The organism is Burkholderia sp. S-53 (assembly GCF_025560745.1).
Lineage (GTDB): Bacteria > Pseudomonadota > Gammaproteobacteria > Burkholderiales > Burkholderiaceae > Burkholderia > Burkholderia pyrrocinia.
This window is the reverse complement of sequence record NZ_CP090483.1, coordinates 1,134,329-1,189,700: the sequence shown is the minus strand read 5'-3', so window position 1 is coordinate 1,189,700 and position 55,372 is coordinate 1,134,329. Positions and strand designations below refer to the sequence as shown.

The following is a 55,372-nucleotide window of genomic DNA, read 5'->3' as shown; positions in this document are numbered from 1 at the left end:
TATCGCGCCAAAAGCGGACTGTCCGGATGCCGTGAAGGCAAGCGACAGATTTTTTATTCGAGGACCGTAAGTCCATCAAATAAAAAGGGAAGCTTGGCTTCCCCATTACTTGGAGCGGGAGACGAGTCTCGAACTCGCGACCTCAACCTTGGCAAGGTTGCGCTCTACCAACTGAGCTACTCCCGCATTGTCCTGCATGTGCAGCGCTTTGCCGACCAACACGCTGCCGAAAAATCCTGGAGCGGGAGACGAGTCTCGAACTCGCGACCTCAACCTTGGCAAGGTTGCGCTCTACCAACTGAGCTACTCCCGCATTTGTCCTGCATCTGCAGCGCTTCGCCGATCAATACGCTGCCAGAAAAATCTGGAGCGGGAGACGAGTCTCGAACTCGCGACCTCAACCTTGGCAAGGTTGCGCTCTACCAACTGAGCTACTCCCGCGTATTGCTGCGCTACTGCTTCTCCGTCGCACTTACTTCGCCGTGCAGCGGAGAAGCGAGATTATGTCGAAGGCACATTCGTGTGTCAAGGGCTTTTCCTGCCCTTTTTCCAAAAACCTGCGCCACCGAACGCGTGGCACAGGTCACGCGCCGCCGCGCTCACGAATTTGCGGCCACGCAAGCTTCATGTAGTACAGCATCGACCAGATCGTCAGCACCGCCGCAAGATACATCAGCCACTCGCCCCACACGCGCGTGTCGATCGTCACGATGCCGAGCGGCAGCGGCCCGTAGAACAGCAGCATCGGGATCGCGACCATCTGGCACGCGGTCTTGAACTTGCCGAGCTGGTTCACCGCGACGCTCTTCGATGCGCCGATCTGCGCCATCCACTCGCGCAGCGCCGAGATCGCGATCTCACGGCCGACGATCACGAGCGCGATCGCCGCGTCGACGCGTGAAATCTGCACGAGGATCAGCAGCGCGGCCGTCACCATCAGCTTGTCCGCCACCGGATCGAGAAATGCGCCGAACGACGACGTCTGGTTCCACTTGCGTGCGAGAAACCCGTCGAACCAGTCGGTCAGCGCGGCGAGGATGAAGATCGCCGCCGCCGCGAGATTGCGGTGCGCGCCGCCCATCACCGTGTCCGGCAGATAGAACACGCCGACGACGAGCGGAATCAGCACGATCCGCACCCACGTCAGGAAAATCGGGAAATTGAACGGCATGGCATCCGGGACAGTAAAGGATTCGCAATTGTGCCGTGTCGACCGGCCTGCCACAAGAACGCGAAAACGCGGGCAAGGCAGCCGGCCGCACGGGCGCGTCAGTGAAGCTGCTTGTAGATCTGCTCGGCAAGCGCGTGCGAAATGCCCTCGACGCTCGCGAGTTCCTCGACGCTCGCGGCAACGACGCCGCGCAACCCGCCGAAGCGCGCGAGCAGCCGCTGCCGGCGCTTCGCGCCGACGCCTTCGAGCTCCTCGAGCCGCGACGTCTGGCGCGCCTTCGCCCGCTTCGCGCGCATGCCGGTGATCGCGAAGCGGTGTGCCTCGTCGCGGATCTGCGCGACGAGCATCAGCGCGGCGCTCTCCTTGCCGAGTTCGAGCGGCGTGCGGCCGTCCGCGAACACGAGTGTCTCGAGGCCGACCTTGCGCCCCTCGCCTTTCGCGACGCCGACCAGCATCGACGTGTCGAGGCCAAGCTCGGTGAACACCTGGCGCGCGATTTCGACCTGACCCTTGCCGCCGTCGATCAGCACGAGGTTCGGCAGCAGGTTCGACGCCTCGGCCTGGCGCGTCGACTCGCCGTCGATGCCCGCCGCATCGTCGGCGGCGGCCGCCTGCGCGGCCTGCTCGACCATCTTCTCGTAGCGGCGCGTAAGCACCTGCCGCATCGCCGCGTAATCGTCGCCCGGCGTGATGCCGGTGATGTTGTAGCGACGGTACTCGCCCGACTGCATCTTGTGATGGTGATAGACGACGCACGACGCCTGGGTCGCCTCGCCCATCGTATGGCTGATGTCGAAGCATTCGATCCGCAGCGTCGCGAGATCGTCGCATTCGTAGCTGAGCGTCTCCGCGAGCGCGCGCGTACGCGCCTGCTGCGAGCCCTGCTCGGACAGCAGCCGTGCAAGCGCGATCTGCGCGTTCTGCTCGGCCATCGACAGCCACGCGCGCCGCTGCCCCTGCGGCTGCCGCACCAGCGACACCTTGTGGCCGGCCTGCTCGGACAGCAGCTCGAGCAGGTCGCGGCTCGCGGGCGCATGACTCACGACGAGCACCGGCGGCACACGATTGCCGAGATAGTGCTGCGAGATGAACGCGTCGAGCACCTCGGCCTCGACCGACGCCACCGCATCGCCGCGCGCGCTGCCGCCTTCTTCCGCGGGCTGGCCGGACAGCACACCGTCAGTCGCGTCGGTCGCGTCGGCAATTTCCGCCGCCTCGGCCTCGTCGCCGAGACCGCCCTCGGCGAGCGTCAGCGCGCTTTCGACGTGCGTCGGGAAATACGCCTTGTCGCCGAGATGCCGGCCGCCGCGCACCATCGCGAGGTTCACGCACACGCGCCCGCCCTGCGCGATGACCGCCAGGATGTCGACATCGCTGTCGCCGCCGACCTCGATCGCCTGCTGGTGCAGCACCGTCGCGAGCGAGCTCATCTGGTTGCGCACGGCCGCCGCCTGCTCGAATTTCAGTTCGGCCGCGAACGCGTGCATCTTCTGCTCGAGCTCATTCATCACTTCGGACTGCCGGCCGAGCAGGAAGCGCGCGGCGTTCGACACGTCGACCGCGTAATCCTCGCCGGAGATCGCGCCGACGCACGGCGCCGTGCAGCGCCCGATCTGGTGCAGCAGGCACGGCCGCGTGCGGTTGTTGAAGACCGAATCCTCGCAGGTCCGCAACTGGAACACGCGCTGCAGGATCTGGATGCTCTCGCGCACGGCCCACGCACTCGGGAACGGCCCGAAATACTGGTTCTGCTTGTCGACCGAGCCGCGGTAGTAGGCCATCCGCGGAAAACGGTGCGCGGTGAGCTTCAGGTACGGATACGACTTGTCGTCGCGAAACAGGATGTTGTAGCGCGGCGCGAGCGCCTTGATCAGGTTGTTCTCGAGCAGCAGCGCCTCGGCTTCCGAGCGCGTGACGGTCGTCTCGATGCGCGCGATGCGCGTGACCATCATCGCGATGCGCGGCGACAGTTGCGTCTTCGTGAAGTAGCTCGACACGCGCTTCTTCAGATCGCGCGCCTTGCCGACGTAGAGGACGGCGCCCGCCGTGTCGTAATAGCGATAGACACCCGGCATGTGCGGCAACTGCGCAAGGATCTTCTTCGGTTCGAACGGAGTATCGGAGGCTTCTGGGGATGTCATGCGTGATCCGGGCGCCTTGTAACGCGGAACGGGTCTATTAGAATCGCCAGTTTAGAGCATTCACCGGCCCGCTTCGATGCCACGCACCACCGCTGTCCCCCAATCCGCTGCGCCGCTCGCGCCGGGCGAACCAATCGCCTGCGACCTCTTCTGCACGGTGATCGACAATTTCGGCGACATCGGCGTGTGCTGGCGCGTCGCGCGCCAGCTCGCACACGAACATGGCTGGCAGGTTCGCCTGTTCGTCGACGACCTGCGCACGTTCGCGCGCCTGCTGCCGGGGGTCGATCCCGACGCGGGACGGCAGACGGTCGACGGCATCGTGATCGAGCACTGGCACGCGGAGGTCGGCGACGCGCTGGAGATCGCCGATGTCGTGATCGAGGCATTCGCATGCGAGCTGCCCGGCGTGTATCTCGCCGCGATGGCGCGCCGCGCGCGGCGCCCGGTGTGGATCAACCTCGAATACCTGAGCGCCGAGGACTGGGTCGCCGATTTCCATTTGCGGCCGTCGCCGCATCCGCGCTACCCGCTGCTGAAGACGTTCTTCTTCCCGGGCCTGTCGGCCGGCACGGGCGGCGTCCTGAAGGAACACGACCTCGATGCGCGCCGCACCGCGTTCGAAACCGACGCGGCCGCGCGCGCCGCGTGGTGGCAGCGCGCGACCGGCGGTGCACCGCCGGCGCCCGGCACGACGGTCGTCAGCCTGTTCGCCTACGAGAATCCGGCCGTCGATGCGCTGCTCGCGCAGTGGCGCGACGGCCCGTCGCCGGTCGTCGCGCTCGTGCCGGCCGGCCGCGTGTCGCCTGCCGTCGCGCGCTTTTTCGGGGTCGAGTCGTTCGGCGCGGGCGCGCATGCGAGCAGCGGCAACCTGGTCGCTCACGGGCTCGCGTTCGTTCCGCAGGCCGACTACGACCCGCTGCTGTGGGTGGCCGACATCAATTTCGTGCGCGGCGAGGATTCGTTCGTCCGTGCGCAGTGGGCACGCAAGCCATTCGTGTGGCACATCTACCCGCAGGCCGACGACGTGCACCTGCCGAAACTCGACGCCGCGCTCGCGCACCTGTCGGCCGGCCTCGCCGACGCGCCGCGCGCGGCGCTCGGGCGTTTCTGGCATGCGTGGAACGGCGCCGGCACGCCCGACTGGGCCGATTTCTGGCAACACCGTGCCGCACTGGACGCCAACGCGGCCCGCTGGGCCGACTCTCTCGCGGCGGTCGGCGATCTCGCTGGAAAGCTGGCGGAATACGCAAAATCTCAGTTAAAATAAGCGGTTATCCGACGGCTGACCAGGCAAGCGCTCGCTTTTGGCGTCCACCGGAACGCGCCGCTTGCGCCGTCAGCCGTTGCGCAACGCTCAGGCACCTATTTATTTGATTTGATCAGGACAGTTTTTATGAAGACCGCACAGGAACTCCGCGTAGGCAACGTCGTGCAGATCGGCAGCGATGCTTGGGTCATCGCCAAGGCGGAATACAACAAGTCGGGCCGTAATTCCGCCGTCGTCAAGATGAAGATGAAGAACCTGCTGACCAACGCAGGCCAGGAATCGGTCTACAAGGCAGACGACAAGTTCGACGTCGTCGTGCTCGACCGCAAGGAAGTGACGTATTCGTACTTCGCCGATCCGATGTACGTGTTCATGGACGCCGACTACAACCAGTACGAAGTCGAAGCCGAAATGATGGGCGAAGCGCTGAACTACCTCGAAGACGGCATGGCGTGCGAAGTCGTGTTCTACAACGAGAAGGCGATCTCGGTCGACCTGCCGACGGTCCTCGTTCGCGAGATCACCTACACGGAACCGGCCGTCAAGGGCGACACGTCGTCGGGCAAGGTGCTGAAGAACGCGAAGCTCGCAACGGGCTTCGAACTGCAGGTTCCGCTGTTCTGCAACACCGGCGACAAGATCGAAATCGATACGCGTACGAACGAATACCGCAGCCGCGCGTAATCGCCAGCGTTACCCGCATCGAACAAAGCGCCCTCCGGGGCGCTTTTTGTTTGCCTGTCGCCAACAGCGGCCGCAAACCAGTGCCATATCAAGCACAAAATCCACCGCTAAAGATATTCAATTTGTATCATCGGTAACTGTTTTATAGCGCTGGAGAAATAATGAGCGTTACGCGTTCGGCGGGGCATAAAATCAGTTTTTAATCTGACATGCGGCCGCGGCCCCAAGGGCCGACAGCTCGCCTCTCTTGACTCGACTCGCGTCCACCATGCCACACGCCCTGATTGTCGAAGACGATCCCAACAGTCTCTCCGGCCTCACCGCGCTGCTCGCCGCAGACGGCTTCTCGGTCGACACGGCCACGTCGCTCGCCGAAGCGCGCACGGCGCTCGGCCGCTCGATTCCCGATGTCGTCCTGGTCGACCTGAACCTGCCGGACGGCAGCGGGTTCGACCTGCTCCAGCACCTGCCGCAGCAGCAGCCGAACGGCTCGCTGCCCGTCATCGTGCTGACGGGCAACGCGACGGTCGAAAGCGCAATCGAGGGCCTGCGTCACGGTATTTGGGACTACCTGCTGAAGCCGATCAACATTCCGCGCCTGCGCAGCCTGCTCGCGCGGATCCCCCGCCCGTACGAACTGATCGACGAAGTGCAGTCGTTGCGCGCATCGCTGCGCCATCTCGGCCGCTTCGGTGCGCTGGTCGGCCGCAGCGACGCGATGCAGCACGTGTACGACATGATCGAGCACAACGCGCGCACCGAAACGGCCGTGCTGTTCGCGGGCGAAGCCGGCACCGGCAAGAAGCTGGCCGCGCGCACGCTGCACGAACTGAGCCGGCGCCGCAAAGGGCCGTTCGTGTCGTTCGACTGCCGGACGATCGCGCATGCCGGCCGGCACGGCGCATCGCTCGACAGCGTGCTGTTCGGCCATGAGCGCGGCGCGTTCGACGGTGCCGAGCGCCGCGAATCGGGCCTGTTCGAACAGGCGGGCGGCGGCACGCTGTTCCTCGACGAGATCACCGCGCTGCCGCTCGTGCTGCAGGAAGCGCTGCTGCATGCGCTCGATTCGCAGAATTTCATGCGGATCGGCGGCACGAGCGCGATCACGAGCGATTTCCGGCTGATCGCGACCACGCGCCGCCCGGCGCGCGAAGCGGTCGCGAACGGCGCGCTGCGCGAGGATCTGTGGCTGCGGCTCGACGCGGCATCGATCACGATGCCGCCGCTGCGCGAGCGCGACGGCGACGCACTCGCGATCGCGGACGCGCTGATCGACGAACTGAACCGCGAAGCGCGCGCAACCGGCCGCAGCACGACCGACAAGCGCGCGGCGCCGGGCTTCGTGCGCGAATGCGTGTCGTACGAATGGCCCGGCAATGTGCGCGAGTTGCAGGAGCGCGTGCGTTTCGCGTACGACGCCTCGGGCGATTTCATCGAGACGCTGCGCGCGGGCGAGACCAGCTTCGCCGCCGGCGCCGCGCTGAACGGCAGCAGCGTGCAGATCAAGGTCGGCACGCCGCTGGCCGACGTCGAGGATCTGCTGATCCGCGCGACGCTCGACGCGGTCGGCGGCACGCGCCACCGCGCGGCGACGCTGCTCGGCATCAGCCCGAAGACGCTGTACAACAAGCTGCAGCGGATGAAGGTGAACTGAGCGCGCGGTGCTGCATGCGGGCGCTGGCAGGGTTTGACCGTTAGTTGCGCTGCAAGGTTGCCACGCCGGCCTGCCCGATTTCCGCCGCAGTCCCGCTCACGCCTGCCGTACCCCATGCAAAAAGCCGCGCAACAGCGCGGCTTTTTGTTTCAGCGACCGGAATGGCGCGGTTCCGCGCCCCCTCCCCGCTTACGCCAGTGCGCTGCTCAACAACGCCTGCGCCTGCAGATACTCGGGCTGCACGATCAGCTTGTCCCACTTGAGCGCCTTGCCGCGCGCGCGCATCCGCTTGAGGCGCCGCGCCGACTCGGCCGATGCCTGCGCCTTCAGCCCGTTCAGCACGACCTCGGCCGCGTCCGGCTGGTTGCAGACGAGCACCATGTCGCACCCGGCGGCGAGCGCGGCTTCGGCCGCCTGCGTGAGCGTGCCGCCCTCGCGAGCGGCCTCCATCGACAGGTCGTCGCTGAAGATCGCGCCCGTGAAGCCGAGCCGGCCGCGCAGGATGTCCTGCAGCCACAGGCGCGAGAAACCGGCCGGCCGCTTGTCGACCTGCGTGTAGATCACGTGCGCGGGAATCACCGCGGACAGCGACAAGCCGAGCCAGTCGTACGGCGCGACGTCCTGCTTGAGGATCGCGTCGAGCGTGCGATCGTCGGTCGGCAACGCGACGTGCGAATCGGCCTCCGCGAAGCCGTGCCCCGGAAAATGCTTGCCGCAGTTCGCCATGCCGGCAAGCGACAGCCCGTGGTTCAGGCTCTTCGCGAGCAGCGTGACGACGCGCGGATCGCGATGGAATGCGCGATCGCCGATCACTTTCGAGTGCCCGTAGTCGAGATCGAGCACGGGCGTGAAGCTCATGTCGATCCCGCACGCGCGCAGCTCGGCGGCCAGGACGTAGCCGACGGCGGTCGCAACCTTCGTCGCGAGCAGCACGTCGCGATCCCACAGCTCGCCGAGGCGGCGCATCGCGGGCAGCACCGTGAAGCCGTCGGTGCGGAACCGCTGCACGCGCCCGCCTTCGTGATCGACGGCGATCAGGATGTCTTCGCGCACCGCGCGGATCGAGTCGGTCAGCGCGGTCAGCTGCGCGCGATTCTGGAAGTGCCGCGCGAACAGGATCACGCCGCCGGTGTTCGGATGCGCGAGGCGCCGCGCATCGTCGCGCGTCAGGGCCGTGCCGACGACGTCGAGCATGACCGGGCCGGGAGTCGTTTTCATCGAATCGGGAATTCCGTCAGGAGGAGGTTCGGGAAACAGGTGCGGCGTCCGTCTCGGCGATCACGAACGACACCGCATAGTCGCGTTCGTCGCTGACCGTCACGCGTGCCGTGATGCCGCGCGCGGCAAGCCAGTCGGCCAGCTCGCCCGACGCGACCACATACGGCTCGCCGCTCGGGTGGTTGAGGGTCTGCAATGCACGCCACGTCATCGGCCAGTGCATGCCGAGCCCGATCGCCTTCGAGAACGCTTCCTTCGCGGAAAAACGCGTCGCGAGAAACGCGATGCCGCGCGCCTCCGAGCGTGCGCGGCGCGCATGGAATACGCGCAGTTCGTCGGGGCCCAGCACCTTCTCGGCAAACCGGCCGCCGGTGCGCTCGAGCACGGCCGCGATGCGGCTCACCTGGGCAATGTCGGTACCGATGCCGTAGATCGCCATGTCAGTACGCGCCGGAGTGCCCCGGCAGGGCCGGGTGGCAAACGACGCGCGCGGCGCGATGCAATTTCATCTTCAGCGTGCGCCGCCATGCAGTGCGGCGACCATGATCGCCTTCATCTCGCGAACCGCGTTGTCCCAGCCGGCGAAAATCGCGTGCGCGACGATCGCGTGGCCGATGTTCAGCTCGACGATGCCGTCGATCGCGGCGATCTGCTGCACGTTCGTGTAATGCAGGCCGTGACCCGCGTTGACCTTCAGGCCGAGCTTCGCGCCAGCCTGCACGCCCGCGACGATGCGCTCGTATTCGCGCTGCTGCTCGGCTTCGTCGTGCGCCTCGGCGTAGCGGCCCGTATGCAGCTCGATCACCGGCGCGCCCGCTTCGTGCGCGGCGCGGATCTGCGTTTCGTCCGGGTCGATGAACAGCGACACGCGCACGCCCACGTCGGCAAGCTGCTTGCACGCCGCACGCACGGCCTCGAAGTGGCCGGCGACATCGAGGCCGCCTTCGGTCGTCAGCTCCTCGCGCTTCTCGGGCACCAGGCACGCGTCGTGCGGACGCACTTCGCACGCGATATCGAGCATCTCGGCCGTCACCGCGCACTCGAGGTTCATGCGCGTCTTCAGCAGCGGGCGCAGCTTGCGCACGTCCGCGTCGACGATGTGGCGGCGATCCTCGCGCAGGTGCAGCGTGATCGCGTCCGCGCCGGCCTCTTCGGCGGCAAGCGCCGCGCGGATCGGATCGGGATAGGTCGTGCCGCGCGCATTGCGCAGCGTCGCGACGTGGTCGATGTTCACGCCGAGGTCGATGGCGGTGGGCGTTGTCAGGAAGAAGCTCATAGGTTTTGCAGGTCGATCAGGATCTGGCGCGTGGCAAGCGGCGTACCGCCGAGATAGGTGTTCAGCAGGAAGCGCATCAGCGTCTTGCTTTGCGCAACCGTCTGGGCTCGATGGTAATCGTCCTGCTCCATGTCGAGCAACGTCTGTCCGGCGATGACCGGCCAGTGCGACGGTACGTCGTCGTCCGCATTGCGCACGCCGCGCTCGGGATCGAACACGTACCGGCCGTCGGGCTCGACCGCACGACGCGCGACCGTGCGGTTCAACGCCATCGCATAGCCGGTCTCGCGCAGCAGCACGCGCTCGAACGAGCGCAGTACCTGCACCGCGGGCTCGCCGTGCGCGAGGCGCGTGAGGGTCAGCACGTAATGATTGAACAGCGGCGGCTGGGGATCCTCGCGCGCGCAGAATTTGACGAGCAGCTCGTTCGCGTAGAAGCCGCACAGCAGCCCGTCGCCGCCGAGCGGCAGCATCCCGCCGACCCACTCGGCGCCCGTCAGCGTGCGCACCTCGGATTTGCCCGACCAGGACAGCAGCAGCGGCTGGAAGGTCTGCAGCACGCCGCGCAGCGCGGAGTGCGGGCGCTTCGCCCCCTTCGCGACGAGCGCGAGCCGGCCATGATCGCGCGTCAGCACGTCGACGATCAGGCTCGTTTCCCGGTACGGATAGCTGTGCAGCACGAACGCCGGCTGCTCGGCGACGCGGAAATCGGACGTGCGAGACGTCGCGCGCCGCGCCTTGCGCGGCGGTTCGGGCGGTGCCGGCAGCGGCGCGTCGTTCGCGCCGGCCGTCACCGCGTCTTCAGTCGACGTCAGCGCGTCATTCGTACCCATAGGCGCGCAGCCCCGCCTCGTTGTCGGCCCAGCCGCTCTTTACCTTCACGAAGGTCTCGAGGTACACGGGGCCGTCGAACAGCTTCTCCATGTCCAGCCGCGCCTCGGTGCTGATCTGCTTGAGCTTCTCGCCTTTCTTGCCGATCACCATCGCCTTGTGCATGTCGCGTTCGACGAGGATCGTCGCGAAGATGCGCTTCAGGCGCCCCTCCTCCTCGAACTTGTCGATGATGACGGTGCTCGTGTACGGCAGTTCGTCGCCGGTCCAGCGGAACACCTTCTCGCGCAGGATCTCGGCCGCGAGGAAGCGCGAGCTGCGATCGGTGAGCTCATCCTCGCCGTAGATCGGCTCGCCTTCCGGCAGGTACGGCTTGATCGTCTCCAGCAGGCGCTTGATGTCTTCCGGCTGCTGCGCCGACAGCGGCACGAGCTCGGCGAATTCGCGCAGCGTGCTCATCTTCTGCATGAACGGGTACAGCGTCGCCTTGTCGGTCACACGATCGACCTTGTTCGTGATCAGCAGCGTCGGCATCCCGGGCGGAATCAGGTCGAGCACCTTCTGGTCGTCGGGCCCGAAGCGGCCCGCTTCGATCACGAACAGGATCACGTCGACCGACGTCAGCGTCGACGTGACCGCGCGGTTCAGCGAACGGTTCAGCGCGGTGCTGTGACGGGTCTGGAAGCCCGGCGTGTCGACGAACACGAACTGCGCGTCGTCGAACGTGTTGATGCCGGTGATGCGGTGGCGGGTCGTCTGCGCCTTGCGCGACGTGATGCTGATCTTCTGGCCGACAAGTGCGTTCATCAACGTCGACTTGCCGACGTTCGGGCGGCCCACGATCGCGATCATGCCGCAACGGAAACCGGTAGGAGCGGGAGTGTTCATATCGTTTGGGAGACAGGTTCGGAAACGGCCGCGCGGCGCGCGGCACGATCGATGGGCAATTCAGTGGTCGGCATCGGCCACGCGCGCCTGCGTGGCAGCGAGGCTCGCACCGCCCGGCGTCGGATCGGAATCGGGCGTCGCGGCATCGCGTGAGCGCACGGCTGCGCGCGAAGCGGGGTCGGAACCGGCGGGAAGCTTGTCGGCGGACGATGATGCCGGATCGGCTGCCTGGCCGGCCGCCTTGTCGGCTGCACGCGGTGGTGCGGCTTCCGCGGGCTTTTCCGCAACTTTGTCGGTGCGCTCGGCCGGCTTTTCGGCAACCTTGTCGGTCGCCGGCTTCACCGTCCGTTCGCCCTTGTCGGCAGCCGTCTCGACATGCGCCGCGCGAATCGCGGCCATCGGCGCCGCAGCCGGCTCCGCGCCGGCGCCGGGCGCAGCAGTTGCCGCGGGCGCCGCACCGGCCGCCTTGGCCTCGCGCGCCGCCGCACGTTCCTTCCGCTCCGGCGAGCGCAGGTCGAGCGCTTCCTGCACGCCCTTCACGCCCGGCACGATTTCGGGTTCGACATGCTTCGACCCGCGCGCGTTTTTCGAGCGCTTCGGCTTCGCGGCCAGCATCGGCGCGGCCGCCATCACCTCGTCGAGCGCCTTCTTCGCCGCGGCCTGCTCGGCCGCGCGGCGGCTCGCACCGGAACCCGAAACCTTCACGTCCAGCTTCGGCACCGTGCATTCGACTTCGAATTGCTGATTGTGCGCCGCACCATGCGTCGCGACGACCGTGTAGGTCGGCAACGCGATCTTGTGCCCCTGCAGGTATTCCTGCAGCAGCGTCTTCGCATCCTTGCCGAGGGTGCGCGGATCGATGTGGTCGAGAATCGGGATGTAGAGGCGCTTGATGACCCCTTGGGCGGCTTCGAAGCCGCCATCGAGGAACACGGCCCCGATGATGGCTTCGAACGCGTCCGCGAGGATCGACGGGCGGCGGAAACCGCCGCTGCGCAACTCGCCCTCGCCCAGCCGCAGTCCGTCCGAAATATTCAGGGCCTGAGCAATCTCGTACAGCGACTGCTGCTTGACGAGGTTGGCGCGTACGCGCGACAGATCGCCTTCGTCCAGCTTGCTGAAACGCTGGAACAAAAGGGCGGCCACCGCGCAATTCAGAACGGAGTCGCCGAGAAACTCGAGCCGTTCGTTGTGCGTGGCACTGTGACTGCGATGGGTCAAAGCCTGGCGCAACAATTCCGCATTGCGAAATTCGTAGCGCAGCCGGCTTTCCAACTGGGATAGGGGCATGTGCAGGAGTATAACGCGCGCGCCGGTCGGGCCGAAACGGCACGGCCGGACACGAAAAGGCGTGACGAGGCGGTGTTACCGCCGGTTCTTAAAGTAGTTCGGCAATACGCGACGCGGCCCGTGCGTCGCGTATTGCGTGTAAGTCGAATGCGATCAGTTGAAGGAACCGATGCGCTTCAGGTCGCTGAAGTTCATCCAGATGAAGAACGCGCGCCCGACGATGTTCTGGTCCGGCACGAAGCCCCAGTAGCGGCTGTCGGCGCTGTTGTCGCGGTTGTCGCCCATCATGAAGTAGTGACCGGGCGGCACCTTGCAGATCACACCGCGGCTGTTGTACGTGCAGTTGTCGCGATACGGATAGTCGTATGCGCCCATCACGAACGGCGGCACCGCGGGATTGTTGAGGATCGCGTTCTTCCGGTTGCCGATCGTCTCCTCGAACTGCTTCGCGTAGTTCTGGCGCTCGTCGTCGAAGAAATCGGGCAGCGGCGCTTCGGGCACCGGCTGGCCGTTGATCGTGAGTTGCTTGTCCTGGTACGCGACCGTGTCGCCCGGCAGGCCGATCACGCGCTTGATGTAGTCGACCGACTCGTCCTTCGGATAACGGAACACGACGACGTCGCCGCGCGACAGCGGGCTGCCCTGCGTGATCTTCGTGTTCGTGACCGGCAGGCGCAGCCCGTATTCGAACTTGTTGACGAGGATGAAATCGCCGACGAGCAGCGTCGGCACCATCGAACCCGACGGAATCTTGAACGGCTCGATGACGAACGAACGCACGACGAACACCGCCAGGATCACCGGGAAGAAGCTCGCGGTGTACTCGAGCCACCACGGCTGGCGCAGCTTCTCGTCGCGCAGCTTCGAACGCGTCTGCACGGCGTTTTCGTCCGCGAAGCGCTTGTCGATGCGCGACTGCTGGCGATCGAACTCCTCGATCGCCGAGTCGGCCGCCAAGCGTCGCCGCGGCAGGAACACCAGTTTGTCCAGCATCCACGCTACGCCCGTCACGACGACGAGCACAAAAAGAATCAGCGCAAAATTCATAAAAGGAACAGTCCTGTTATTTGTCTTCGACGCGCAAGATCGCAAGGAATGCTTCCTGCGGGATCTCGACCGAACCCACCTGCTTCATGCGTTTCTTGCCGGCCTTCTGCTTTTCGAGCAGCTTCTTCTTGCGCGTGATGTCGCCGCCATAGCACTTCGCCAGCACGTTCTTGCGCAGCGCCTTGATGTTCTCGCGGGCGATGATGTGCGCACCGATCGTGGCCTGGATCGCCACGTCGTACATCTGGCGCGGAATGATCTCGCGCATCTTCGCCGCCACTTCGCGGCCGCGATACTGCGATTGCGACCGGTGGACGATCACCGACAGCGCGTCGACCTTGTCGCCGTTGATCAGCATGTCGACCTTCACGACGTCCGCCGACCGGTACTCCTTGAACTCGTAGTCCATCGACGCGTAGCCGCGCGACACCGACTTCAGGCGGTCGAAGAAATCGAGCACGATCTCGGCCATCGGGATTTCGTAGGTCAGCTGAACCTGGCGGCCGTGATACTGCATGTTGATCTGCGAGCCGCGCTTCTGCGTGCACAGCGTGATCACCGAGCCGACGTAGTCCTGCGGCATGTAGAGATTCACCGTGACGATCGGCTCGCGGATCTCCTCGATCTTCGGCGGTTCCGGCATCTTCGCGGGATTCTCGACCATCACGATCGAGCCGTCGCTCATCTGGACCTCGTAGACCACGGTCGGCGCCGTGGTAATGAGGTCCATGTCGAATTCGCGCTCCAGCCGCTCCTGCACGATCTCCATATGCAGGAGACCCAGGAAGCCGCACCGGAACCCGAAGCCGAGCGCCTGCGACACTTCCGGCTCGTACTGCAGCGACGCGTCGTTGAGCTTCAGCTTCTCGAGCGATTCGCGCAGCGCGTCGTACTGGTTCGCTTCCACCGGATAGAGCCCGGCGAACACCTGCGGCTTCACTTCCTTGAAGCCAGGCAGCGCTTCCGTCGCCTGCTTGGCCACGTGCGTGACGGTATCGCCGACCTTCGCGGCCGTCAGTTCCTTGATGCCGGCGATGATGAAGCCCACCTGCCCCGCCGACAGCGAATCGAGATTGCGCGACTTCGGCGTGAACACGCCGATGTGCTCGACCGGATACTGCGCGCCGGTCGCCATCATCTTGATCTTGTCCTTCGGGCGCAGCGTACCGTTGACGATGCGCACCAGCATCACGACGCCGACGTAGTTGTCGAACCACGAATCGATGATGAGCGCCTGCAGCGGCGCGTCGGGATCGCCCTTCGGCGGCGGCACCTTCGCGATCAGCGCTTCGAGCACGTCTTCGACGCCGAGGCCCGTCTTCGCGCTGCAGCGCGTCGCGTCGGTCGCATCGATGCCGATCACGTCCTCGATCTCCTCGATCGCGTTCTCGGGGTTCGCGGCCGGCAGGTCGATCTTGTTCAGCACCGGCACGACCTCGACGCCGAGCTCGATCGCCGTGTAGCAGTTCGCGACCGTCTGCGCCTCGACGCCCTGGCTCGCGTCGACGACCAGCAGCGCGCCTTCGCACGCGGACAGCGAACGGCTGACCTCGTACGAGAAGTCGACGTGCCCCGGCGTGTCGATCAGGTTCAGGTTGTAGACCTGGCCGTCGCGCGCGCGATAGGACAGTGCAGCCGTCTGCGCCTTGATCGTGATGCCGCGCTCGCGCTCGATATCCATCGAATCGAGCACCTGCGCTTCCATTTCACGGTCGGCGAGGCCGCCGCATACCTGGATGATGCGATCCGCGAGCGTCGACTTGCCATGGTCGATGTGCGCGATGATCGAGAAATTGCGAATATGATCCATTCAGTGCCGATCAAGCGAAAAAGGCGCGCTCGACGACTGCGGAGCACGCCTTGTGTAAGTCGGTGAAAAAACGGCTTATTTTAGCCGAAAAGGCCTTCAGCCGGGCGGTATTTCGGACGCCGGGCCGCGCGGCGCCCGGCCGGAGGCGCCTGCCGGGCCCAGTCCGGTGCGCAGCGACGCTGGCCGGCGCCCGGCCACGCTCAGCACCGGGCCGCGAGTGCGTCGCGCACCCTCGCGTCGTCGAACCGGTGGCGGCACACCTCCGCGCCGTCCAGCAGCAGCACCGGCACATCTTCGTCGTAGCGGGCGACGAGCGCCGCATCGGTGTCGATGTCGACATAGTCGACCGCGACCCCGTACTCGGCCGCCACCGGCGCCAGTGCGTCGCGCATGTCGTCGCACAGGTGGCACCAGCCGCGGCCGTAGAGCGTGAACATCGGCGCGTTACTTCTGGCGCGGCCGCACGGGCACGAACTGCGTGTTGTCGCCGCGCCGCACGAGGACCGCGACCGCCTTCTGCGGATCGAGCTGCGCGGTCACGTCGGCGAACTGCTTCGCGCTCGTGATGTCGGTATCGCCGACGCGCAGCACGATGTCGCCGCGTTGCAGGCCCGCACGGGAGGCCGGGCCGTCGACAGCGTCGATCTGCACGCCGTTCTTCAGCTTCAGCGTCTTCAACTGATCCGCCGTCAGGTCGCTGACCGTCAGGCCGAGCGAATTGGTCTGACGCGGCTTCTGCGGCGCGTTCTTGCGCTGTTCGGCCTTGGCCGTCGACTCGGCCGGCGTCTCCGCGATCGTGATCGGCAGATCGCGCGCCTGACCCTTGCGCCACACGCTGACGGTCGCCTTCGCGCCGGGCTTCGTGTCGCCGACCATGCGCGGCAAATCCGACGCCGTATCGACCGGACGGCCGTTGAACTTCAGGATGATGTCGCCCGGCTGGATGCCCGCCTTGTCGGCCGGGCCGCCCGGCTCGACGCTGCTGACGAGCGCGCCTTCGGCCTTCGGCAGCCCGATCGAGTCGGCCACGTCCTTCGTCACCTCGCCGATCGCCACCGCGATCCGGCCGCGCGTGACCTTGCCCGTCGCCTTCAGCTGGTCGGCCACGCGCATCGCCTCGTCGATCGGAATCGCGAACGAGATGCCCATGAAGCCGCCGGTACGGCTGTAGATCTGCGAGTTGATGCCGATCACCTCGCCCTGCATGTTGATCAGCGGGCCGCCCGAGTTGCCGGGGTTCACGGCGACGTCGGTCTGGATGAACGGCAGATAGTCGCCCGTGTTGCGGCTCTTCGAGCTGACGATGCCGGCCGTCACCGTGTTGTCGAGGCCGAACGGCGAACCGATCGCGACGACCCACTCGCCGACGCGCACCTTGTTCGAGTCGCCGATCGCGACGACCGGCAGGTTCGACGCCTGGATCTTGACGACCGCGACGTCCGTGCGATCGTCGACGCCGATCAGCTTGGCCTTGAATTCACGCTTGTCGGTCAGCGTCACGTAAATGGTGTCCGCATCGTCGACGACGTGCGCATTGGTCATCACGTAACCGTCGGCCGACACGATGAAGCCCGAGCCGACACCGCGGTTCTGCTCGGTGTCGGGCGGATTGTCCGGCTGCGCATTCTTCGGGTTGCCGCCGCCATTGCCGCCGCCGTTGCCGGGCGCCTGCGGCAGCGGAATGCCGAAGAAGCGCCGGAAGAATTCCGACATGTCGCCGTTGTCGAAGCCCGGCGGGAGCATCCCGCGCGGGCCGCTGCTCGTCGGCACGTTGGCGGTCGTCCGGATGTTCACGACGGCCGGCCCGACCTTTTCGACCAGATCGGCGAAGTCAGGCAGGCTGGCAGCGGGAGCCGTCACCGCAACCGCGGTATGAGGCACGAGCGGCAGGCAGGCAGACAGCGCCGCCGCCGCGAGCCATTTGCGCAGCGTGAGTTTCATCATGTCGGAAGCCGTAGCGTTACTTGGAAGCCTTGTATTCTATGGCAGACGCGAACTGCTGCAACGTAGCCGGCGGCACTTCGCCGAGCACGGTGATCCAGTAGTCGCCGCGACGCTTCACGAGAACGTGCGTCGCACCGGTGCTGCCCGCGCCTTCCTTGCGCGTGTTCTTGTCGGCCGGTTCGATGAAAACGGAGATCGTCGCGAGACCGTCGGTGAAGACGGCCTGATCGACCGGAATCGGCGGATCGCCCGCATCGCGCGCTGCCATCGGCCGGCGCACTTCGCGGATCTTCTGGAAGCCGGCGACGCTCGGCGCGAGCTGCCAGCCCTGCGCTTCCATGTCGACCGTCGCGACCGGGGGACGCACGACGGTCCAGCCGCTCAGGTTGCGCATGCCGGCCGCGATCGCGGCCTTGTCGCCGCTCCCACCGCCCGCCTGCAATTGCGAGAACGCAATCTGTTCGAGCACGTGATCGTTCGCATCGAGCGTCTGCGAGCGCAGCAGCAGCCCGGTGCGCGCGTCGGCCCAAAGCTTGTACGTGAAGCGGTAGGCATCCTTCGGCACGAGCTCGACGACCTGCGCGTCGATCCCGGCCACGCGGTCCTTGCCGAGCGACTTCGCGTCGTAGACGGACATCACGTGTTCGCCGCTCGCGCCGAGCAGCGCGGGGAACGAGTCGCGCGTCTGACGGCGCTCGACCACGCACAGCTTGCGCTCGGGCACGAACGTGTACAGCTCGTCGTTATGCCGCAGCAGTTTGCGCGGCTTGCCGTCGAGTGTCTCGATCCGCTCGAACTCGCCGTCGCGGGACGCGACGTGCGCGATGCGCGACGACTGGACATACCCGCCGCGCTGGTAGACGAACGTGCCCTCGTAGCTCTGCTGCTGCGCCGCCTGCTGGACACGGTCGAGCCAGTCCGCGGCGCCCTTGCGGGTCGCGACGGGATCGTCCGGTTGCTGGGCGCTGGCAGGAAGGGATTGAACGGACAACAGGGCGGCTGCGCAAAGCAGGAGGGCCGGCAGCCGCTTCCATCCGGAGATGGCGTGATTCAACTGCAATGTCCGCATCGGGTTTATTGGCCTGGCGTGGTGGTCACGGCAGCGCGGATCAGCGGCATCGAACCCGTGACGACGGGCTGCTGCGCGAATTGCTGGTGCGCTTCAAGGTATTGGTCGAGGCTGGCGTCGCGAATGATGTTGACGTCCTGCAGGCCCGGCTGGGCCGACGCCTGCGCGACCGTCACGCGCTGCAGGTCGCCGCCTTGCGGCGCACCGACCGACGCGACCTGGACGGCGCCCGGCGTACCGGCCGTCTGCAGTTGCGGCACGACGATCCACGTCAGCGTGGCCGCCGCGGCCGCCACCGCGAACGCGGGCACGACGCGCCGGCGCAGCGACAGCAGCCTGCGCGCGACCGGCGCGGCCGCCGGCGCGAGCAGGTGCGGCTCGCTCTCGAGCGCGGCCGACATGCGCGCGGTGAACGCGACGCTCAGCGCGGGCGACAGCGCGAGCTCGTCCGAGCGCAGCGCATCGCCGATCAGGTGGTAGTGGGCCCACGCAGCGCGATCCGCGCGGTCGAGCTCAGCCAGAAACTGCCCGTGATCCGGGCCATCGAACATTTCGCCGTCGACCAGCGCGGAAAGGCGCTCGCCGCGCGAGCACGCCTGCGACTGCGTATTGACCGACCCCATGATGCTCCCCATCTTGCACACCCCGTCGTGACTTCACGACTCTATCCGTAACTAGACCCCGACCCGCGTCGCTCCGCCTGTCGCGCTTACCAGCGCTTGCCTTCGGGCGTATCGAGCAGCGGACGCAATTTGGCAGCGATTGCCTCGCGAGCGCGGAAGATCCGCGACCGGACCGTCCCGATCGGACAGCCCATCATTTCCGCGATCTCTTCGTAGCTCAGGCCCTCGATCTCGCGCAGCGTAATCGCCTGGCGCAGTTCTTCGGGCAAGGCGGCCATTGCAGCGTTGACCGTCTCGGCAATCTGCTTGCTCATCAACATCGACTCAGGCGTGTTGATATCCCTTAGTTGGTCTGCGTCGGAGAAAGTTTCCGCTTCCTCGGCATCGGCCTCGGTCGAGGTCGGTGCGCGGCGACCCTGCGTCGCAAGGTAGTTCTTCGCCGTATTGACGGCAATCCGGTACAACCACGTGTAGAACGCGGACTCGCCGCGAAATTGCGGCAGCGCACGATACGCCTTGATGAACGCGTCCTGGGCCACATCCTCGACCTCGGCGGGATCCCGCACGAGGCGCGAGATCAGCCGAATGATCTTGCGGTGGTATTTGGAGACCAGGAGTTCGAACGCTGCCTTGTCGCCCTTCTGTACGCGCTCGACCAGAACCTGATCAATTTCTTTTTCACTCACCTGACGAATCCATTAACTAGGGATGCAACGCGGAGCGCTATTGTAGCGTTCCCGCGCCGGCCGCTGGTTACGGTCGGTAACCGCGCCGCCGTCATGCCCGCCCGGCCGCGCCCGCGGTTCTCGCGAGCACGGACAACGCGCTGAACGACGCGGCGTCGAGCGCATCGGCCGGAATCAGCAGCGGCCGGGCCCGCCGGGCACCCTGCCCGACCGACAGCACGAGCAGCAGGCTGCTCCAGTGCGCATGGCCGGTCACGCGGCCGCGGGCCAGCAACCGCCCGGTGCGACCAAACGCCGCAACTTCCCCGAATGCGTCGATCTGCAACTCGGCCGGCAGCCGGCGGGCGCAGGCCCGCGCGGCGCACACGGCCAGCAGCGCGACCGTCGCGGCCGACACGCATGCGCCCGCGGCAGCGCCTGCGCGCGGCGCCCAGAACAGGTACGCCGACGCGGCAGCCGACGCGACGAACGCGGCCAGCACGACATACGACACGGCCGAGGCCCGCAACGCAAAGCGCTGCGGACGCCCGGCCGGAGCATCGAATGGACTCGTCAAGCGATTTCAGCGTCAGACGCGCTTGAACACCAGCGTGCCGTTGGTACCGCCGAAGCCGAAGTTGTTCTTTACGGCCACATCGATCTTCATGTCACGTGCGGTGTTCGCGCAGTAATCGAGATCGCACTCGGGGTCCTGGTTGAAGATGTTGATGGTCGGCGGCGACACGTTGTTGTGCAGCGCCAGCACCGTGAACACCGACTCGAGGCCGCCCGCGCCGCCCAGCAGGTGGCCCGTCATCGACTTCGTCGAGTTCACGACGAGCTTGTACGCGTGCTCGCCGAAGGCCGCCTTCACCGCGTCGGACTCGTTCTTGTCGCCCAGCGGCGTCGACGTGCCGTGCGCGTTCAGGTACTGGACCTCGTCCGCGTTCACGCCGGCGTCGCGCAGTGCCGCCACCATGCAGCGACGCGGGCCGTCCATGTTCGGCGCGGTCATGTGGTACGCGTCGCCGGTCATGCCGAAGCCCGAGACTTCCGCGTAGATCTTCGCACCGCGCGCCTTCGCCGCCTCGTACTCCTCGAGCACCATCACGCCGGCACCCTCGCCCAGCACGAAACCGTCGCGGTCCTTGTCCCACGGACGGGATGCGCTGGCCGGATCGTCGTTGCGGGTCGACAGCGCGCGCGCTGCCGCGAAACCGCCGATACCGAGCGGCGACACCGTCGATTCGGCGCCGCCCGCGACCATCACGTCCGCGTCGCCCGCCTGAATCAGGCGCGCCGCGAGGCCGATGCTGTGCAGGCCGGTCGTGCAGGCCGTCACGGCCGCGAGGTTCGGGCCCTTCAGGCCGAACATGATGCTCAGGTGACCCGAGATCATGTTGATGATCGAACCCGGCACGAAGAACGGCGAAATCCGGCGCGCACCGCGATCGACGTAGGTCTGGTGCGTATCTTCGATCATCGGCAGGCCGCCGATGCCGGAACCGACCAGCACGCCGATGCGTTCCGCATTGGCTTCGTTCACCTCCAGCCCGCTGTCCTTGAAAGCCTGGACGCCGGCGGCGATGCCGTAATGGATGAACGTATCCATGCTGCGGGCTTCCTTCGCCGGGATGTACTCCTCGGCGTTGAAACCCTTCACCTCGCCCGCGAAATGCACGGCGAGATTCGACGGATCGAACTTCGTGACGGTGGCGATACCGGACTTGCCGGCGACGAGATTGGCCCAGCCGTCGGCAACATTATTGCCAACAGGCGAAATCAGCCCCAGGCCTGTAACAACAACACGACGGCGGCTCACGGTAACCTCTTTTCCATTATTGGATGACAAAAACAAAAGCCACAGTGTTCACAGGATTCAGCCCTGCGAGCCCTGTGGCTGTTAGTCCGTCCGGCGCGAAGCCGGCAGGATGGCGCGTCAATCGCGAAGATCGCGGCGACGTGGCGGACAAGCGCGAAAGGCGCTTACGCCTTGACGTTTGCGCGAGCGTAGTCGATCGCTTGCTGAACGGTCGTGATCTTCTCTGCTTCTTCGTCCGGGATTTCCATGCCGAACTCGTCTTCCAGAGCCATCACCAGTTCGACCGTGTCGAGCGAGTCGGCGCCCAGGTCGTTCACGAACGAAGCTTCGTTCTTGATCTCGGCTTCCGCAACGCCCAGTTGTTCAGCGACGATCTTCTTGACACGTTGTTCGATGTTGTCCATTACCCCTCCGAGGGAAAGTTCAGATTTACAAGTGCGCGCATTTTATCAGGTTTGCTGACGCGAAAACGCGCGTTGGCTTGATGGTCGATCAAGCACCGATCCGCCTGAAAAACGGGATACGGCGCGGATGGTAAACGAAAACCGTTACGACATGTACATGCCGCCGTTCACGTGCAGCGTCGTGCCGGTAATGTAACCGGCCTGCGGCGATGCAAGGAACGCGACGGCATGGGCGATGTCTTCCGGGCTGCCGAGACGGCCGAGCGGAATCTGGGTCTTGAGCGCGGCCTGCTGTTCTTCCGGCAGCGTCTTCGTCATGTCGGTGTCGATGAAGCCCGGCGCGACGCAGTTCACGGTGATGCCGCGGCTGCCGATCTCGCGCGCAAGCGCACGCGTCATGCCCGCGACGCCGGCCTTCGCGGCCGCGTAGTTGACCTGACCCGGGTTGCCGGCCGAACCGACCACCGACGTGATGTTGATGATACGGCCGCCGCGCGCCTTCATCATCGGGCGCAGCACCGCACGCGACAGGCGGAACACCGACTTCAGGTTGGTGTCGATCACCGCGTCCCAGTCCTCGTCCTTCATCCGCATCGCGAGCTGGTCCTGCGTGATGCCCGCGTTGTTGACGAGCACGTTCAGCGCGCCGAACTCCTTCACGGTCGCGTCGATCAGCGCCTCGGCGGCCGCCGCGTCGTTGACGTTCAGCACCGCGCCGCGGCCCGTGACGCCCGCTTCCGCGAACGCCGCGGTGATTGCGGCAGCGCCCGATTCGCTCGTCGCGGTGCCGATCACCGTCGCGCCCAGGCGCGCGAGTTCGAGCGCGATCGACCGGCCGATGCCGCGCGACGCGCCGGTCACGATCGCAACCTGTTTATCGAGAGTCTTTTCCATGAATCGAATATCCGTCTCTTGAGAAAAGGCGCCGCGTCAGGCGGTCACCAGCTTGAGCGCTTCGTCGAGCGACGCAGGATCGAACACCGACGCACCCGTCAGGTTGCCGTCGATGCGCTTCGTCAGGCCGGCGAGCACCTTGCCCGGGCCGCACTCGATCACGTGCGTGACGCCGGTGCCGGCGATGTGCTGCACGCACTCGACCCAGCGCACCGGGCCTGCGGCCTGGCGCACCAGCGCGTCCTTGATCGCGGCCGGATCGCTGACCACCGCGACGTCGATGTTGTTGACCACCGGAATCTGCGGCGCCTTCACGTCGACGTTCGCGAGATAGTCGCGCAACTGGTCCGATGCCGGCTTGAGCAGCGACGAATGGAACGGTGCCGACACGGGCAGCGGCAGCGCGCGCTTCGCGCCCTTCGCCTTCGCGATTTCACAGGCCTTCTCGACGGCCGCCTTCGCGCCCGCGATCACGACCTGCGCCGGCGCATTGAAGTTCACCGCTTCGACGACGCCCGCTTCCGCGGCTTCGGCGCATACCGCGCGCACCGTATCGTCGTCGAGGCCCAGGATCGCGGCCATGCCGCCCTGGCCGACCGGCACGGCCGTCTGCATCGCCTGCGCGCGGAAGCGCACCAGCGGCACCGCGTCCTTGAATGCGAGCGCGCCGGCAGCGACGAGCGCCGTGTATTCGCCGAGGCTGTGGCCGGCGACGATCGACGGCGCCGGGCCGCCTGCCTGCTGCCATGCGCGGTAGCACGCATACGCGGCGGTCAGCATCACGGGCTGCGTGTTGGTGGTCAGATTCAGCTCTTCGGCCGGGCCTTCGGCGATCAGCTTGCCGAGATCCTGATTGAGTGCATCGGATGCTTCCTGGAGCGTCTCGCGCACGACGGCCAGATCGGCGAATGCGTTGAGCATGCCGACTGCCTGCGAGCCCTGCCCCGGAAAAACGAATGCAAATTTCATATCGTCCCCAATTGAATCGATTCGGACGGCGCGCGCGAATGGCGCGCCGGTGGGATCCGCGCGCAGCAGTCGCGCGCCGCGGATCAGAAGCGGAAGACCGACGCGCCCCAGGTGAAGCCGCCGCCGACCCCTTCGATCAGCACGTGCTGGCCACGCTGGATGCGGCCGTCGCGCACCGCGGTGTCGAACGCCAGCGGGATCGACGCGGCCGACGTGTTGCCGTGCTGGTCGACCGTCACGACCATGCGTTCCTGCGGCAGGCCGAGCTTGCGGCAGGTGCTGGTCATGATGCGGATGTTGGCCTGGTGCGGAATCAGCCAGTCGATTTGTTCGGGCGCGAGATTCGCCTTGGCGAGCGCCTCGATCGCCACCTTCTCGAGCACGTTGACCGCGAGCTTGAACACGGCCTGCCCGTCCATGTACAGGAACGCGCTGCCTTCGATCACGCCGCGGTTGACGTTGCCCGGCGTGCAGAGGATATGCGAATAGCTGCCGTCCGCGTGCAGCGCGCTGCCGAGCACGCCCGGCTCTTCCGACGCGGACAGGATCACCGCGCCCGCGCCGTCGCCGAACAGCACGCAGGTCGTACGGTCCTTGAAGTCGAGGATGCGCGAGAACGTCTCCGCGCCGACCACGAGCGCCGTGCGGTGCTGGCCGCTGCGGATGAAGCTGTCGGCCGTCGCCATCGCGTACGCAAAGCCCGAACACACGGCCTGCACGTCGAATGCCGCACCGCCGTTCTTGATCCCGAGCTTGTTCTGCAGCAGGCACGCGGTGCTCGGAAACACGAAATCGGGGGTCGAAGTCGCGACGATGATCAGGTCGATCGACTGCGGATCGATACCGGCCATTTCAATCGCACGACGCGACGCCTCGAGCGCGAGGTCGCTCGTCGTGACGTCCGGTGCGGCGAAATGGCGCGCATGGATACCCGTACGCGCAACGATCCACTCATCGCTCGTCTCGATGCCTTCCTTCGCAAGACGATCGGTCAACTGCTGGTTCGTGACGCGGTCGGGCGGCAGATAGCTGCCCGTGCCGAGCACGCGGGAATAGAGGGTCGATTGGGCCATTTATGCTTTAGAGGATTGCGCAGCGGAAGGTTCGGCGTGATGGCCTGCGGCCGGGCTTGCATGGCCCGCGCCGCCCGCGTCGTGCTCGCCGTCGCCGAGCGACGCCGAATTGTCCGCCATCGCGCGCGCGAGGCGCTCCAGCACGCCGTTTTTGACCGCATCATACCCGCGTTTGATCGCCCACTCAAACGCGTAGGCATCGGCCGAACCGTGGCTCTTGATCACGAGGCTCTTCAGCCCCAGCAACGCCGCGCCGTTGTACTGGCGGTGGTCGACGCGCTTCTTGAAACGCATGAGGACAGGCAGCGCGAGCAGCGCCATCAGCTTCGACATCAGCGAACGGCCAAACTCCTCGCGGATGATGTCGGACAGCATCTGCGCAAGCCCCTCCGACGTCTTCAGCGCGACGTTGCCGACGAAGCCGTCGCACACGATCACGTCGACGGTGCCCTTGTAGATGTCGTTGCCTTCCACGTTGCCGCGGAAATTCAGCGTGCTGGCGCGCAGCAGCTCGCCTGCGCGCTTGATCGTCTCGTTGCCCTTGATGACCTCTTCGCCGATGTTCAGCAGGCCGATCGTCGGCCGCTCCTTGCCTTCGAGCGCGGCCACGAGCGCATGCCCCATCTCCGCGAACTGCAGCAGGTGCTGCGGCTCGCAGTCGACGTTCGCGCCGAGGTCCAGCATCATCGTGTAGCCGGTCGGGTTCGGCAGCGCGGACGCGATCGCGGGCCGCTCGATGCCGGGCAGCGTCTTGAGTACGTAACGGGAAACGGCCATCAGTGCGCCGGTATTGCCGGCGGAGATACAGGCCTGCGCCGCGCCTTCCTTGACGTGGTTGAGCGCGACGCGCATCGAAGAATCCTTCTTCTTGCGCAGCGCCACTTCGACAGGGTCGTCCATCGCCACGACTTCGGTGGCGGGCACGATGGTCAGCGCGGGGTCGTCGAGGGCTTTCAGCTTCTTGAGCTGAGCGCGAATCGCGCTTTCGATGCCGACGAGCATCAGGTGCGCATCGGGATGCGCGCGGACGAACTTGACTGCCGCGGGAACGGTCACGGACGGGCCGTGGTCGCCTCCCATGCAATCGATTGTGAGCTTTACGGTCATGGAATGCGACGAATTTCAGGCACAAAAAAGCGGCAGTTGAATGCCGCCTTTTTGTCGAGCCAGGAAAGTGTCAAGCGAACCAGTTGTCACGCGAACGGCGAACGTAGCGCGCAACGCGTGACTTGACGCTTAGTCGTTCTTCGTCTTGACGACTTTCTTGCCGCGATAGTAGCCGTTCGGGCTGACGTGGTGACGCAGGTGCACTTCACCCGTGCTCGGCTCGACTGCCAGCGGCGACGCCGTCAGGAAATCGTGCGAACGATGCATGCCGCGCTTCGACGGCGACTTCTTGTTTTGCTGGACTGCCATGACTAACTCCTAAATAATTTTCCGGATTCTAACACAGCCCGATCCGGCGCTTAACTACCCTGGCCCAAAGCCCTTACGCCTTCCCGCGCCACAACTGCTTAGTGTTTCTTGGTGCCGTCACCGTCCTTCTTCAGCGCTTGCAGCGCTGCGAACGGATTCGGCCGTTTGCCTTCGTCCCCGGCTTCGTCGGACTCTTCGCCCGCCTCTTCCTCGGGACCGCTCGCACCCGACACGAGGCTTTCGTGAACTGCCGGGCAAACCTCGTGCTTGGGCACGAGCGGCAACGAAAGCAGCAATTCCTCTTCGATCAAGTCGACGAGATCGAACTGGCGTGAGCCCACGATCACATCGGCTTCATCGTCGTCGAGCGGAAATTCTTCAGCTTCTTCTTCGGTCGCGACGACGCGGTACGTCATGTCGACGTCGAACGTCTGGTCGTACGGGGTCACGCAGCGCTGGCACGTGAGCCATGCATGGCCATGCACCGCGAGGCGCAGGTACGGCTGCTGCCCATCGGCGCCGTCGTCCTGCAATTCCTTCTGCGTGAACCCTTCCGCCTGCCACGTGAAGACCGTGTCGCGATCTGGCGCGTCCGCCGGCACTTCGTTTAACATGCGCGGCAGTTGCGAGAGGCGCACCGCCCCTGCTGCCTGTCGCCCGCTGCGGGCGAACTCGAACAGGTCGACCGCGTGCGGATCAAGCGGCGCCGCAGGTTTGCCAGAAGAAGTGTTCATGTGCGCTCCTGCCTACAGGCTGACTTGCGGATCCGGCTTGGCACCGCTCACGTACGGCTCATCTGCGGATGACGTACTTTACTTCCGAAGACCCGGCAGGCGCCATCACTACAGAAGCCTGCCGACGAAAAGCGGGAAAGCATACCTGTTTTACCTTTTGCGGTCAATCACTTAAGCTTGCGTCCGCGCAACGTCGCTCAACACCCCACGACTCACCGATCCAACCGACCATGCCGGATACCGTTTGCCGCCCGCCGCGGCTGATTCTTGCCTCCAGTTCCCGCTACCGCCGCGCGCTCCTCGAGCGCCTCGGCATGCCATTCGACGTCGTGTCGCCCGACCTCGACGAAACCCCGCTCGACGGCGAAACCCCGGCCGCGACCGCGCTGCGCCTCGCCGGCGCGAAAGCGCGCGCCGTCGCCGCGACGATCGACGCGCCGGACGGCGTGCTCGTGATCGGGTCGGACCAGGTCGCGACCTTCGACGGGCTCCAGATCGGCAAGCCCGGCACGCATGAGCGCGCGCTCGCGCAGCTCGTGTCGATGCAGGGCCGCGAAGTCGAATTCCACAGCGCACTCTGCCTGTACGACAGCCGCACGGGCGAAGCGCAGGTCGAGGACATCGTCACGCGCGTGCGCTTCCGCTCGCTGCCCGAGGCCGAACTCGACGCGTATCTGCGCGCGGAAACGCCGTACGACGTCGCCGGCAGCGCGAAGTCCGAAGGGCTCGGCATCGCGCTGCTCGACGCGATCGACTCGAACGACCCGACCGCGCTCGTCGGCCTGCCGTTGATCGCGCTCACGCGGATGCTGCGCGCCACGGAATTCCCTTTGTTTGCAACCAACCGTGGAGACCGCGCATGACGGCCGGCACGCTTTACCTCGTCCCGAACACGCTCGGCGAAGGCGACGAATCGATGCTCGCCGCCGTACTGCCGGCGGCCGTTCAGGCACGCGCCGGCACGCTCGGCTATTACATCGGCGAAAACGCGAAAACGACGCGTGCGTTCCTGAAGAAGATCGGCACGACGCGCCCGATCCAGGAAATCGAGATCAGCGAGCTGAACGTCAATACGCCGGCCGGCCAAATCGACCGGCTGCTCGCGCCCGTGCTGGCCGGCGCGGACGCCGGCCTCGTGTCCGAGGCCGGCTGCCCGGCCGTCGCCGACCCCGGCGCGCTGCTGGTACGCCGCGCGCACGAGCGCGGCGTGAAGGTCGTGCCGCTCGTCGGGCCGAGTTCGATCCTGCTCGCGCTGATGGCGTCGGGCCTGAACGGCCAGAGCTTCGCGTTCAACGGCTACCTGCCGGTCGACGCGGCCGCACGCGCGAAACGCCTGCGCGAACTCGAGCAGTTGTCGCGCAAGGCGCGCCAGACGCAGATCTTCATTGAAACGCCGTACCGGAATCACGCGATGCTCGACACGTTGATTGCGACCTGCGCGCCGTCGACGCAGATCTGCGTCGCGGCCGACCTGACCCTCGCGACCGAGACGATCGCAAGCCGCACCGTGGCGGACTGGAAAAAGGCGCCTGCACCCAATCTGCACAAGCGCCCCGCGATCTTCCTGCTGCTCGCGAACTGACGCCGCGGCCGTCGGCTGACGCGCGGGCCATGGCGGCCCGTCAGCCGCCGGTCAGCGCAGGCTGAACGACGCGCCGCCGGCCGTCAGCGCCTTCATCGCGGCACCGCCGACGGCCGCGCCGAACTTGCGCGCAACGCGGTTCGTCAGGCTTTCCTTCACCGTATAGTCGACGAGATCGGGCGCCTTCAGCACGTCGCGCGCGACCGTATCGGTCGTGCCGTAACCGTCGGCGAGCCCGAGCTCGACGCTCTTCTCGCCGGTCCAGAACAGGCCGGAGAACATGTCGGGTGTCTCATGCAGCCGTTTGCCGCGGCCATCCTTCACGGCCTTGATGAACTGCGTGTGCACCTGGTCGAGCAGCGCCTGCGCATGCGCGTCCATCTTCGACGTCTCCGGCGAGAACGGATCGTAGAAGCCCTTGTTTTCGCCCGACGTATGCAGGCGCCGCTCGACACCGAGCTTGCCCATCAGCCCGGTGAACCCGAAACTGTCCATCAGCACGCCGATCGACCCGACGATGCTCGCCTTGTCGACGAAGATCTTGTCGGCTGCGGCCGCGATGTAATAGCCGCCCGATGCACACATGTCGGTCACGACGACGTACAGCGGCTTGTCCGGGTGCTTCGCACGCAGCCGCCGGATCTCGTCGTAGATCATGCCGGCCTGCACGGGGCTGCCGCCCGGGCTGTTGATCCGCAGCACGACGCCGACCGTGCCGTCGTCGTCGAATGCGGCGTCGAGCGCGGTGTTGATGTCTTCGGCGTTCGCATTGACGCCTGCCGCGATCTCGCCGTCGATCGTCACGAGCGCCGTATGCCGCCCGCTCGACGAGAATTTCGAATCGCTCGAGAAATCGATCAGCGCGAACGCGAGCAGCACGAACACGCCCAGGAACGCGAAGCGGAAGAAGATCTTCCAGCGCCGCGCCGCGCGCTGTTCCTTCACGGCCGCGAGCGCGATCCGCTCGAGCGCCGCACGCTCCCAGTTCGGTTCACGGCTGTCGGGACGGGAGGAGGAATCCGGGGAATTCGGTTGGTCGGCCATGCGGTGTTGTCGTCAGTCGGTCGTGGCGGAAGTGGCAGGACGCAGGTCGGCGTCGGGCACCCAGAATACCGCACGCCCGTCGGGCGTGTCGCGTTCGTCGACCTCGACCGGCCGCAGGCGGCCGCCGCGGCACGGGCCGCCGACACACTTGCCGGTATCCGGCGCGTAGATCGCGCCGTGCGTCGCGCACATCAGGTACAGGCCCGACGACTCGAAGAACTGCCCTTCGGACCAGTCGAGCTCCATCGGCACGTGTGCACAGCGATTCAGGTACCCGTATGCGCGACCGTCGTAGCGCACGAAGAACACGACGGCCTGCTCGCCGCGCAGCGTCGCGTCGACGCGCACGCCGGCGCCGCCGTCGGCCAGCGCGTCCGATGCGCACACACGCACCGATTCGGGCGCCGCGCTCATGCGTGCTCCCGCAGCCACGCGGCCAGCGCGTCGACGTCCGGCGCGACGAAACGCGGCGCGAGCGCAGCCAGCGCGTCAGCCGTGTGCGCGCCGTATGCGACACCGACGCCGGCCGCGCCAGCGCTCGCGGCCATCTGCAGGTCGTGCGTCGTGTCGCCGATCATCACGGTGCGCGCGAGGTCCTGCCCCAATTCCCGGGACAACTCGTGCAGCATCGCCGGATGCGGCTTCGAGAACGTCTCGTCCGCGCAGCGCGTCGCGTCGAACCAGCTCGTCAGCTTCGACTGGTCGAGCACGCGATTCAGCCCGACCCGCCCCTTGCCGGTCGCAACGGCGAGCAGGTAGCCCGTATCGCGCAACTCGGCGAGCAGTTCGCGCACGCCGGCGAACAGCTCGATGCGCTGGTCGTCGAGCAGGTAGTGATGGCGGTAGCGCTCGGCCAGCCGTGGATAGTCGGACGGATCGAGGGTCGGAGCGGTAATCTGCAGCGCGTCGCGCAGGCCGAGGCCGATCACGTAGCGCGACGCCTCGTCGGACGGCGTGGGCAGGCCGAGATCGCGGCATGCGGCCTGGATGCTGTGCGCGATGTGCGCAGTCGAATCCATCAGCGTGCCGTCCCAGTCGAAGACGATCAGGTCAAATTGCTGTCGAGCCATGCGGTTCAGGCGGTATCGCGCAGTGCGCTGAGTTGATCGAGGAAGCGCTGGCATTCGTCCGGCAACGGCGCATCGAACTGCAGCGCCTCGCCGGTCAGCGGGTGGGCAAGCCGCAGCCGGTGCGCGTGCAGGAACATCCGTTTCAACGACGGCTGCGCATTCGCGCGCGCCAGCGCCTTGTTCAGTGCGAAATCGCCATACTTGGCGTCGCCGGCGATCGGCAGGCCGAGGTGCGCGAGGTGCACGCGGATCTGATGGGTCCGACCCGTTTTGAGTTCCGCTTCGACGAGTGCGTAGTCGGGCCAGCTGTCGACCAGATTGAACACCGTATGCGACGGCAGCCCGTCGTCCTGCACGCGCACGCGGCGCTCCCCTTCCGCGGTCGAATACTTGAACAGCGGCGCCTTCACCGCGCGGCGACGGCCCCAGTCGGGCTGCCATTCGCCGTGCGCGCAGGCAAAGTAGCGCTTGTCCATCCGGTTTTCGCGGATCTGCTCGTGCAGGCCCACGAGCGCCGTGCGCTTCTTGGCCAGCATCAGGATCCCGGACGTCTCGCGGTCGAGCCGGTGGACGAGTTCGAGGAATTTCGCGCGCGGGCGCGACTGGCGCATCTGCTCGATCACGCCGAACGCGACGCCGCTGCCGCCATGCACCGCGATGCCGGCCGGTTTGTCGATGACGAGCATCGCATCGTCCTCGTACAGCACGTCGAAATTCGCCGGCGGCACGATGGGCGTGTCGGCGCGTGCGAGGTCCGCCGCCGCCACGCGCACGGGCGGCACGCGGACGATGTCGCCAAGGGCGAGGCGGTACTGCGCATCGATCCGGCCCTTGTTCACGCGCACTTCGCCGCTGCGGAGGATCCGGTAAATATGGCTTTTCGGCACGCCTTTACAGACGCGCAACAGGAAGTTGTCGATCCGCTGACCGGCCGAGTTTTCGTCGATCTCGATCATCGATACCTGGCCGCTTGCGACTGAATTCTGGGATATTTTGCCTAACTCATTCATACTGAATATAATTTTGCCCAGCCTGACGTTGAGGGTGGCCTGACCGGCCGGCCCCGACCGAGTCGGGCAAGGCGCAAGCGGAAACCGTTATTTTACTTGCGCCGGGGGTCCGCTGCTCGCCCCTAATCAAAGAGATGCAGCAAGTTGCACGCACGGCGCCGCCCGTCGGCAAGGATCGCGCCCACAGGCGGATTCGGTCGGCAAGGCGCCGCGGTAACGGAAAGTTGGTTGAAAAGAATTTGATCGGCAGCCCGACGGCGCGAAGTGCGTCCGCAGGCTGCCGGTTGCGAAAATTACGGCGTTGCGCCCGATTTGGCCCCGCGAAGCGTGCGGGGCTTGGCGACGTCAAACCAGGGAAGTACACCCCAAGCGGGAAAGTCGGGCTGGATTCGATACTCCCCGCTGCGGCCCAAGCCGCAGCATCTGCCGCCAGTCGGCGCGCGCGACCCATTGCGCGCGCCCGTGGCAATGCCCGGACTCAGGCTTAGCGCGCTTTTTTGCAGCGTGCGGTGTGTGAACGCCGTGCTTTGAAGCCGTATTCGCAGGTGCCCTACGGCCGCCGGCCCCGTCTTTCGGGCCCAAGCGCCTCTTCAGGCAATTCTCCCCGCCATCGTTCCCGCTCCAGCGTGCTTGTGACAACACAACAAGGTGCGGCCTGCCGTCGTTCCCGCCCTCGCGACTGACAACCGCGAGGCGCCGGCGCGGAGCCGCCTGGAGTCGTTCATGAAACGCATGCTGTTCAATGCGACGCAGCAGGAGGAGCTGCGCGTCGCCATCGTCGATGGGCAAAAGCTCATCGACATCGACATCGAGACAGCCGGGCGCGAACAGCGCAAAGGCAATATCTACAAAGGTGTCATCACCCGCATCGAGCCGTCGCTCGAAGCGTGCTTCGTCAACTACGGCGAAGATCGCCACGGTTTCCTGCCGTTCAAGGAAGTTGCCCGCCAGTACTTCAAGGAAGGCATCGACATGCGCTCCGCGCGCATCCACGATGCCCTGCGCGAAGGCCAGGAACTGATCGTCCAGGTCGAGAAGGAAGAACGTGGCAACAAGGGCGCCGCCCTCACGACCTTCATCTCGCTCGCAGGCCGCTATCTGGTGCTGATGCCGAACAATCCGCGCGGCGGCGGTGTGTCGCGCCGGATCGAGGGCGACGAGCGCCAGGAACTGCGCGAAACGATGTCGCAACTGCAGATTCCCGACGGCATGAGCATGATCGCCCGCACCGCGGGCATCGGCCGCAGCGCCGAGGAACTGCAGTGGGACCTGAACTACCTGCTGCAACTGTGGCGCGCGATCGAAGCGGCGTCGCAAAGCGGCAACTCCGGCCAGCCGATGCTGATCTACCTGGAATCGAGCCTCGTGATCCGCGCGATCCGGGACTATTTCCAGCCCGATATCGGCGAAATCCTGATCGACACGACCGAGATCCACGATCAGGCCCGTGCGTTCATGGACATCGTGATGCCGGACAACGTGTCGAAGGTGAAGCGCTACCACGACGACGTGCCGCTGTTCTCCCGCTTCCAGATCGAGCACCAGATCGAAACGGCCTACTCGCGCACGGTGCCGCTGCCGTCCGGCGGCGCGATCGTGATCGACCACACCGAAGCGCTCGTCGCGATCGACGTGAACTCGGCGCGCGCGACCAAGGGCGCGGACATCGAGGAAACGGCAACCCGCACGAACCTCGAAGCGGCCGACGAAGTCGCCCGCCAGCTTCGCCTGCGCGACCTCGGCGGCCTGATCGTGATCGATTTCATCGACATGGAATCGGCGAAGAGCCAGCGCGAAGTCGAGCAGCGCCTGAAAGACGCGCTCAAGCATGACCGTGCGCGCGTGCAGATGGGCAAGATCTCCCGCTTCGGCCTGATGGAGCTGTCGCGCCAGCGCCTGCGCCCGGCCCTGTCGGAAGGCAGCCACGTGACCTGCCCGCGCTGTAACGGCACCGGTCACATCCGCGACACCGAATCGTCCGCGCTGCAGGTCCTGCGGATCATTCAGGAAGAAGCGATGAAGGAAAACACCGCGGCGATCCACTGCCAGGTGCCGGTCGAGGTGACCGCCTTCCTGCTCAACGAAAAGCGTCAGGAAATCAACAAGATCGAGTCGCGCTTCAAGGTCGGCATCGTGCTGATTCCGAACAAGCACCTCGATACGCCGCACTACAAGCTCGAGCGCCTGCGCCACGACGACGCACGCCTCGACGATCCGCGCGCGTCCTGGAAGATGGCCGAGGAAGCGGCCCGCGAACTCGAGTCGGAAACCGGCTACAGCAAGCGCACGGCAGAAGTGAAGCCGAAGCAGGAAGCCGCGGTCAAGGGCATCACGCCCGAGCGTCCGGCCCCGACCCCGGCGCCGCAGCGCCCGGTCGAGCCCGTTCCGGCCCCCGCACCTGTCGCCGCGGCAAGCGGCGGCTTCATCGGCTGGCTGAAGGGCCTGTTCGGCGTGTCGCCGGCTCCGGCGCCCGCGCCGGTTGCGCCGGCACCGGCGAAGGAACAGGCAGCCCGCCCGGCTCGCGAGCGTACCGAGAAGACCGAGCAGCGCGGCGGCGATCGCAACCGCAACCGTCGCGGCGGCGCGCAGCAGGCGCAAGGCGGCCGTGACCAGGCGGCAGCAGGCCGCGGCCAGCCGCAGCGCCAGGAACGCGAAGGCAAGGAAGTGCGCGAACCGCGTGAAGGCCGTGAGCCGCGCGAGGGTCGCGAGCCGCGTGAAGGTCGCGAAATCCGTGAAGGTCGTGAGGGCCGCGAAGGTCGCGAGGGCCGTGGCCAGCGCGAAGGTCGCGAACCGCGCGAGCCGCGTGAAAGCCGTGAGCCGCGTGAACCGCGCGAGAACCGCGAGCCGCGCGAGCGCGCCGAGCAGCCGGAAGGCGTCGAGGCGGCCGGCCGTGGCGAGCGCCAGGAACGCGGCGAGCGTCGCGAGCGCGGCGAACGCCGCAAGCCGACCCAGCATGCGGCCACGCTCGAGACCGTCAACCGTGGCGAAAACCATCCGGAACCGGAAACCGACAAGGCCGTCGCGGAGGCCCTGCCCGGCGCCGAACTGGCAGCCGATGCGGAAGCCGGCGCGCGTGACGGCGAGGAACGTCGTCGTCGCCGTCGCGGCCGCCGCGGCGGTCGTCGCGAGCGTGACGAAGACGGCGCAATCGTCGACCAGGCCGAGCAAGGCCCGGATGGCGAAGCCGCAGCGCACACCGTGACGCCGGAAGCACCGGCCGCTGCCGAACCGGCCCACACGGCCGCCCCGGCAGTCGTCGCGGCCGTGGCCGCGGCAGGCGCCGTCGTCGTCGAGGCGGCGGTCGAGCAGCATGCTGCACCGGCCGCTGTGGAAGCTCAGCCGGCACCGGCACACGCTGAAGTGGCTCCGGCCGCTCCGGTCGAGCCCGCAGTCGCCGCTCAGGCAGCAGAACCGGCACCGGTTGCACCGGCCGTCGACACGGAAGCCGGTCCGGCTCCGGTCGCGGTTTCGCCGACCGACGCGTTCGAAGTGCCTGCAGCACCGGCAGCAGCAGCGCCGGCCGCTGCAGAGGCACCGCAGTCCGCGCCCGTCGAGCAGGCCGCACCGGCCGTGACGAACGAAGCCGCTCCGGTGGCAGTCGAGCCGGCGGTTGTCGAACCGGTGCGTGTCGAACCGGTGCGTGTCGAACCGGTGCGTGTTGAACCGATGCGTGTCGAACCGGCACCGATCGAGGCCGTTGCGGCACCGGCTCCGGCACCGGCTCCGGCCCCCGCCCAACCGGCAGCCGCGCCCGCTTCGGCGAGCCTGGATGTCGTGCTGGAGCAGGCCGGTCTCGTCTGGGTGAACACGGACGCCGACAAGTTCGCCGCGGCGCAGGAAGCCGCGTCGCGTCTGCCGCGTCCGGCCCGCGTGCCGCGCGAACGCAAGGCGCTGCCGCCGGCCGATACGGCCCCGATGCAGCAGGTCGAAACGACGCACCACTAACCGGCGCATCGCCCGACCAGGAAAAGCCCGCCTCCGGCGGGCTTTTTCACGTCCGCGCTGCGGGTTTCCGCCCACCGGCCCGGTCGGCCGCTTGCGGCTAAAATACAAGTCTGGCTCGCACTTCTTTCAATATGTCCCGACGCATCATTCCCCTCGCCGACGTCAGCGGGATGCCGGACGTCTCCGGCGTCGCGCATGCCCCTGACGGCACGCTGGCCGACACGTTCGCCAGGCCGCTGCGCGACCTGCGCATCTCGGTGACGGATCGCTGCAACTTCCGCTGCGTGTACTGCATGCCGCGCGCGGTGTTCGACAAGGACTACGCGTTCCTGCCGCACAGCGCGCTGCTCACGCACGAGGAAATCGAACGCGTGGCGCGACTTTTCGTCGCTCACGGCGTCGAAAAGATCCGCATCACGGGCGGCGAGCCGCTGCTGCGCAAGAACCTCGAATTCCTGATCGAGCGCCTCGCGCGCCTGACGACGCATGACGGCCGCCCGCTCGACCTGACGCTGACGACCAACGGCTCGCTGCTCGCACGCAAGGCGCGCGCGCTGAAGGACGCCGGGCTCACGCGCGTGACGGTCAGCCTCGACGCGCTCGACGATACGCTGTTCAAGCGCATGAACGACGCCGAGTTCGCGAGCGCCGACGTGCTCGACGGCATCTTCGCGGCCCAGGCCGCCGGCCTCACGCCCGTCAAGGTCAACATGGTCGTGAAGCGCGGCACCAACGACGGCGAGATCCTGCCGATGGCCGAGCGTTTCCGCGGCACAGGCGTGATCCTGCGCTTCATCGAATACATGGACGTCGGCACGTCGAACGGCTGGAACATGACCGAGGTGCTGCCGTCGGCCGACGTGGTCGCGCGGATCGCCGAACATTTCCCGCTCGTGCCGCTCGACGCGCACACGGCGGCCGAAACCGCGCAGCGCTGGGGCTATGCGGACGGCGGCGGCGAGATCGGCGTGATCTCGAGCGTCACCCAGGCCTTCTGCGGCGACTGCACGCGCGCGCGGCTGTCGACGGAAGGCAAGCTGTACCTGTGCCTGTTCGCGTCGACGGGCCACGACCTGCGCGCGCTCGTGCGCGGCGGCGCGAGCGACGCCGAGATCGCGACCGCGATTGCCCGCATCTGGCAGGCGCGCACCGACCGCTATTCGCAACTGCGCGGCAGCGCGTCGGCCGAAACCGTGCCCGACGGCGCCGGCAAGCGCGTCGAAATGTCGTATATCGGCGGCTGACGCACGCCGCCCTTTTCGCCTGCGCACGATGCCCGTTTCCGCCTCTCCTTCGATCGCCGGCCTGCTGCTCGCGGGCGGACGCGCCACGCGCATGGACGGCGTCGACAAGGGCCTGCAGCTGCTCGACGGTACGCCGCTCGCGCTGCACGTGCTGCGTCGGCTCTCGCCGCAGGTCGACGAAACGTTGATCAGCGCGAATCGCCACGCCGATCGCTATGCCGAGCTCGGTGCGCCGTTCGATGCGCGCATCGTGGCCGACGACATGCCCGATTTCCCCGGCCCGCTTGCGGGCCTGCTCGCCGGCATGCGAGCGGCGCGCGCGCCGCTCGTCGCGTGCTCGCCGTGCGATACGCCCTATCTGCCCGCCGACCTCGTCGCGCGGCTGCATTCGGCGCTCGACGCGCAGCAAGCCGACATCGCGATGGCGGTGACCGTCGATGCGCAGCAGGCGCGCTCGCCGCAGCCGACGTTCGCGCTGCTGCGCACGACGCTGGCCGACGATCTCGCCGCGCGGCTCGCGGCCGGCGACCGCAAGGTGCGTGCGTGGTACGCACGCCACAAGACGGTCGAAGTCGAGTTTCACGACGAGCGTGCGTTTTACAATGCCAACTCCTGGCAGGAACTCGCCGCGCTGGCCCGTCGCTGACGGCGCCCGCACCGTTCCCGCCCGGCGCCCACCGCACGCGAAACCCGCGCCCAGGCACCCTCCTCGCGCCACCGGCCACGAACCCGATACGCCTCGCGGCGCAGTCCGACTGATGATCACGCAATCCTCGCCCGCCTCCCGAACCGCACCCGATTCCGATGCCGCGCTGTCGCTCGCCGACGCGCAGGCACTCGCGTGCCGCTTCGCAGTGCCCGTCGATGCGTGCGACACGGTGAGACTGCGCGACGCGCTCGACCGCGTGCTCGCGGCCGACGTGAATGCACCGTTCGACATTCCCGCATACGACAACTCGGCGATGGACGGCTATGCGTTCGACGGCGGCGCCGGCGCGCCCGCGTCGCCGCAGGGGGACGTCGCGCTGACGGTGGCCGGCACCGCGTTCGCGGGCCATCCGTTCGATGGCCTCGTAGCGGCCGGCTCATGCGTGCGCATCATGACGGGCGCGCCGATGCCGGCCGGATGCGATACGGTGATTCCGCAGGAACGCGTGCGCGTCGACGGCGACACGATCCGCTTCGCCGCGCACGACGTCGCACGCGGCGCGAACTGCCGCAAGGCCGGCGAGGATCTCGCGGGCGGCGCCTGTGCGCTCGCCGCGGGCCGCATCCTGCGGCCGTCCGATCTCGGCCTGCTCGCGTCGTTCGGCTTCACCGACGTCACGGTGCGCCGGCGCGTACGCGTCGCCGTGTTTTCGACCGGCGACGAACTGCGCGAACCCGGCGAGCCGCTCGGCCGCGGCGCGCTGTACGACAGCAATCGCGGGATGCTGATCGCGATGCTCGAAAGGCTGCACGTCGACGCGATCGATCTCGGGATCGTCCGCGACGATCCGGCTGCGCTCGAAGCCGCGCTGCGCGACGCCGTCGCCGCGCAGGCCGACGCGGTAATCACGTCGGGCGGCGTATCGGTCGGCGAAGCCGACTTCACGCGCGACGTGATGGCGCGGCTCGGCGACGTCACGTTTGCGAGCCTCGCGTTGCGGCCCGGCCGGCCGCTCGCATGCGGAACGCTCGCGCGCTCGGCCGGCGGTGCCGGTCATGCACTGTTCTTCGGGCTGCCCGGCAATCCGGTCGCGTCCGCCGTGACGTTCTACGCGATCGTGCGCCCCGCGCTGCTGACGCTGGCCGGTGCGCAGACGCCGCCACCGGCGACCTACACGGCGCTCAGCACGCATGCGCTGAAGACGCGTCCCGGCCGCACCGAGTACCTGCGCGGCATCGCGACGCGTGCCGCCGACGGCCGCTGGCACGTCGCGCCGGCCGGTTCGCAGAGTTCCGCGTCGCTGAGCGGCCTCGCCGCCGCCAACTGTTTCATTGTCCTGGGCCACGATACCGCGGCAGTCGACGCGGGCACCCCGGTCGACATCCTGCCGCTCGACGGCCTGATCTGAATTCCACTATCGGTATATCTCTACGGGGGCAATCCGCACATGAAGAAACAAATTTCGTCGATCGCCGCGGGACAGACCGCAAAGGCGCTGATCCTCGTCTACCTGACGTTCAGCGTGCCGATCGTGCTGCTCGGCATTCTCGTCGCGTACATCCGCTACGGGATGGTCGAACTGAGCACGATCCTGAGCGCGCTGCTGCTGAACGCCATCCTCGGCTTCGTGCTGCTGTGGATCGCATGCCACGCATACAACTGGGTCGCGTCGCGCTTCGGCGGCATCGAGATCGTGTTGTCCGATCCGCCGGAGGAAGCGTGAGCGACACGCCGCTGATCCGCGCAGCCGAAGCGCGCGACGCCAGCGCGATCCTCGCGTTGATGCGCGAGCTGGCCGAGTTCGAGAAGCTCACGCACCTGTTCGTCGCGACCGAAGCGGATCTCGCCGACGCACTGTTCGGCAAGCGGCCTGCCGCTGAAGCGCTCGTCGCCGAGCGCAACGGCACGATCGTCGCGTATGCGCTGTTCTTCCACAACTATTCGACGTTCCTCGGCCGTCGCGGCCTCTATCTCGAGGATCTGTACGTGCAGCCGTCGCAGCGCGGCACCGGCCTCGGCACCGCGATGCTGCGTCACCTCGCGGCCCTGGCCGTCGAGCGTCGTTGCGGGCGGTTCGAATGGTCGGTCCTCGACTGGAACCAGCCCGCGATCGATTTCTACGAAAAGATGGGCGCAACCGTGCTGCCGGAATGGCGCATCGTCCGCGTGACGGGCGACGCGCTGGACACGCTCGCCGGACAGTAAGCGCGAGCCGGCGATCGCTTCATAAAAAACGGGCGCCGCGGCGCCCGTTTTCGTTCCTTGCGGTGTCGACAACGCGCGTTACGCGTCGTCCGCATCTGCGCCGTCGGCCCCTTCCGCGCCAAGCAGCCCGGCCGCCGTGTCGCCCGGCAGCGCCTCGACCTGCTTCAGCTTGCGGCTCATCACGCGCGTACGCTGCTCGGCCGACTCGATCGAGCGCGTGACCGTTTCGAGTTGCGCCTTCGTGCGCGCGAGCACGTCGCCGAACTTGCCGAACTCCGTCTTCACTGCGCCGAGCACCTGCCATACCTCGCTCGACCGCTGCTCGATCGCGAGCGTGCGGAACCCCATCTGCAGGCTGTTCAGCAACGCGGTGAGCGTCGTCGGCCCCGCCACCGTCACGCGATAGTCGCGCTGCAGCAGGTCGGTCAGCCCCGGGCGGCGCAGGATCTCCGCATAAAGTCCTTCGGTCGGCAGGAACAGCAGCGCGAAATCGGTCGTATGCGGCGGCGCGACGTACTTCTCGGCGATCGTGCGCGCCTCCAGCCGCACGCGCGCTTCGAGCGCGCGGGCCGCCTCCTCGACCGCCGCTGCATCGGCGCGCTCCTGCGCGTCGATCAGCCGCTCGTAGTCTTCGCGCGGGAATTTCGCGTCGATCGGCAACCACACCGGCGGTGCGTCGCGCGTGCCCGCATCGCGGCCCGGCAACCGGATCGCAAATTCGACGCGCTCGGTGCTCTTCGGCACCGTCGCGACGTTCTTCGCGTACTGGTCGGGCGTCAGCATCTGTTCGAGCAGCGCCTCGAGCTGCACTTCGCCCCAGGTGCCGCGCGTCTTCACGTTGGTCAGCACCTTTTTCAGGTCGCCGACGCCCGCCGCGAGCGTCTGCATCTCGCCGAGCCCGCGATGGACCTGTTCGAGCCGGTCCGACACGAGCTTGAACGATTCGCCGAGCCGCTGCTCGAGCGTTGCATGCAGTTTCTCGTCGACGGTGCGGCGCATCTCCTCGAGCTTCGCCGCGTTGTTCGTCTCGATTTCCTTCAGCCGCTGCTCGAGCGTCGCGCGCACCTCGCCGATCCGGCGATCGTTCGCCTCGGTCAGTTGCGTGAGCTGCCGGTTCAACGTGTCGCCGAACTGCCTGAGCGCGGCCGTCTGCTCCTCGCGCGCCTGCTGCGCCTGGCGCTGCACGCTCTCGCGCATCGCGTCGAACTGCTGCGCATTGCCGGCGACGAGCTTGCCGAGCTGCTGTGCGAAACCCTCGATCTGGTTGTTCTGCACGGTCGCCACACTCGTCAGTTGCGCGGCGAGCGTCTGCTGAAGCTGCGAGAAGCTGCCGGCCAGCTCGGTGCGCGAACCGCGCGCGTTCTCGACGATCTCACCGCGCAATTCGCGCTCGAGCCGCTCGACCGCGCGCGCCTGCGCATGCGCGGCGTCCTCGATCTGGTCGCCGAGTACCGCCGCATCGTCGTGGCGGCCGCCGCCGCGCACGATCGCGACGATCGCCACCACGAGCGCGACGGCCAGTACGACGACCGCCGCAAGCAACAACGTCATCGTCATGCGCGTGGCTTCCCGATCACGTCAGGGTTGATCGGATTCGGCGGCTGCCCGGCGCGCGGGCCCTCGCCCAGCGCGGCGATCAGGTTGTCTGCAGCAAGGTTCGCCATCGCACGGCGCGTCTTTTCGGTCGCGCTCGCGATATGCGGCGTCAGCACGACGTTCGGCACCTCGAGCAGCGCCGGATGCACGGTCGGCTCTCCTTCGTACACGTCGAGACCCGCCGCGGCGATCCTCCCGTCGCGCAGCGCGGCGGCCAGCGCCGCGTCGTCGACGATCCCGCCGCGCGCGATGTTGGTCAGCGTCGCGGTGGGTTTCATCTTCGCGAGCTCGGCCGCGCCGATCGTGTGATGGTTTTCCTTCGTGTACGGCAGCACGAGCACGACGTGATCGGCGCGCGCGAGCAGCGCATCCTTCGACACGTATTCGGCGTTCAGCTCGGCCTCGATCTCGGGCGCGACCCGCGACCGGTTGTGATAGATCACCTGCATCCCGAAGCCGCGCGCGCGGCGCGCAAGCGCCTGGCCGATGCGGCCCATTCCGATGATGCCGAGCGTCGAGCCGTAAATGTCGGTGCCGAGGAAACCGTCGTACGCCCACTTCTGCCAGTGGCCGGCGCGCAGCCAGTGCTCCGATTCGGCAATCCGGCGCGCGGCGGCCATCATCAGCGCCCAGCCGAAATCGGCGGTCGACTCGTTCAGCACGTCGGGCGTATTGGTGCCGAGCACGTTCGCCGCGTTGAACGCAGCCATGTCGAAGTTGTTGTAGCCGACCGCCATGTTCGCCACGACGCGCAGGCGCGGCGCCGCCGCGAGCGCCGCCGCACCGACCGGGTCGCCGGCCGTCAGCGCGCCATCCTTGTCCGCCAGACGTGCGGCCAGCGCATCCGGAGCGAGCGCGTCGCCGTTGTTCCAGTCGACTTCGAAATACTGCTTGAGCCGTTCGATCACGTCCGGAAAGATCGGACGCGCGACCAGGATCTTCTGCATCGCCATCTCCGTATGTCGCTGGCCGATCGCCGCGCGCATCGCGCCGCCGGGATCGCCCGCGCTTGGTTGAAAGTTGTCAGGTTACGCCGGGAAGAAGATCAGCGACGTCAGCAGGAACACCGGCACCAGGATGACGAGCGCCCAGCCGAGGTAGGCGAAGAAGCTCGGCATCTTCACGCCGCGCGACTCCGCGATCGCCTTCACCATGAAGTTCGGCGCGTTGCCGATATAGCTGTTCGCGCCCATGAATACCGCGCCCGCGGAAATCGCGGCGAGCGTCGAGGCGCCCGTCGTCATCAGCGTCTGCGCATCGCCGCCCGCGAGGTTGAAGAACACGAGGTAAGTCGGCGCATTGTCGAGGAACGACGACAGCAAGCCCGTCGCCCAGAAGTACATCGCGTCGATCGGCTTGCCGTCCGGCCCCGTGACGAGATGGACGATGTGCGCGAACGCGCCGTCCGCGCCGGCGCGCAGGATCACGATCACCGGCGCGATCGTCACGAAGATCCCCGCGAACAGCTTCGCGACCTCCTCGATCGGCGCCCAGTTGAACGCATTGCCTTCGCGCGCCGAACGCGGCGTCAGCGCGAGCGACGCGAGCGTCACGCCGACGAGCGCAACGTCGCGCGCGAGGTTCTGCAGCGCGACGTGCGTGCCCCACACGTCGAACGTGATGCCCGGCTTCCAGATGCCGCTCATCAGCACGAGCGCGACCACGGCCGCGAGCAGCACGAAGTTGATCTTGCCGTCGATCGACAGCGCCGCGCCGTCGGGCGTCGGATCGAGCGCGGCCGGCCGCTCCTCGCCGCCCTTCCGGTAGAAATACGTGTCGAGCACGAAGAACAGCGCCAGCAGCACGACGCAGATGAACAGCATCGGCAGCGCAAGATGGGTAGTCGTCCAGAAGAAGCTCACGCCGTTCAGGAAACCGAGGAACAGCGGCGGATCGCCGAGCGGCGACAGCGAGCCGCCCGCGTTCGCGACGAGAAAGATGAAGAAAATCACGACGTGCACGACATGCTTGCGGTTGTCGTTCGCGCGCAGCAGCGGCCGGATCAGCAGCATCGCCGCGCCCGTCGTGCCCATCACGCTCGCGAGCAGCGTGCCGAGCGCGAGGATCGCGGTATTCAGCTTCGGCGATCCGTGCAGGTTGCCGTTCACGCAGATGCCGCCTGCCACCGTATAGAGTGCGGTAAGCAGCACGATGAACGGAATGTATTCCTCGAGCAGCGCATGCACGAGCGTGCCGAACGCCGTTCCCGCGCCGAATGCGAACGCGAACGGAATCAGGAACACGACCGCCCACCCGGCTGCAATCTTGCCGAAGTGGTGATGCCAGAACACGGGGGCGACGAGCGGAAACAGTGCGATGGACAGCAGGATCCCGGCAAACGGGATGCCCCAGAGTGCGGACAGCGTGGCACCGTCGAGCGTGGCGGCCGATGCAAGCGCGGGAACGGCGCCAAGCGCGACTCCCGACGCCATGCCCGCCCAGGCGGCATGTCGTTTCATACAGAACTTCCTTGTTCGAGTGATAGTGGATGCGGCGGGCGCGTCATGCGCCGCGTACGACGATCGCGTGCACGCGGTACGGGCCGTGCGCGCCCAGCACGATGGTCTGCTCGATGTCGCCCGTGCGCGACGGGCCCGACACGAAATTGACCGCGCGCGGCAATTCGCCGCGCTCTGCACGGATCAGCGCGAACGCGTCTTCATGACCGGCGATGATCCGCGACGCGGGCACGATCGCGATGTGCGTCTCCGGCAGCAGGCCGGCCGACGCGTAGGTGTCGGGACCGGACAGCAGCACCAGCGAACCCGTTTCGGCGGTCGCGCAAAAGCAACCCGTGACGCCGACGAGATCGCCGTCGCGCGGCTTGCGGCACTCGACCGACAGGCCGGCGCCGGCCCAGTCGAGATCGGCCAGCGTGCGCCATGCGACAGCCTGCGTCGGCAGGCCGTGGGCGGCAAGATAGCGGGCTGCGGCGGCCGGGGCATCGGCGAGCGTCGCGACTTCGTCGACCGTCGTCGACAGGCGTGCCGCCTCGTCGACGAATGCGGCGACGAGATCGGCCGGCGCCGGCGGGCGCGGGCCCTGCGGATGACGGGCAAGATAATCGGCGACGCCGTCGCGCTCCGCTGCATCGGGCTCGGCCGCGCGCCCCTGCGCCGCGCGAATGCGCGCGAGGATCTGGCGACGGGCAGCAGAAGTGTCCATGAACGGTCCTCGTGACGTTGGCGTGCAATACCGTCGGATTATACCGGCCGCCCCTGCTGCCACGCACCTTCGACCGAACGGCCGACGCTCACTTCGACGCGTCTTCCTCGACCGGCTGCGCGATGCCGAACACCTGGCGCAGGTACGCGAGATACGCCTTGTCGTCGCACATGCTCTTGCCCGGCGAATCCGACAGCTTCGCGACCGGCTGGCCATTGCAGCGCACCATCTTGATCACGATCTGCAGCGGCACGTAGCCGAGATCGTTGGTGAGGTTCGTGCCGACGCCGAACGCGAGCTTGCAGCGGCCGCGGAACCGTTCGTACAACTGCATGACCTTCGGGATGTCGAGCGCGTCCGAGAACACGAGCACCTTCGTGCGCGGATCGCACCGGTTCGCCTCGTAATGGCGCAGCATCCGCTCGCCCCAGTCGAACGGATCGCCCGAATCGTGGCGCGCGCCGTCGAACAGCTTGCAGAAGTACATGTCGAAGTCGTTCAGGAACGCGTCCATCCCGTAGACGTCCGACAGCGCGATCCCGAGGTCGCCGCGGTATTCCTTCGCCCACATCTCGAAGCCGTAGATCTGCGAGTCGCGCAACCGCGGGCCGAGCGCCTGGCACGCCTGCAGGTATTCGTGAGCCATCGTGCCGAGCGGCGTGATGTCGTGCTTCATCGCGTACAGCACGTTGCTCGTGCCCGCGAACTGCGGGCCGAGGCCGTCGCGCAGCGTGAGCGCGACTTCCTCGTGCCAGACCTTCGAGAAGCGCCGGCGCGTGCCGTAGTCGGCGATCTTGCAGTCGGCGAACTCGGGCTTCGCGCCGAGCAGCTTGATCTTGTCGCGCAGCCGCTCGCGGCCTTCGCGATAGTCGGGCTCGCGCTGCGTGTTGCGGAAATAGACTTCGTTGACGATCGCGAGCACCGGGATCTCGAACAGGATCGTATGCAGCCACGGCCCCTCGATCACGATGTCGATCTCGCCGTTGCCCTTCGGCGAAGGCGTGATCGAGATGTACTTCTCGTTCAGGTGGAACAGCGCGAGGAAGTCGACGAAATCGCTCTTGATGAAGCGCATCCGCCGCAGGTAGTCGAGTTCGACGTCGGAAAAACGCAGCGAGCACAGACCGCGCACCTCGTCGCGGATCTCGTCGATGTACGGCACGAGATCGACGCCTTGCGTGCGACACTTGAAACGGTATTCGACGTTTGCGGCCGGGAAATGATGCAGGACGACCTGCATCATCGTAAACTTGTAGAGATCCGTGTCGAGCAGCGAAGTGATGATCATGATTGCGGCACCGCCAATATCGTGACAGGGCCCCGGCGCACAGCGCGCCGCCCGGTCTGTCGGCCATGTTACCCGAATGCGGGCCCGACCATCGTGAAACCGCCTGCCGCCCTGCCCCGTCGCGCCGGCGCCCGTATCCTGGCGCGCCTTTGCGCGCGCCGTCGGCGGGCCCCCTGGGCGGGCCCCCTAGGCGGGCCCCCTAGGCGGGCCCCCCATAAACTAATCACGAAACGATATAAGCCGGAAAGCCGACCACGTTATGCGGGTTTTGCGCTTCAGTTACAATGCCGCTTTTGGCGCAAACGCCACCCCATATATACCGCCAAGCAGGAGCGCTTTAATGACTCACGTTGTGACCGAAGGCTGCATCAAGTGCAAATACACGGACTGCGTGGATGTGTGCCCGGTGGATTGCTTCCGTGAAGGTCCCAACTTTCTCGCCATCGATCCGGACGAGTGCATCGACTGCGCCGTGTGCGTCGCCGAGTGCCCGACCAATGCGATCTATGCGGAAGAAGACGTTCCGGGCGACCAGCAGCAGTTCACCGCACTGAACGCCGAGCTGGCGAAGGACTGGCCGTCGATCACGAAGACCAAGCCGGCACCGGCCGACGCGGACGAGTGGAAGGACGTGCAGGACAAGCTGCACCTGCTCGAGCGCTGATCGCGCGGCGGCCGCAGAAATTTTTTGTGCGCCGCGCCCAAAGGGGGTTGACGGGTTAGCCGACACTCCATATAATCTCGTTTCTCTGCTGTTTGTTCCCCGATAGCTCAGTCGGTAGAGCGCCGGACTGTTAATCCGTAGGTCCCTGGTTCGAGCCCAGGTCGGGGAGCCAAAAACGCAAAGGCCCGTTGAAGGTGAACGGGTTTTTTGTTGGTGACGCAAACGCAGATGTACCGATTTATTCCCCGATAGCTCAGTCGGTAGAGCGCCGGACTGTTAATCCGTAGGTCCCTGGTTCGAGCCCAGGTCGGGGAGCCAGACAGCGAAAGGCCCGTCATTCGACGGGCCTTTTGTTTTTCCGGCCGCCCTTTCGCGTTTTCGCTGCCCGGCCCCGCGCATGCTAGAGTCTCCGTCCCGCATTCGCATCCGGTTCCGTCGATGAAGCACCGCCTCCTCCGCGCCACACCCGTCGCCCTCCTGCTCTCCGTTTTCGCCGCCGCGCCGCTCGCGCACGCGGAGGAAGTCGGCAGCGTCAACACCCATTTCCGCGTAACGGGCTCCGATCGCGTCGTCGTCGAGGCGTACGACGATCCGGTCGTGAACGGCGTGACCTGCTACGTGTCCCGCGCACGCACGGGCGGCATCAAGGGCACGCTCGGCGTCGCCGAGGATCCGAGCGAAGCGTCGATCGCATGCCGGCAGGTCGGCGCGATCAGCTTCAAGGAACCGCTCAAGCAGCAGACCGACGTGTTCAGCGAACGCATGTCGTTCATCTTCAAGACGCTGCACGTCGTGCGCGTAGTCGACAAGAAGCGCAATACGCTCGTCTACCTGACCTACAGCGACCGCATCGTCAGCGGCAGCCCGAAGAACGCCGTCACCGCAGTGCCGATGCCGGCCGGCACGACGATTCCGGTCAAGTAAAGCCCGCACCCGCCGGGCGCGCGAGCGATACACTGTCGGTTCGACCGCTCCCGCGCCCGATCATGTCCGCCACCCGCCTCCCCGACTCCGCACGCTACTGGCGCACGCCGTTGCTGCCGGACGCGGACCTCGTCACGGCCACCTATCGCGACCACACGTTCGCGCCCCACTGGCACGACGCGTACACGATCCCCGTGATTCTCGAAGGCGCGGAACGCTTCACCTATCGCGGCAGCGGCTACGTCGCCGAAACGGGCACCGTGCCCGTGATCAATCCCGGCGAAGTGCATACGGGCTCGCGCGCGGCCGACGAAGGCTGGTGCTATCGCGTCAGCTACCTGCCGGTCGAATTCATCCGCGAACTCACCAGCGCGATCGCCGGCCGCCCGCAGGACGCACCGTGGTTTGCCCCCGACGTGATTCGCGACACCGACCTCGCGGCCCGGCTCGCGCTGGCGCATCGGATGATGGAAGCCGGTAGTGAGCGCGCGCTGTCCTCGCATGCGCACGGGCAGCCGGCCGGCGCTCCGGCGGCCGGCGCACCACGCATCTACGATCCGCTCGCCGCCGAAACGGCGATGCTCGACGCGCTGTCGACGCTGATCGTGCGCCATGCCGACGCGCTGCCGCGACCGGCGCCGCTCGCGGCGGACGAACCGCGTGTCGATGCGATGCGCGAGCGGCTCGCCGCCGATCTCACGTGCACGGTGACGCTCGACGAAGTCGCGCAGGCGGCCGGCCTGTCGCCGTTCCACGCGGCGCGCCTGTTCACCCGTACGACCGGCATGCCGCCGCATGCCTGGCGCAACCAGTTGCGCTTGCAACGCGCACTGGCGCCGCTGCGTGCGGGCGTGCCCGTCGCCGACGTCGCCGCGGCCAGCGGCTTCGTCGACCAGAGCCACTTCACGCGGCATTTCAAGCGGATGTTCGGCGTGCCGCCCGGGCGCTGGCAGGCGAGCTGACGCACGGTTGCCCGTTCGCGGTACCCGGCCATCGCCTGCCGCCGGCCGGCAAGCGCCCACGCATCCACGCCGGCGACCGCAAGAACATACAAGCCCGCAAACCACCGGCCCGCTATCCTCCAACTCATGGAGGAGCACGCTTTGAACCCGACACCCGCATCGCCCCCTCGCCGCCCGCTCAACGAATGGCTCGACGGCGCGCGCGACACGATCCCGATGATGATCGGCGCGGCGCCGTTCGGCGTGATTTTCGGCACGCTCGTCGGCGGCGGCCCGCTCGCCGCGTGGCACGGCGCGCTGATGTCGCTCGCCGTGTTCGCGGGCTCCGCACAGTTCATCGCGCTCGGCCTGATCGCGGGCAGCGCGAGCTTCGTCGTCGTGCTCGCGACGACGCTGATCGTGAACCTGCGCCACCTGCTGTACAGCGCGACGCTCGCGCCCTATGTCGCGCACCTGCCGCTGCGCTGGCGCGCCACGCTCGGCGCGCTGATGACCGACGAGGTGTTCGCGGTCGCCTATGCGCACTACCGGCACTTCCCGCCCGGTGCGATCGGCCCCCACTACTTCTTCGGCTCCGGGCTCGCGATGTACCTGAACTGGCAGGTCTGGACCCTCGCGGGCATCGGCTTCGGCGCGGCGTTCCCGGGCCTGCAGTCGCTCGGCCTCGATTTCGCGATGGCGGCAACCTTCATCGCGATCGTCGTCCCGCAGCTCGGCACGCTGCGCTATTTCGCGGCGGCCGCGACGGCCGGCACGCTCGCGTACTTCTGGCAGGGCTGGCCGTACAAGCTCGGGTTGCTCGGCGCGGTCGCCGCCGGCGTCGCGATCGGCGTCGCGCTCACGCTGCTGCACGAACGCGCGCGCGCCGGCTCGCGCACGGAGGCCGCATCGTGAGCTACGCGCTGCTGATCCTCGGAATGGCCGTCATTACCTACGCCATCCGCACGACGCTGTTCCTGTTCGGCGAACGGCTGACCTTCCCGCCGCTCGTGCGGACCGCGCTCGGCTTCGTGCCCGTCACCGTGCTGACCGCGATCATCGTGCCGATGACCGTGTCACCGCACGGCGGCACGGCCGAGCTGACCTGGCGCAATCCGCAGCTCGTCGGCGCGCTCGCCGCCGTGCTCGTGTCGGCGGCGACGCGCCGCCCGCTCGTGACGATCGCGGCGGGGCTCGCGGTGTTCTTTTTCTGGCAAGGGATCGTGCTGCCGCACTGGCTGCCTGCCTGAGCGGACGCTCCGCCGCGCGCGCTCAAGTTTCCGCGCAGCGCGCCGATATCAGGGATGAAGACCCGCCACCGGCCTCGGCGCGCACCGGTCGGTCGACGCTGCGCCCGTACCGGTGCGCCGTGCCGGCCGCCGGTTTGCGCGGGCCGCCATCGAGACGATTCATGGGCCAGATCACCCTTTCCCTCAAAGACGACACGCTCGAGTCCCTGCGCAAGGACTACGACGCGTTCGTCCGCGTGTCGCTGAAACTCGACCCGCAGTTCGCGACGCCGTCGTTCGAGGATTTCCTGCGCGCGAAGCTGCTCGACAACATGGTGCCGCTGACCGAGCACGCGGTGCAGCGAATGCTGCAGGGCGGCCAGTACGCGTGGGCAAAACGCACGCTCGACAAGGAATTTCCGGACGTCGTCGCGATCCTGATGCGGCAGGCCGGCGAGTTCGGCTTCGGCTTCGCGTCGCGCTCCGAATGGACACCCGACGAACTCGCGAAGGCGTGCCGCGACTGGGCGAAGGCGATCGTCGCCGAAGCGCAGGGCGACCCGTCGCTGATCGACCCGCTCGCGTCGCAGATCAAGGGTGCCGCCCAGGATATCCAGACGCTCGAGGAACTGATGCAGACGCCCGCGTGGCGGCTCGCGGAATCGCTGCGGCAACGGATCTACGAGGCCAAGCTCGCGTGCGAGATGAGCGTCGGCAGCACCGCGCGCGACAAGCTCGGCGAACTGCGCGGGCTGCTGCGGCTCGGGCTCGCACATGGCTCGTTCCAGAAGCAGGAAGCGCAGCAGATCATGGAATACCTGCGGCTGCTGAAACCGGAGATCTTCGTCGAAGAGCCGTACGACGTGTTCGCGCGGCTCGCCGTGTGGCTGCGCGGCGTGTTCACGCCGGCCGCCGCGCGCCCCGCGCCGGGCCAGGGACAAGGGCAAGGACAGCGCCGGCCGTGACCGCGCGCCTGCACTGCTGAAAACAAGAACCCATGAATACGGCCCGGTTCGCGCGAAGCGAACCGGGCCGCCGGACGGCCGCCGTCGCGACGCGCCGTCCGGGGCGAGCGTCGCGCGGCGCCGGGCACCGCTTACTGCGTGGCGCCCTGGGCCGATGCACCGCCCTCCGCGCCGACCGATGCGCCGCCTTCGGTCGCTTCGCCGGCCTTCGTCTTGGCCGAGCCGACATGGCTCTTGGCCGACTTCGCGGCATGCTTCGTGTGCTTCTTGGCCGAGTGGACGGCCGACGACGCCGTATCCTTCGCGCCGTCGGCTGCCGCGCCGACCGCATCGGTTGCGCCGCCGACCGCATTGCCCGATGCGTTCGCGCCGGCGCTGCCCTGCACGCCTGCGCCGACGTCCGCCGCCGGGGCCTGCGCCTGCACGCCTGCCCCTGCCGAACCCTGCGCCGCCGTGCCCGTCTGGGCAAACGCAGCCGAAGTAGCGAACGCCGTCAGCGCGGCACCGATCAGCATCGTACGAATCTTGGACATGACCATCCTCCTCAAGAAGTTGTGGGCGCGGACCAGAGCAATGCGGTCCGTCGCGTCCCCCGCCGCAACACGCAGCAGGTACGACAAAAGACCCGCGGCCCGCACCGCCGGTTCGCGAATCTCTCAGACTGTTACCCACCGTTTCATTTGCTGACGAATCGCTCACAGTCCTTTACAACTGCGCGCCGCAACCGCCCATGCTCGCGCGCCGGCCCGCGGTGCCGTATGATGCGGGGCGATTCCTCCCGCGCATTGCGCACCCTCTTCGTCATGCCCAACCTGGATTTCACGCTGACCGGCGAATACGTCGAGCTGCACAACCTTCTCAAGATCACCGGCCTCGCAGACAGCGGCGGCACCGCGAAGCTGATCGTCGCGTCCGGCGCGGTGAAAGTCGACGGCGCGGTCGAACTGCGCAAGACCTGCAAGATCCGCGCGGGCCAGGTCGTGCTGCTCGGCGACACGCGCATCGCGGTGCGCGAGGCCTAGGCGTTCCCCTGTCCGCGACATGGCCATCGGCGCACGCGTTCGACACGGTACGAATAAAGCCGTAAGCTAGCCGTCTCTCAAAATAAATACAGACAGCGCGGGCCCGCACCCGCGCGAGCGCCCATTCCATGTCGCATTCCGGTCTCACGCGGACGGCCGCCGCGCCGCCGTCCCTGTCCAGTCACGCCGCCGATACCGCGCGCCTCGCCGCACCGCTCGCGATCGCGCAACTTTCACAGATGGCGATGAGCGTCACCGACACGGTGCTGCTCGGCTCGCTCGGCCCCGATTCGCTCGCGGCCGGCGGTCTCGGCGCGAACTTCTTCTTCGTCATCGTCACCATCCTGCAAGGCGTGCTGTCGTCGGTCAGCGTGAGCGTCGCGCATGCGCGCGGCGCCCAGGCGGAGGACCGCGTGCCGCACATCTACTGGACGGGCTTCGCGCTGTCCGTGCTGCTCGCGATACCGGCGATCGTCGCGCTGTCGCTGGCCGAACCGATCCTGCTGATGTTCCACGAGCCGCCGCTGCTCGCGCATCACGTCGGCGAATACACGGGCATCCTGCGCTTCGCGGCGCTCGGCAGCCTGATCGGCGTCGGGCTGATGCGCGCGTTCCTGCCCGCGATCGGCGCCGCGCGGCGACTGCTGTGGGTGTCGATCGGCGGTGTCGGCGTCAATGGCGTGCTGAACTACGGGCTGATCCACGGCGCATTCGGATTGCCGCGCCTCGGCTTTCTCGGTTCGGCGGTCGCGACGACGATCACGATCTGGCTCACCGCGCTCGCGCTGATCTGGCTGCTGCACGGCCGGCAGCGCTTCCGCCATTTCGTGACCGCGGCGCGCCCGAAGCTGCCCGTGATGGGCGAGCTGATCGGCATCGGCTGGCCGGTCGCGATCACGTACGGGGTCGAATCGACGCTGTTCCTCGGCACCGGCCTCACGGTCGGCGTGCTCGGTGCGACGTCGCTCGCCGCGCACCAGATCGCGCTGAACGTCGCGTCGGTGTCGTTCATGGTGCCGCTCGCGATCGGCCAGGCCGCCAACGTCCGGGTCGGCTACTGGGTCGGCGCGGGCTCGCCCGTCGCCGCGCGGCATGCGGGCTTCGTCGCGCTCGCGCTCGGCGTCGCGTTCATGTCGCTGTCGGGCGTCGTGATGATCGTCGCGCCGCACACGATCGTCGGCCTGTACCTTCACCTCGACGACCCGGCCAACGCGGCCACGGTGTCGCTCGCCGCGTCGCTGCTCGGCATCGCCGCGGTATTCCAGATCGTCGACGGGATGCAGACCGTCGCGTCGGGCGCGCTGCGCGGCCTGAAGGACACCCGCATCCCGATGCTCGCCGCGACCTTCGGCTACTGGGGCATCGGCTTCCCGACCGGCTACTGGTTCGCGTTCCATGCGGGCCTCGGCGCACGCGGCCTGTGGTGGGGGCTCGCGGCCGGCCTCGCGAGCGTCGCCGCGCTGATGGCCTGGCGCTTTCATCTGAAGACCGCGTCGCTCATCGCGGCGCGGCACTGAGCGCGACACGACACGAAATCGCGGCCGGCGCTATGCTTGTCGGTTGAAGACCCGAAGTCCCGACGACGCCGCGCGAGCGGCGCGACTGCCTCACGATACGCCCGACGCCGCGCATTGCGCGGCCTTTCCCCTTTCCAAGAGGAGTGCATCATGAACGAAGCAGTTCGGATGGAACGCGACACGTTCGGCGAGATCGCCGTGCCGGCCGACCGGCTCTGGGGCGCGCAGACCGAGCGCTCGCTGCAAAATTTCCGGATCTCGACGGAGAAGCAGTCGCCCGAGCTGATCCACGCGCTGGCGATCGTCAAGCGCGCCGCGGCGGCCGTGAACCAGTCGCTCGGCGTGCTGGCCGACGACAAGGCGCGCGCGATCATCGACGCGGCCGACGAGATCATCGCCGGCAAGCATCCGCGCGAATTCCCGCTCGCCGTCTGGCAGACGGGCTCCGGCACGCAGACCAACATGAACCTCAACGAGGTGATCGCGAACCGCGCGAGCGAGCTGATGGGCGGCGAACGCGGCGAAGCGCGCAAGGTTCATCCGAACGACGACGTGAACCGCGGCCAGTCGTCGAACGACGTGTTCCCGACCGCGATGCACGTCGCGGCCGCGTACGCGATCGTCAACCACCTGCTGCCGGCGCTGCGCACGCTGCGCGCGACGCTCGACGCGAAATCGAAGGCGTTCGCCGACATCGTGAAGATCGGCCGCACGCACCTGCAGGACGCGACGCCGCTCACGCTCGGCCAGGAGTTTTCCGGCTACGTCGCGCAACTCGACCAGGGTATCCGTCACGTCGAATCGGCGCTGCCGCACCTGTACGAACTCGCGCTCGGCGGTACTGCGGTCGGCACGGGGCTGAACGCGCATCCGGAGTTCGCGGTGCGCGTCGCCGACGAAATCGGCCGGCTGGCGAAGCTGCCGTTCGTGACGGCGCCGAGCAAGTTCGAGGTGATGGCGGCGGCCGACGCGCTGGTGTTCGCGCACGGCGCGCTGAAGACCGTCGCGGCCGGCCTGATGAAGATCGCGAACGATGTCCGCTGGCTCGCGAGCGGGCCGCGCTGCGGGCTCGGCGAGTTGTCGATTCCGGAGAACGAGCCGGGCAGCTCGATCATGCCGGGCAAGGTGAACCCGACGCAGTCGGAGGCCGTGACGATGCTGTGCTGCCAGGTGTTCGGCAACGACGTCGCGGTCAACGTCGGCGGCGCGAGCGGCAATTTCGAGCTGAACGTGTTCCGGCCGATGATCGCGCACAACGTGCTGCAATCGGTGCGGCTGCTCGCCGACGGCGCGCAGAGCTTCAACGACCACTGCGCGGTGGGCATCGAGCCGAACCGCGCGCGCATCGACCTGCTGCTGAACGAATCGCTGATGCTCGTGACGGCGCTCAATCCGCATATCGGCTACGACAAGTCCGCGCAGATCGCGAAAAAAGCGCACAAGGAAGGCACGACGCTGAAGGCCGCCGCGCTCGCGCTCGGCTACCTGACCGACGCGGAATTCGATGCGTGGGTGCGCCCCGAGCAGATGATCGGGTCGCGGTAACGGCAGTAACGGCGGAACGACGGGCGCGGCGCGAACGGCGCGGCGCCCGCGACGGTCAGACCGCGCCCTTCGCGACCTCTTCCGGTTTCATCTCGACGATCTTGTCGAGCGCAGCCCGCACGTCGGCCGCATATTTCGCGAGCACCTTCTGTTCGTCGGTCTCGGGCACGAACGGCGGCACCGGCACCGGGTTGCCGTTCTCGTCGACCGCGACGAACACGACAAGGCAGTCGGTCGTCTGGCGCAGCACGCCGCCCTTCGGATCGCCGGCGTGCACGGACACATGGATGTGCATGCTGGTGCGCCCCGTCGCGACGACGCGCGCCTTCAGCTCGACGAGATTGCCGACCAGGATCGGACGCTGGAAACGGATGTTGCCGACGCTGACCGTCACGCAATAGCGGCTCGACCAGACGGCCGCGCACGCATACGCGACCTCGTCGATCCACTTCATCAGCGCGCCGCCATGCACCTTGCCGCCGAAGTTCACGGACGACGGCTCGGCGAGGAAGCGAAAGACGGTTTCGGTGCGGTCGAGGGCGGCCGGTACGGGGGACGATTGGGACATCTTGTTGGCTCCAGGCGGCAGCGGCGCTGTAATCGGGCCATTATACGGTGCACTGCGACAACGCGTCGCGGTGCGCCCCGTGTGGCGCGGCGGTGCCGGCGCACCTGAAACGCACCGGGATCGGCGCCTGTCAGCGGCGTATCGTGATGCCCTGGTCGATCGTCCCGTACATCTCGAGGCTGCCGCCCCGCTCGCCGGCGGCGCCCGCGCCGCCCTGCGCACAGGCCGCGCAGACGAGCGCGGCCGCCAACAGGCAGAAAATCGTCTTCATCGTTGCTTCGTGTCACGTGCGGCGGCCCGCTGCCG

General features: G+C 67.1%; 56 protein-coding genes and 6 tRNA genes (1 of these 62 only partly in view). 22 read left to right on the top strand and 40 right to left on the bottom strand.

What is annotated here, in order from left to right; translation table 11 throughout:
* The 6 genes from LXM88_RS10645 to uvrC form a co-directional block, all read right to left on the bottom strand.
* A tRNA-Cys gene (locus tag LXM88_RS10645) sits at positions 1–9 on the bottom strand; it reaches 65 nt to the left of the window's first position.
* A 101-nt stretch (positions 10–110) separates the two neighbouring features.
* Positions 111–186 (bottom strand) — tRNA-Gly (locus tag LXM88_RS10640).
* 51 nt (positions 187–237) lie between these two features.
* A tRNA-Gly gene (locus tag LXM88_RS10635) sits at positions 238–313 on the bottom strand.
* A gap of 52 nt (positions 314–365) precedes the next feature.
* A tRNA-Gly gene (locus tag LXM88_RS10630) sits at positions 366–441 on the bottom strand.
* 142 nt (positions 442–583) lie between these two features.
* Positions 584–1,171 (bottom strand): CDP-diacylglycerol--glycerol-3-phosphate 3-phosphatidyltransferase, encoded by a 588-nt coding sequence (pgsA, locus tag LXM88_RS10625; RefSeq protein ID WP_006482193.1) that lies wholly within the window; start codon positions 1,169–1,171, stop codon positions 584–586.
* Positions 1,172–1,269: 98 nt separating this feature from the next.
* Positions 1,270–3,312, bottom strand: coding sequence for an excinuclease ABC subunit UvrC (uvrC, locus tag LXM88_RS10620; protein ID WP_262541975.1), 2,043 nt, complete (start codon positions 3,310–3,312; stop codon positions 1,270–1,272).
* 76 nt (positions 3,313–3,388) lie between these two features.
* On the opposite strand from uvrC, the gene earP reads away from it, so the two are divergent.
* The 3 genes from earP to LXM88_RS10605 all read left to right on the top strand — a co-directional run bounded on the left by earP (position 3,389) and on the right by LXM88_RS10605 (position 6,920).
* Entirely contained in the window at positions 3,389–4,582 is a 1,194-nt protein-coding gene (earP, locus tag LXM88_RS10615; protein ID WP_262541973.1) for an elongation factor P maturation arginine rhamnosyltransferase EarP, read from the top strand.
* A 126-nt stretch (positions 4,583–4,708) separates the two neighbouring features.
* A complete protein-coding gene (gene efp, locus LXM88_RS10610; RefSeq protein WP_047900193.1) occupies positions 4,709–5,266 on the top strand; it encodes an elongation factor P in 558 nt (185 codons plus the stop codon).
* Between the two features lie 268 nt (positions 5,267–5,534).
* Positions 5,535–6,920 carry a sigma-54-dependent transcriptional regulator gene (locus LXM88_RS10605; protein ID WP_262541969.1) on the top strand — a complete coding sequence of 462 codons (1,386 nt, stop codon included), beginning with the start codon at positions 5,535–5,537 and terminating at the stop codon, positions 6,918–6,920.
* Between the two features lie 189 nt (positions 6,921–7,109).
* Here the strand turns inward: LXM88_RS10605 and nagZ are convergent, their stop codons facing one another.
* The 22 genes from nagZ to LXM88_RS10495 form a co-directional block, all read right to left on the bottom strand.
* Entirely contained in the window at positions 7,110–8,138 is a 1,029-nt protein-coding gene (nagZ, locus tag LXM88_RS10600; protein WP_262541967.1) for a beta-N-acetylhexosaminidase, read from the bottom strand.
* Positions 8,139–8,154: 16 nt separating this feature from the next.
* Positions 8,155–8,577: a holo-ACP synthase gene (gene acpS, locus LXM88_RS10595; protein ID WP_262541965.1), complete on the bottom strand. Its 423-nt coding sequence runs from the start codon at positions 8,575–8,577 to the stop codon at positions 8,155–8,157.
* Positions 8,578–8,649: 72 nt separating this feature from the next.
* Positions 8,650–9,414, bottom strand: coding sequence for a pyridoxine 5'-phosphate synthase (pdxJ, locus tag LXM88_RS10590; RefSeq protein ID WP_262541962.1), 765 nt, complete (start codon positions 9,412–9,414; stop codon positions 8,650–8,652).
* The gene (gene recO, locus LXM88_RS10585; protein WP_262541960.1) at positions 9,411–10,247 is read right to left on the bottom strand and encodes a DNA repair protein RecO; all 837 of its coding nucleotides are present in this window, start codon (positions 10,245–10,247) and stop codon (positions 9,411–9,413) included. The genes pdxJ and recO overlap by 4 nt, the downstream gene beginning before the upstream one ends.
* Positions 10,234–11,133, bottom strand: coding sequence for a GTPase Era (era, locus tag LXM88_RS10580; protein ID WP_262541957.1), 900 nt, complete (start codon positions 11,131–11,133; stop codon positions 10,234–10,236). Before era ends, recO begins: the two co-directional genes overlap by 14 nt.
* 60 nt (positions 11,134–11,193) lie before the next feature.
* Entirely contained in the window at positions 11,194–12,423 is a 1,230-nt protein-coding gene (gene rnc / locus LXM88_RS10575; protein ID WP_262541955.1) for a ribonuclease III, read from the bottom strand.
* 153 nt (positions 12,424–12,576) lie between these two features.
* Complete coding sequence (gene lepB, locus LXM88_RS10570) at positions 12,577–13,470, bottom strand: signal peptidase I (RefSeq protein ID WP_262541952.1); 894 nt, start codon at positions 13,468–13,470, stop codon at positions 12,577–12,579.
* Between the two features lie 16 nt (positions 13,471–13,486).
* The gene (gene lepA / locus LXM88_RS10565) at positions 13,487–15,280 is read right to left on the bottom strand and encodes a translation elongation factor 4 (protein WP_262541949.1); all 1,794 of its coding nucleotides are present in this window, start codon (positions 15,278–15,280) and stop codon (positions 13,487–13,489) included.
* A gap of 200 nt (positions 15,281–15,480) precedes the next feature.
* Entirely contained in the window at positions 15,481–15,717 is a 237-nt protein-coding gene (locus LXM88_RS10560) for a glutaredoxin family protein (protein WP_262541947.1), read from the bottom strand.
* A gap of 7 nt (positions 15,718–15,724) precedes the next feature.
* Positions 15,725–17,224 (bottom strand): DegQ family serine endoprotease, encoded by a 1,500-nt coding sequence (locus LXM88_RS10555; protein ID WP_262541945.1) that lies wholly within the window; start codon positions 17,222–17,224, stop codon positions 15,725–15,727.
* Between the two features lie 16 nt (positions 17,225–17,240).
* Positions 17,241–18,293 (bottom strand): MucB/RseB C-terminal domain-containing protein, encoded by a 1,053-nt coding sequence (locus tag LXM88_RS10550; protein WP_262541944.1) that lies wholly within the window; start codon positions 18,291–18,293, stop codon positions 17,241–17,243.
* Positions 18,294–18,298: 5 nt separating this feature from the next.
* Entirely contained in the window at positions 18,299–18,916 is a 618-nt protein-coding gene (locus tag LXM88_RS10545) for a sigma-E factor negative regulatory protein (protein WP_262542823.1), read from the bottom strand.
* An 86-nt stretch (positions 18,917–19,002) separates the two neighbouring features.
* Positions 19,003–19,602: an RNA polymerase sigma factor RpoE gene (rpoE, locus tag LXM88_RS10540; RefSeq protein WP_034183098.1), complete on the bottom strand. Its 600-nt coding sequence runs from the start codon at positions 19,600–19,602 to the stop codon at positions 19,003–19,005.
* Between the two features lie 91 nt (positions 19,603–19,693).
* Positions 19,694–20,158, bottom strand: a complete 465-nt coding sequence (locus LXM88_RS10535) for a hypothetical protein (protein ID WP_262541940.1) — start codon at positions 20,156–20,158, stop codon at positions 19,694–19,696.
* A 12-nt stretch (positions 20,159–20,170) separates the two neighbouring features.
* Positions 20,171–21,403 (bottom strand): beta-ketoacyl-ACP synthase II, encoded by a 1,233-nt coding sequence (gene fabF / locus LXM88_RS10530; protein ID WP_262541939.1) that lies wholly within the window; start codon positions 21,401–21,403, stop codon positions 20,171–20,173.
* A gap of 164 nt (positions 21,404–21,567) precedes the next feature.
* Positions 21,568–21,807: an acyl carrier protein gene (gene acpP, locus LXM88_RS10525; RefSeq protein WP_004197638.1), complete on the bottom strand. Its 240-nt coding sequence runs from the start codon at positions 21,805–21,807 to the stop codon at positions 21,568–21,570.
* A gap of 144 nt (positions 21,808–21,951) precedes the next feature.
* On the bottom strand, positions 21,952–22,701 hold the full coding sequence (fabG, locus tag LXM88_RS10520; RefSeq protein ID WP_034183095.1) for a 3-oxoacyl-ACP reductase FabG: 750 nt from the start codon (positions 22,699–22,701) through the stop codon (positions 21,952–21,954).
* 36 nt (positions 22,702–22,737) lie between these two features.
* The gene (gene fabD / locus LXM88_RS10515) at positions 22,738–23,670 is read right to left on the bottom strand and encodes an ACP S-malonyltransferase (protein ID WP_262541774.1); all 933 of its coding nucleotides are present in this window, start codon (positions 23,668–23,670) and stop codon (positions 22,738–22,740) included.
* An 83-nt stretch (positions 23,671–23,753) separates the two neighbouring features.
* Entirely contained in the window at positions 23,754–24,743 is a 990-nt protein-coding gene (locus tag LXM88_RS10510; RefSeq protein WP_047900176.1) for a beta-ketoacyl-ACP synthase III, read from the bottom strand.
* Positions 24,744–25,850 (bottom strand): phosphate acyltransferase PlsX, encoded by a 1,107-nt coding sequence (gene plsX, locus LXM88_RS10505; RefSeq protein WP_262541773.1) that lies wholly within the window; start codon positions 25,848–25,850, stop codon positions 24,744–24,746.
* 129 nt (positions 25,851–25,979) lie between these two features.
* Positions 25,980–26,159 (bottom strand): 50S ribosomal protein L32, encoded by a 180-nt coding sequence (rpmF, locus tag LXM88_RS10500; RefSeq protein ID WP_047900174.1) that lies wholly within the window; start codon positions 26,157–26,159, stop codon positions 25,980–25,982.
* 98 nt (positions 26,160–26,257) lie between these two features.
* Entirely contained in the window at positions 26,258–26,893 is a 636-nt protein-coding gene (locus LXM88_RS10495) for a DUF177 domain-containing protein (RefSeq protein ID WP_262541772.1), read from the bottom strand.
* 230 nt (positions 26,894–27,123) lie between these two features.
* On the opposite strand from LXM88_RS10495, the gene LXM88_RS10490 reads away from it, so the two are divergent.
* Together LXM88_RS10490 and LXM88_RS10485 are read left to right on the top strand one after the other, a co-directional pair.
* Positions 27,124–27,756, top strand: a complete 633-nt coding sequence (locus LXM88_RS10490; protein ID WP_262541771.1) for a Maf-like protein — start codon at positions 27,124–27,126, stop codon at positions 27,754–27,756.
* Complete coding sequence (locus tag LXM88_RS10485; protein ID WP_262541770.1) at positions 27,753–28,475, top strand: SAM-dependent methyltransferase; 723 nt, start codon at positions 27,753–27,755, stop codon at positions 28,473–28,475. The genes LXM88_RS10490 and LXM88_RS10485 overlap by 4 nt, the downstream gene beginning before the upstream one ends.
* Positions 28,476–28,526: 51 nt before the next feature.
* Here the strand turns inward: LXM88_RS10485 and LXM88_RS10480 are convergent, their stop codons facing one another.
* Genes LXM88_RS10480 through LXM88_RS10465 form a run of 4 tightly spaced genes read right to left on the bottom strand, consistent with a single transcriptional unit; the run spans position 28,527 to position 31,599 of the window.
* Positions 28,527–29,519: a S49 family peptidase gene (locus LXM88_RS10480; protein WP_262541769.1), complete on the bottom strand. Its 993-nt coding sequence runs from the start codon at positions 29,517–29,519 to the stop codon at positions 28,527–28,529.
* A gap of 12 nt (positions 29,520–29,531) precedes the next feature.
* A complete protein-coding gene (locus LXM88_RS10475; RefSeq protein WP_262541768.1) occupies positions 29,532–29,933 on the bottom strand; it encodes a Rieske (2Fe-2S) protein in 402 nt (133 codons plus the stop codon).
* Positions 29,930–30,589: an HAD-IA family hydrolase gene (locus LXM88_RS10470; protein WP_213265338.1), complete on the bottom strand. Its 660-nt coding sequence runs from the start codon at positions 30,587–30,589 to the stop codon at positions 29,930–29,932. Before LXM88_RS10470 ends, LXM88_RS10475 begins: the two co-directional genes overlap by 4 nt.
* Before the next feature lie 5 nt (positions 30,590–30,594).
* Complete coding sequence (locus LXM88_RS10465; RefSeq protein WP_262541767.1) at positions 30,595–31,599, bottom strand: RluA family pseudouridine synthase; 1,005 nt, start codon at positions 31,597–31,599, stop codon at positions 30,595–30,597.
* A 723-nt stretch (positions 31,600–32,322) separates the two neighbouring features.
* On the opposite strand from LXM88_RS10465, the gene LXM88_RS10460 reads away from it, so the two are divergent.
* The 6 genes from LXM88_RS10460 (at position 32,323) to LXM88_RS10435 (ending at position 39,642) form a co-directional block, all read left to right on the top strand.
* On the top strand, positions 32,323–35,544 hold the full coding sequence (locus LXM88_RS10460) for an Rne/Rng family ribonuclease (protein ID WP_262541766.1): 3,222 nt from the start codon (positions 32,323–32,325) through the stop codon (positions 35,542–35,544).
* Between the two features lie 131 nt (positions 35,545–35,675).
* Positions 35,676–36,788, top strand: a complete 1,113-nt coding sequence (moaA, locus tag LXM88_RS10455; RefSeq protein WP_262541765.1) for a GTP 3',8-cyclase MoaA — start codon at positions 35,676–35,678, stop codon at positions 36,786–36,788.
* A 28-nt stretch (positions 36,789–36,816) separates the two neighbouring features.
* Positions 36,817–37,434 carry a molybdenum cofactor guanylyltransferase MobA gene (mobA, locus tag LXM88_RS10450; protein WP_262541764.1) on the top strand — a complete coding sequence of 206 codons (618 nt, stop codon included), beginning with the start codon at positions 36,817–36,819 and terminating at the stop codon, positions 37,432–37,434.
* Positions 37,435–37,546: 112 nt separating this feature from the next.
* Complete coding sequence (moeA, locus tag LXM88_RS10445; protein WP_262541763.1) at positions 37,547–38,845, top strand: molybdopterin molybdotransferase MoeA; 1,299 nt, start codon at positions 37,547–37,549, stop codon at positions 38,843–38,845.
* Between the two features lie 39 nt (positions 38,846–38,884).
* Positions 38,885–39,160, top strand: coding sequence for a hypothetical protein (locus LXM88_RS10440; protein ID WP_006476519.1), 276 nt, complete (start codon positions 38,885–38,887; stop codon positions 39,158–39,160).
* On the top strand, positions 39,157–39,642 hold the full coding sequence (locus tag LXM88_RS10435; protein ID WP_262541762.1) for a GNAT family N-acetyltransferase: 486 nt from the start codon (positions 39,157–39,159) through the stop codon (positions 39,640–39,642). The genes LXM88_RS10440 and LXM88_RS10435 overlap by 4 nt, the downstream gene beginning before the upstream one ends.
* Positions 39,643–39,720: 78 nt before the next feature.
* Here the strand turns inward: LXM88_RS10435 and rmuC are convergent, their stop codons facing one another.
* From rmuC to pncB, 5 genes are all read right to left on the bottom strand, one after another.
* Complete coding sequence (gene rmuC / locus LXM88_RS10430) at positions 39,721–41,199, bottom strand: DNA recombination protein RmuC (protein ID WP_262541761.1); 1,479 nt, start codon at positions 41,197–41,199, stop codon at positions 39,721–39,723.
* The gene (locus LXM88_RS10425) at positions 41,196–42,185 is read right to left on the bottom strand and encodes a 2-hydroxyacid dehydrogenase (protein ID WP_262541760.1); all 990 of its coding nucleotides are present in this window, start codon (positions 42,183–42,185) and stop codon (positions 41,196–41,198) included. The genes rmuC and LXM88_RS10425 overlap by 4 nt, the downstream gene beginning before the upstream one ends.
* A gap of 81 nt (positions 42,186–42,266) precedes the next feature.
* Positions 42,267–43,697 (bottom strand): sodium:proton antiporter, encoded by a 1,431-nt coding sequence (locus tag LXM88_RS10420; protein WP_262541759.1) that lies wholly within the window; start codon positions 43,695–43,697, stop codon positions 42,267–42,269.
* 43 nt (positions 43,698–43,740) lie between these two features.
* Positions 43,741–44,403 carry a LutC/YkgG family protein gene (locus tag LXM88_RS10415; protein ID WP_262541758.1) on the bottom strand — a complete coding sequence of 221 codons (663 nt, stop codon included), beginning with the start codon at positions 44,401–44,403 and terminating at the stop codon, positions 43,741–43,743.
* An 88-nt stretch (positions 44,404–44,491) separates the two neighbouring features.
* On the bottom strand, positions 44,492–45,691 hold the full coding sequence (pncB, locus tag LXM88_RS10410) for a nicotinate phosphoribosyltransferase (protein WP_262541757.1): 1,200 nt from the start codon (positions 45,689–45,691) through the stop codon (positions 44,492–44,494).
* Between the two features lie 340 nt (positions 45,692–46,031).
* On the opposite strand from pncB, the gene fdxA reads away from it, so the two are divergent.
* The 8 genes from fdxA (at position 46,032) to LXM88_RS10370 (ending at position 50,414) form a co-directional block, all read left to right on the top strand.
* The gene (gene fdxA, locus LXM88_RS10405; RefSeq protein ID WP_011351384.1) at positions 46,032–46,355 is read left to right on the top strand and encodes a ferredoxin FdxA; all 324 of its coding nucleotides are present in this window, start codon (positions 46,032–46,034) and stop codon (positions 46,353–46,355) included.
* A gap of 96 nt (positions 46,356–46,451) precedes the next feature.
* A tRNA-Asn gene (locus LXM88_RS10400) sits at positions 46,452–46,527 on the top strand.
* A 70-nt stretch (positions 46,528–46,597) separates the two neighbouring features.
* Positions 46,598–46,673 (top strand) — tRNA-Asn (locus LXM88_RS10395).
* A 120-nt stretch (positions 46,674–46,793) separates the two neighbouring features.
* Positions 46,794–47,279, top strand: coding sequence for a CreA family protein (locus LXM88_RS10390; RefSeq protein ID WP_262541756.1), 486 nt, complete (start codon positions 46,794–46,796; stop codon positions 47,277–47,279).
* A 62-nt stretch (positions 47,280–47,341) separates the two neighbouring features.
* Positions 47,342–48,241: an AraC family transcriptional regulator gene (locus LXM88_RS10385; protein ID WP_262541755.1), complete on the top strand. Its 900-nt coding sequence runs from the start codon at positions 47,342–47,344 to the stop codon at positions 48,239–48,241.
* A gap of 126 nt (positions 48,242–48,367) precedes the next feature.
* Positions 48,368–49,135: an AzlC family ABC transporter permease gene (locus LXM88_RS10380; RefSeq protein ID WP_262541754.1), complete on the top strand. Its 768-nt coding sequence runs from the start codon at positions 48,368–48,370 to the stop codon at positions 49,133–49,135.
* Positions 49,132–49,470, top strand: a complete 339-nt coding sequence (locus LXM88_RS10375; protein WP_034183072.1) for an AzlD domain-containing protein — start codon at positions 49,132–49,134, stop codon at positions 49,468–49,470. Before LXM88_RS10380 ends, LXM88_RS10375 begins: the two co-directional genes overlap by 4 nt.
* Positions 49,471–49,631: 161 nt before the next feature.
* Positions 49,632–50,414, top strand: coding sequence for a DUF4088 domain-containing protein (locus LXM88_RS10370; protein WP_262541753.1), 783 nt, complete (start codon positions 49,632–49,634; stop codon positions 50,412–50,414).
* A gap of 131 nt (positions 50,415–50,545) precedes the next feature.
* Here LXM88_RS10370 and LXM88_RS10365 read toward each other — a convergent pair whose 3' ends face one another.
* On the bottom strand, positions 50,546–50,947 hold the full coding sequence (locus LXM88_RS10365; RefSeq protein ID WP_262541752.1) for a hypothetical protein: 402 nt from the start codon (positions 50,945–50,947) through the stop codon (positions 50,546–50,548).
* Between the two features lie 270 nt (positions 50,948–51,217).
* Between LXM88_RS10365 and LXM88_RS10360 the strand changes: the two genes are divergently transcribed.
* The 3 genes from LXM88_RS10360 (at position 51,218) to fumC (ending at position 54,498) form a co-directional block, all read left to right on the top strand.
* Positions 51,218–51,436: an RNA-binding S4 domain-containing protein gene (locus LXM88_RS10360; RefSeq protein WP_006486208.1), complete on the top strand. Its 219-nt coding sequence runs from the start codon at positions 51,218–51,220 to the stop codon at positions 51,434–51,436.
* A gap of 128 nt (positions 51,437–51,564) precedes the next feature.
* Positions 51,565–52,953 carry a multidrug efflux MATE transporter NorM gene (gene norM, locus LXM88_RS10355; RefSeq protein ID WP_065500472.1) on the top strand — a complete coding sequence of 463 codons (1,389 nt, stop codon included), beginning with the start codon at positions 51,565–51,567 and terminating at the stop codon, positions 52,951–52,953.
* Between the two features lie 150 nt (positions 52,954–53,103).
* Positions 53,104–54,498 (top strand): class II fumarate hydratase, encoded by a 1,395-nt coding sequence (gene fumC / locus LXM88_RS10350; RefSeq protein ID WP_262541751.1) that lies wholly within the window; start codon positions 53,104–53,106, stop codon positions 54,496–54,498.
* Positions 54,499–54,553: 55 nt separating this feature from the next.
* Here the strand turns inward: fumC and LXM88_RS10345 are convergent, their stop codons facing one another.
* Both LXM88_RS10345 and LXM88_RS10340 read right to left on the bottom strand, forming a co-directional pair.
* The gene (locus tag LXM88_RS10345; protein WP_031399991.1) at positions 54,554–55,066 is read right to left on the bottom strand and encodes an acyl-CoA thioesterase; all 513 of its coding nucleotides are present in this window, start codon (positions 55,064–55,066) and stop codon (positions 54,554–54,556) included.
* 130 nt (positions 55,067–55,196) lie between these two features.
* A complete protein-coding gene (locus LXM88_RS10340; RefSeq protein ID WP_208457657.1) occupies positions 55,197–55,337 on the bottom strand; it encodes a hypothetical protein in 141 nt (46 codons plus the stop codon).
* Positions 55,338–55,372 lie beyond the last annotated feature (35 nt).

Bases quoted from the DNA above. Each gene is read 5' to 3' on its own strand.
- lepB (WP_262541952.1), bottom strand. From the start codon at position 13,470: ATGAATTTTGCGCTGATTCTTTTTGTGCTCGTCGTCGTGACGGGCGTA.
- norM (WP_065500472.1), top strand. From the start codon at position 51,565: ATGTCGCATTCCGGTCTCACGCGGACGGCCGCCGCGCCGCCGTCCCTG.
- LXM88_RS10440 (WP_006476519.1), top strand. From the start codon at position 38,885: ATGAAGAAACAAATTTCGTCGATCGCCGCGGGACAGACCGCAAAGGCG.
- lepA (WP_262541949.1), bottom strand. From the start codon at position 15,280: ATGGATCATATTCGCAATTTCTCGATCATCGCGCACATCGACCATGGC.
- LXM88_RS10340 (WP_208457657.1), bottom strand. From the start codon at position 55,337: ATGAAGACGATTTTCTGCCTGTTGGCGGCCGCGCTCGTCTGCGCGGCC.
- nagZ (WP_262541967.1), bottom strand. From the start codon at position 8,138: ATGAAAACGACTCCCGGCCCGGTCATGCTCGACGTCGTCGGCACGGCC.
- LXM88_RS10560 (WP_262541947.1), bottom strand. From the start codon at position 15,717: ATGTTCACGCTCTACGGCCGCGGCTGGTGCCACCTGTGCGACGACATG.
- LXM88_RS10380 (WP_262541754.1), top strand. From the start codon at position 48,368: ATGGAGGAGCACGCTTTGAACCCGACACCCGCATCGCCCCCTCGCCGC.
- rnc (WP_262541955.1), bottom strand. From the start codon at position 12,423: ATGCCCCTATCCCAGTTGGAAAGCCGGCTGCGCTACGAATTTCGCAAT.
- earP (WP_262541973.1), top strand. From the start codon at position 3,389: ATGCCACGCACCACCGCTGTCCCCCAATCCGCTGCGCCGCTCGCGCCG.
- fumC (WP_262541751.1), top strand. From the start codon at position 53,104: ATGAACGAAGCAGTTCGGATGGAACGCGACACGTTCGGCGAGATCGCC.
- fabD (WP_262541774.1), bottom strand. From the start codon at position 23,670: ATGAAATTTGCATTCGTTTTTCCGGGGCAGGGCTCGCAGGCAGTCGGC.
- moeA (WP_262541763.1), top strand. From the start codon at position 37,547: ATGATCACGCAATCCTCGCCCGCCTCCCGAACCGCACCCGATTCCGAT.
- moaA (WP_262541765.1), top strand. From the start codon at position 35,676: ATGTCCCGACGCATCATTCCCCTCGCCGACGTCAGCGGGATGCCGGAC.
- LXM88_RS10550 (WP_262541944.1), bottom strand. From the start codon at position 18,293: ATGCGGACATTGCAGTTGAATCACGCCATCTCCGGATGGAAGCGGCTG.
- fdxA (WP_011351384.1), top strand. From the start codon at position 46,032: ATGACTCACGTTGTGACCGAAGGCTGCATCAAGTGCAAATACACGGAC.
- LXM88_RS10385 (WP_262541755.1), top strand. From the start codon at position 47,342: ATGTCCGCCACCCGCCTCCCCGACTCCGCACGCTACTGGCGCACGCCG.
- fabG (WP_034183095.1), bottom strand. From the start codon at position 22,701: ATGGAAAAGACTCTCGATAAACAGGTTGCGATCGTGACCGGCGCGTCG.
- LXM88_RS10545 (WP_262542823.1), bottom strand. From the start codon at position 18,916: ATGGGGTCGGTCAATACGCAGTCGCAGGCGTGCTCGCGCGGCGAGCGC.
- plsX (WP_262541773.1), bottom strand. From the start codon at position 25,850: ATGACCGTAAAGCTCACAATCGATTGCATGGGAGGCGACCACGGCCCG.
- acpS (WP_262541965.1), bottom strand. From the start codon at position 8,577: ATGGCGATCTACGGCATCGGTACCGACATTGCCCAGGTGAGCCGCATC.
- efp (WP_047900193.1), top strand. From the start codon at position 4,709: ATGAAGACCGCACAGGAACTCCGCGTAGGCAACGTCGTGCAGATCGGC.
- LXM88_RS10475 (WP_262541768.1), bottom strand. From the start codon at position 29,933: ATGAGCGCGGCGCCCGAATCGGTGCGTGTGTGCGCATCGGACGCGCTG.
- LXM88_RS10470 (WP_213265338.1), bottom strand. From the start codon at position 30,589: ATGGCTCGACAGCAATTTGACCTGATCGTCTTCGACTGGGACGGCACG.
- LXM88_RS10510 (WP_047900176.1), bottom strand. From the start codon at position 24,743: ATGGCCCAATCGACCCTCTATTCCCGCGTGCTCGGCACGGGCAGCTAT.
- LXM88_RS10555 (WP_262541945.1), bottom strand. From the start codon at position 17,224: ATGATGAAACTCACGCTGCGCAAATGGCTCGCGGCGGCGGCGCTGTCT.
- LXM88_RS10365 (WP_262541752.1), bottom strand. From the start codon at position 50,947: ATGTCCAAGATTCGTACGATGCTGATCGGTGCCGCGCTGACGGCGTTC.
- LXM88_RS10360 (WP_006486208.1), top strand. From the start codon at position 51,218: ATGCCCAACCTGGATTTCACGCTGACCGGCGAATACGTCGAGCTGCAC.
- LXM88_RS10345 (WP_031399991.1), bottom strand. From the start codon at position 55,066: ATGTCCCAATCGTCCCCCGTACCGGCCGCCCTCGACCGCACCGAAACC.
- pgsA (WP_006482193.1), bottom strand. From the start codon at position 1,171: ATGCCGTTCAATTTCCCGATTTTCCTGACGTGGGTGCGGATCGTGCTG.
- LXM88_RS10420 (WP_262541759.1), bottom strand. From the start codon at position 43,697: ATGAAACGACATGCCGCCTGGGCGGGCATGGCGTCGGGAGTCGCGCTT.
- uvrC (WP_262541975.1), bottom strand. From the start codon at position 3,312: ATGACATCCCCAGAAGCCTCCGATACTCCGTTCGAACCGAAGAAGATC.
- era (WP_262541957.1), bottom strand. From the start codon at position 11,133: ATGAACACTCCCGCTCCTACCGGTTTCCGTTGCGGCATGATCGCGATC.
- recO (WP_262541960.1), bottom strand. From the start codon at position 10,247: ATGGGTACGAATGACGCGCTGACGTCGACTGAAGACGCGGTGACGGCC.
- rmuC (WP_262541761.1), bottom strand. From the start codon at position 41,199: ATGACGATGACGTTGTTGCTTGCGGCGGTCGTCGTACTGGCCGTCGCG.
- LXM88_RS10480 (WP_262541769.1), bottom strand. From the start codon at position 29,519: ATGGCCGACCAACCGAATTCCCCGGATTCCTCCTCCCGTCCCGACAGC.
- LXM88_RS10605 (WP_262541969.1), top strand. From the start codon at position 5,535: ATGCCACACGCCCTGATTGTCGAAGACGATCCCAACAGTCTCTCCGGC.
- LXM88_RS10415 (WP_262541758.1), bottom strand. From the start codon at position 44,403: ATGGACACTTCTGCTGCCCGTCGCCAGATCCTCGCGCGCATTCGCGCG.
- pncB (WP_262541757.1), bottom strand. From the start codon at position 45,691: ATGATCATCACTTCGCTGCTCGACACGGATCTCTACAAGTTTACGATG.
- LXM88_RS10465 (WP_262541767.1), bottom strand. From the start codon at position 31,599: ATGAATGAGTTAGGCAAAATATCCCAGAATTCAGTCGCAAGCGGCCAG.
- mobA (WP_262541764.1), top strand. From the start codon at position 36,817: ATGCCCGTTTCCGCCTCTCCTTCGATCGCCGGCCTGCTGCTCGCGGGC.
- LXM88_RS10495 (WP_262541772.1), bottom strand. From the start codon at position 26,893: ATGAACACTTCTTCTGGCAAACCTGCGGCGCCGCTTGATCCGCACGCG.
- LXM88_RS10370 (WP_262541753.1), top strand. From the start codon at position 49,632: ATGGGCCAGATCACCCTTTCCCTCAAAGACGACACGCTCGAGTCCCTG.
- acpP (WP_004197638.1), bottom strand. From the start codon at position 21,807: ATGGACAACATCGAACAACGTGTCAAGAAGATCGTCGCTGAACAACTG.
- LXM88_RS10425 (WP_262541760.1), bottom strand. From the start codon at position 42,185: ATGCAGAAGATCCTGGTCGCGCGTCCGATCTTTCCGGACGTGATCGAA.
- LXM88_RS10390 (WP_262541756.1), top strand. From the start codon at position 46,794: ATGAAGCACCGCCTCCTCCGCGCCACACCCGTCGCCCTCCTGCTCTCC.
- pdxJ (WP_262541962.1), bottom strand. From the start codon at position 9,414: ATGAGCTTCTTCCTGACAACGCCCACCGCCATCGACCTCGGCGTGAAC.
- LXM88_RS10490 (WP_262541771.1), top strand. From the start codon at position 27,124: ATGCCGGATACCGTTTGCCGCCCGCCGCGGCTGATTCTTGCCTCCAGT.
- rpmF (WP_047900174.1), bottom strand. From the start codon at position 26,159: ATGGCAGTCCAGCAAAACAAGAAGTCGCCGTCGAAGCGCGGCATGCAT.
- LXM88_RS10460 (WP_262541766.1), top strand. From the start codon at position 32,323: ATGAAACGCATGCTGTTCAATGCGACGCAGCAGGAGGAGCTGCGCGTC.
- LXM88_RS10485 (WP_262541770.1), top strand. From the start codon at position 27,753: ATGACGGCCGGCACGCTTTACCTCGTCCCGAACACGCTCGGCGAAGGC.